The sequence below is a fragment of the Streptomyces chlorus genome, from assembly GCF_042655885.1.
Taxonomy (GTDB): Bacteria; Actinomycetota; Actinomycetes; order Streptomycetales; family Streptomycetaceae; genus Streptomyces; species Streptomyces chlorus.
Genome location: NZ_JBHSOA010000008.1, coordinates 62,470 through 120,140, shown reverse-complemented (window position 1 = coordinate 120,140; position 57,671 = coordinate 62,470). Strand labels below are relative to the sequence as shown.

Annotated in this window: 19 protein-coding genes and 1 pseudogene (2 of these 20 only partly in view); 4 read left to right on the top strand and 16 right to left on the bottom strand. The window is 73.9% G+C overall.

Annotated features, from left to right (window positions below; translation table 11 throughout):
* From ACFPZI_RS04220 to ACFPZI_RS04200, 5 genes are all read right to left on the bottom strand, one after another.
* On the bottom strand, positions 1-25 hold part of the coding region annotated (locus tag ACFPZI_RS04220) for a DEAD/DEAH box helicase (protein WP_381358366.1) (this coding region is incomplete at its 3' end). 705 nt of the annotated region lie to the left of the window's left edge; 25 of 730 annotated nt are visible.
* Positions 26-483: 458 nt separating this feature from the next.
* Positions 484-2,865, bottom strand: coding sequence for a beta-xylosidase/alpha-l-arabinosidase (locus ACFPZI_RS04215; protein ID WP_381358363.1), 2,382 nt, complete (start codon positions 2,863-2,865; stop codon positions 484-486).
* Positions 2,862-3,680, bottom strand: a complete 819-nt coding sequence (locus tag ACFPZI_RS04210; protein WP_326756235.1) for a carbohydrate ABC transporter permease — start codon at positions 3,678-3,680, stop codon at positions 2,862-2,864. Before ACFPZI_RS04210 ends, ACFPZI_RS04215 begins: the two co-directional genes overlap by 4 nt.
* On the bottom strand, positions 3,677-4,633 hold the full coding sequence (locus tag ACFPZI_RS04205) for a carbohydrate ABC transporter permease (protein WP_381358361.1): 957 nt from the start codon (positions 4,631-4,633) through the stop codon (positions 3,677-3,679). The genes ACFPZI_RS04210 and ACFPZI_RS04205 overlap by 4 nt, the downstream gene beginning before the upstream one ends.
* 10 nt (positions 4,634-4,643) lie before the next feature.
* On the bottom strand, positions 4,644-5,948 hold the full coding sequence (locus ACFPZI_RS04200) for an ABC transporter substrate-binding protein (protein ID WP_381358358.1): 1,305 nt from the start codon (positions 5,946-5,948) through the stop codon (positions 4,644-4,646).
* Positions 5,949-6,086: 138 nt separating this feature from the next.
* On the opposite strand from ACFPZI_RS04200, the gene ACFPZI_RS04195 reads away from it, so the two are divergent.
* Positions 6,087-7,109 carry a LacI family DNA-binding transcriptional regulator gene (locus ACFPZI_RS04195; protein ID WP_381358355.1) on the top strand — a complete coding sequence of 341 codons (1,023 nt, stop codon included), beginning with the start codon at positions 6,087-6,089 and terminating at the stop codon, positions 7,107-7,109.
* A 328-nt stretch (positions 7,110-7,437) separates the two neighbouring features.
* Here ACFPZI_RS04195 and ACFPZI_RS04190 read toward each other — a convergent pair whose 3' ends face one another.
* Entirely contained in the window at positions 7,438-7,728 is a 291-nt protein-coding gene (locus ACFPZI_RS04190) for an ATP-binding protein (RefSeq protein WP_381358352.1), read from the bottom strand.
* A gap of 666 nt (positions 7,729-8,394) precedes the next feature.
* Here ACFPZI_RS04190 and ACFPZI_RS04185 point away from each other — a divergent pair.
* Positions 8,395-9,780: a DEAD/DEAH box helicase gene (locus tag ACFPZI_RS04185; protein ID WP_381358350.1), complete on the top strand. Its 1,386-nt coding sequence runs from the start codon at positions 8,395-8,397 to the stop codon at positions 9,778-9,780.
* A 23-nt stretch (positions 9,781-9,803) separates the two neighbouring features.
* On the top strand, positions 9,804-10,043 hold the full coding sequence (locus ACFPZI_RS04180; protein ID WP_381358349.1) for an integrase core domain-containing protein: 240 nt from the start codon (positions 9,804-9,806) through the stop codon (positions 10,041-10,043).
* A 128-nt stretch (positions 10,044-10,171) separates the two neighbouring features.
* Here ACFPZI_RS04180 and ACFPZI_RS04175 read toward each other — a convergent pair whose 3' ends face one another.
* The 10 genes and pseudogenes from ACFPZI_RS04175 to ACFPZI_RS04130 all read right to left on the bottom strand — a co-directional run.
* Positions 10,172-10,684 (bottom strand): GNAT family N-acetyltransferase, encoded by a 513-nt coding sequence (locus ACFPZI_RS04175; protein ID WP_381358346.1) that lies wholly within the window; start codon positions 10,682-10,684, stop codon positions 10,172-10,174.
* 95 nt (positions 10,685-10,779) lie between these two features.
* The gene (locus ACFPZI_RS04170; protein ID WP_042166983.1) at positions 10,780-10,983 is read right to left on the bottom strand and encodes an MbtH family protein; all 204 of its coding nucleotides are present in this window, start codon (positions 10,981-10,983) and stop codon (positions 10,780-10,782) included.
* Between the two features lie 95 nt (positions 10,984-11,078).
* Positions 11,079-31,031 (bottom strand): non-ribosomal peptide synthase/polyketide synthase, encoded by a 19,953-nt coding sequence (locus ACFPZI_RS04165; RefSeq protein WP_381358342.1) that lies wholly within the window; start codon positions 31,029-31,031, stop codon positions 11,079-11,081.
* Positions 31,032-31,044: 13 nt separating this feature from the next.
* On the bottom strand, positions 31,045-49,626 hold the full coding sequence (locus tag ACFPZI_RS04160; RefSeq protein ID WP_381358340.1) for a non-ribosomal peptide synthetase: 18,582 nt from the start codon (positions 49,624-49,626) through the stop codon (positions 31,045-31,047).
* A 126-nt stretch (positions 49,627-49,752) separates the two neighbouring features.
* Positions 49,753-51,102, bottom strand: coding sequence for a serine hydrolase domain-containing protein (locus ACFPZI_RS04155; protein ID WP_381358337.1), 1,350 nt, complete (start codon positions 51,100-51,102; stop codon positions 49,753-49,755).
* Positions 51,103-51,193: 91 nt separating this feature from the next.
* Complete coding sequence (locus ACFPZI_RS04150; protein WP_381358334.1) at positions 51,194-51,868, bottom strand: cytochrome P450; 675 nt, start codon at positions 51,866-51,868, stop codon at positions 51,194-51,196.
* 964 nt (positions 51,869-52,832) lie between these two features.
* Positions 52,833-53,585, bottom strand: coding sequence for a thioesterase II family protein (locus ACFPZI_RS04145; protein ID WP_381358331.1), 753 nt, complete (start codon positions 53,583-53,585; stop codon positions 52,833-52,835).
* 599 nt (positions 53,586-54,184) lie between these two features.
* Positions 54,185-54,973, bottom strand: a complete 789-nt coding sequence (locus tag ACFPZI_RS04140; RefSeq protein WP_381358328.1) for an NAD(P)-dependent oxidoreductase — start codon at positions 54,971-54,973, stop codon at positions 54,185-54,187.
* A gap of 47 nt (positions 54,974-55,020) precedes the next feature.
* Complete coding sequence (locus ACFPZI_RS04135; protein ID WP_381358325.1) at positions 55,021-55,419, bottom strand: carboxymuconolactone decarboxylase family protein; 399 nt, start codon at positions 55,417-55,419, stop codon at positions 55,021-55,023.
* A 509-nt stretch (positions 55,420-55,928) separates the two neighbouring features.
* Positions 55,929-56,129: pseudogene (locus ACFPZI_RS04130) on the bottom strand (diiron oxygenase); the annotation flags it as partial.
* Positions 56,130-56,456: 327 nt separating this feature from the next.
* Between ACFPZI_RS04130 and ACFPZI_RS04125 the strand changes: the two are divergent.
* Positions 56,457-57,671, top strand: partial view of a SpoIIE family protein phosphatase gene (locus ACFPZI_RS04125; protein WP_381358324.1) — the 5' portion only. 510 nt of this gene lie beyond the right edge of the window; the window shows 1,215 of its 1,725 coding nt (coding positions 1-1,215); its start codon is at positions 56,457-56,459; its stop codon lies beyond the right edge, outside the window.

Sequence of the window (57,671 nt, the reverse complement as noted above, 5' to 3'; positions counted from 1 at the left end):
CGACGACCAGGTTGCGTCCGGCCACGGCCTTGCGCAGCGCCTGCTCCTGATGCCGGTACAGGGGGCGGTCGGCGGGCAGGCCGGGGCCCGTCAGTTGCCGGAACGCGGAGTCCAGCCGGAATCCTCGCCCGCCTCCCCGAAGAAGCCCGCCGAAAGATCATCCAGACCGAGTACTTCACACGTCTGGTGCCCGGGCCCGTCCCGGGAGACCCACAACAGCTCACTATCTGACCTCCGCCCTCCTCTTTTGGCCCGTTCTTCCCGATCCGCGACTGGCTTTGTTCACGAGAACCGGTTCTCGTGAACAAAGCCAGTCGCGGCTTGCGGAGAAGGGCGGCGGCGGGAACACCGGAGGATCCACGTCCTGGACGGGTCCGGGAAGACCTGGTCGGACGGCCCCCGTCCGAAGTGACGGAAGCGGGCTCAGCACGAGACAGCCCCCGGCCGGGGGAGCCGGCCGGGGGCTGTCTCGTGCGGTCCGGCTCAGGCCTGGGCAGCCGGTTCCTGGGTGAAGGGCGCGTGGAAGCGGCGGGTGTGGTCCACCTGGCGTTCCGGGCCGGTCAGGGTGACCGTCGCCGTCAGGCGCGCGTCGGTGCTCGAGGCGGCCAGGCGGAGTTGCAGGTCGCCCGGTTCGACGATCCGGTGACCGGCGCGGCCGGTGAAGGAGGCCACGTCGGCCGGAACCGTGACGCGGACGCGACGGGCCTCTCCCGGCTCCAGCGGCACCCGGGTGTAGCCGACGAGCCGCTGCACCGGCTGGACGACGGAGGCGACCGGATCGTGGAGATAGAGCTGGACGACTTCGGTGCCGGACCGTTCACCGGTGTTGCGGACGGTGAGGGAGAGGGTGAACTCGCCGTCCGTCGAGGCTTGTTCGGCGTCCACAGCAAGGTCGTTCCAGGCGAACGCCGTGTACGTCAGGCCGTGGCCGAAGCCGAACGCCGGCGTCGGGTCGATATTGGACACCTCGCTGACCTGGGCGAGCCGTGCACCGAGGTAGGTGGTCGGCTGGGACCCCGGGCCGCGCGGCACGCTGACCGGGAGCCGTCCGGAGGGGTTGGTGCGGCCGCTGAGCACCCCAGCGATCGCCTGGGTGCCGGCGACTCCGGGGAAGAAGGACTGCACGATCGCCGCGGACTCGGCGACGGCACGGCCTAGCGCGTACGGCCGCCCGGCGAGCAGGACGGTCACCACCGGCGTGCCGGAGTCGAGCAGCGCGTCCAGCAGGTGCTGCTGGGCGCCGGGCAGGGCGAGGGACTCCGCGTCGCAGCCCTCGCCGCTGGTGCCGCGGCCGAACAGGCCCGCGCGGTCGCCGAGTACGGCGATGACGATGTCCGCGTCCCGTGCCGCGTCGACCGCTTCGCCGATACCGGAGAGGTCTCCGTCGTCGACGCCGGTGCCGTGGGCGACGCTGATGTCCGCGTCGGGAAACTCGGCGGCCAGGGTGTCCCGCAGGGTGGGCAGGTCGATCCCGACCGGGACGTCCGGGTGCTGCACGCCCACGTGCTGGGGGAAGGAGTAGCAGCCCAGTACGGCGGTGGCCTCGGCCGCGTTGGGGCCGACCAGGGCGATGCGGCGGGGCCGGGCGAGCGGCAGGGTGCCGTCGTTGGTGAGCAGGACGACCGCCTTCTCGGCGACCTCGCGGGCCAGTTCCCGGTTCTCGGGCCGGTCCAGGTCGACCCTGCCTCGCAGCGCCTCGGGGTCGTCCAGGTCGACGCCCTCGAGCGCGGGCGGGACCGGGCTCCAGTCCGGGTCGAGCAGGCCGAGGACCGCTTTCTGGCCGAGGACGCGGCGCAGGGCGCGGTCGATGACCGACTCCGGTACCCGGCCGTCGGCGACGGCCTCGGCGAGCGGTGCGCCGAACGTCTTGACGGTGGGCAGTTCGACGTCGACGCCGGCCTTCAGCGCGGCGCCCGCGGCCTCCGCCCAGTCGCCCGCGACGCCGTGCAGGGTCTTGAGGAAGGCGATGCCGAAGTAGTCGGCGACGACGGTGCCGTCGAAGCCCCAGGTGTCGCGGAGCAGTCCGGTCAGCAGGCTCTCGTCGGCCGCGGCGGGGACGCCGTCGGTGTCCGTGTAGGAGTGCATCACGGAGCGGGCGCCGCCCTCGCGGATCGCCATCTCGAACGGCGGCAGCAGGACGTCGGCCCGTTCGCGGGCGCCCATGGGCGCGGGGGCGAGGTTGCGTCCGGCGCGGGAGGCCGAGTAGCCGACGAAGTGCTTGAGGGTGGCGACGATCCCGGCGGACTCCAGGCCCTGGACGTACGCGGTGCCGATGGTGCCGACGAGGTAGGGGTCCTCACCGATGGTCTCCTCCACCCGGCCCCAGCGGGCGTCGCGCACCACGTCGAGGACGGGCGCGAGACCCTGGTGGACACCGACGGACCGCATGTCGCGGCCGATGGCGGTGGCCATCCGGCGCACCACGTCCGGGTCGAAGGTGGCGCCCCAGGACAGCGGGACGGGGTAGGCGGTGGCGCCCCAGGCGGCGAAGCCGGCCAGGCATTCCTCGTGCGCGACGGCGGGAATGCCGAAGCGGTTGGCCGAGGTGATACGGGACTGGGTGCGCAGCAGGGAGAGCGCGCCGAGCGCCGGGTCGACGGGTGCGGTGCCGAAGGGGCGGGTCAACTGGCCCAGTCCTGCGGGCAGAAGCGCGTCGAGGTCGACGGCCTCCTCCATGTCGTGCTGGTGCGGGGCCACTTCGCCGCCGTTCGCGGACGCGCCGACCCACACGCCGTACAGCTGGGCGATCTTCTCGTCCGGGGTCATCGCGCCGATCAGCGCGTCGACTCTGACGGCGACGGGGCGGTCGGGGTCGTTCCAGAGGGGGATTTCGGGGGTGGTCTCTACGGCCACGTTGGCGGTCACTTTCCTCCGACACCCATCAGACCCTGGACCAGGGCGCGACGGGCGAACAGGTAGACGAGCAGGATGGGCACCATGGACAGCACCACGGCTCCCAGCAGACCGGGGATGTCGATGCCGTGTTCGGTCTGGAAGTTGTACAGACCCAGGGTGACGACCTTGGCGGAGTCGGACTGGGTCAGGACGAGCGGGAACAGGAAGCCGTTCCATGCCTGGAGCGCGGAGAAGACCACGATCGTGGACAGTCCGCCCCTCGACAGCGGCAGTACGAGCTGGAAGAACATGCGCCGTGGGGAGGCCCCGTCCATGGCCATGGCCTCGTACAGTTCCGGGGAGATGTCGCGCATCGCGCCGCTGAGGATCAGCGCCGACATCGGCAGGCAGAACGCGGCCGTGGGCAGGATGACGCCCAGCAGGTTGTCGTACAGCCCGGCCTCGCTGATCAGGTAGAACATCGGCACGATGACGGCCTGGGCGGGGATGGCGAGACCGAGCAGGAACAGCCGGAAGATCGCCGACGTGGTCCGGCCCCGGCTGCGTACGATCGCGTAGGCGAGCGGCGGGACCAGCAGCAGCACGATCCCGATCACGCAGCCGGTGACGACGAGTGTGTTGAAGAAGTACTGGCCGAAGCCCGAGTCGAAGGCGCCGGTGTAGTTGTCCAGGGTGAAGCTGTCCGGGATCGAGACCGGGCCGTTCTCGGCGTAGTCCTGGCGGGTGCGCACGGTCGCGGCGAGCATCACGTACAGCGGCAGGCCGACCAGGAAGAGCCAGAAGAGCGAGCCGGCGCCGGCCAGGTAGTGGGGACGGCGCCTCATGACACACCCTCCATGGTGCTGCGCATCTTGTCGTAGCCGGATACCCGGACGACGATCAGCGAGATGATGGTGGCCGCGACGACCAGGGCCAGGGCGATGGCGGAACCGGCGCCGAAGTCGAAGCCCTTGAACGCCTTGTCGTACATGTAGTAGGCGCTGATGGTGGTGTCGGTGCCGGGGCCGCCCTGGGTCAGGATGAGGACCGTCTCGAAGGTGGTCAGGCCGCCGACGATCATCAGGATCATCGAGGTGATCATCGAGTTGCGCAGCTGCGGCAGGGTGATGTGGAAGAACTGCCGGTAGCGGCCCGCCCCGTCGATCTCGGCCGCCTGGTAGAGCACCTGCGGAACGGCCCGGGCGGCGCCCTGATAGATCAGCGTGTGGAACGGGGTGAACTGCCAGGTGCTGACGAACGCCAGCACCCCGATGGCGGTGGCCTGTTCACCGAACAGGTTGCCGTCGCCGAACAGCCAGGTGGCGTCGGCCGGGATGCCGAAGTTCGGGTCGAGCAGCGCCCGCCACAGCACGGAGACGGCCGTCGCGGACAGCAGCAGCGGGATGAAGTAGATGACGGACAGCACGGCCCGGTTGCGCTGGTGGCCGGCCGCCCAGACGCCGAGCACGATGCTCAGCGGCGTCTGGATGACCACGCCGAGCACGGTCAGCAGCAGGGTCAGCCAGATGCTCTGGAGCATCACCGGGTCGTCCATCAGGCGGGACCAGTTGTCCGTGCCGACGAACTGGGGCGAGCCGATCCCGTCCCAGCTCATGAAGGACAGCACCGCCACCATGATCAGCGGGGCGATCGCGAAGAGGGCGAAGAACACTGCGGCGGGCAGCGCCCAGGCGAAGCCGGGGCGGCCCACCTTCGTTGCGGACGAGGCGGGCGGCCTCCGCCGGGACCCCTTGCGGGGTCCGGCGGCGGGCGGAGCGCTCGTGATCTTTGTCGTCATGAGCCGTTCGTCACTCGGTCGGGAGGGCCTGCATGGCCTTGATGAAGCCGTCCGCGTCGAACTGTCCGTTGAAGAACTGCTGGATGGCCTTGTGCATGTCCGAGCTCGCCTTCTGCGGGTACGCCTGGTCCCAGGACAGCTGGAACGACGGGGCGCCGGCGACCAGGTCGTACTGGAAGCGCGAGTACTCGGGGGTGCCCGCGGTCTCGATGAACTTGTCGGTGTTGGTCGTGGTCGGCAGGTTGCCGATGTCCAGCTGCGCCTTGACGAAGTCGTCGGAGTACATGAGCTTCAGGAACTCGGCGACGGCCTCGGGATGCTTGGTCTTCTTCATCACCGAGTAGTAGTTGTTGGTGTTGCCGGCGACGTCGGCCAGGTCGCCCTTGCCGCCCTCGATGGCCGGGAAGGCGGTGTAGCCGAGGTCCTTCTCGGCGAACGCCTTGTGGTCCGTCAGCTGCTGGGAGTAGTACCAGGAGCCCATCAGCTCGAAGCCGGCCTTGCCCGAGGACACCAACTGGACCGAGCCGCCGTTGGTGTACTTGACGGAGTCGTAGTTCTTGCCGAAGGCGCCGGCGTCGACGAGCTCCCTGATCATGCTCAGGGCCTTCTTGCTGTCCACGCTCTCCCAAGCGCTCTTGTCGCCCCCGACGGCCTTCTCGAACAGCCCCGGGCCGGCCACGCGGTCGAAGAGGTACTGGAACCACATCTGCGTCGGCCAGACGTCGCCGCCGCCGAGCGCGATCGGGGTCACGCCCTCGTCCTTGAGCTTCCCGACCGCGTCGAGCAGTTCGTCCCAGGTCTTCGGCGGCTTGACACCCGCCTCGTCGAGGACCTTCTTGTTGTGGAAGAGCAGGACCGGCTGGGTGCCGCGCATCGGGATGCCGTACGGCTTGCCGTCGACGACGGCGTTGTTGAAGACGGACGGCAGGAACTTGTTCTCCAGGTCCGGGTCCTTCTTGATGAAGTCGTCCAGCGGCATCAGCAGACCGGCCTTGACGAACGGCTTGATGCTGCCGCCGCCCCAGTTGAAGAAGACGTCCGGGGCCTGGGGGGTGCTGATGATCGTCTGAAGCTTCTTCTGGTAGTCCGCACCGGGGATGGTGTCGAGGACGACCTTGACGTCGGACGTCTTGTTGAACGTGTCGACGAGCTGCTTCTCGACCTTGTTGGTGGCGTCACCGTAGACAAGGACATGGATCTTGCCGTCGTCCGACGACGCCCCGCCGCCCCCGTCGCCGCAGGCCGAAAGGGTCAGCACCAGGGTGAGCGTCGCACCACCGGCGACCAGTCTGGGCAAGTGCGCACGTGTCTTCATCGTTCGCCTTTCGAAAGTTTCGGCCTCATCACCGAAAGTCCATGCCGTGGGACAGTAGGTCGGACGGGAGTTTCGGTCAACGGTCGAGTCGGTACTCACTCAAACCGTTATCGACGCGTGGTGTCGTATCCTGCGTCTATGCACGATGACCACGAGACGAGTGGCAGAATCACCCTGGCCACGGTGGCGAAAGAGGCCGGCGTTTCGATGCCGACAGTTTCGAAGGTCCTCAACGGCCGATCGGATGTCTCTCGCACGACCCGAGCCAAGGTGGAACGGCTGCTGGATGTCCACGGTTACCGCCGTCGCACCCAGTCGGCGTCCCGCTCCCCGCTCATCGAAATCGTCTTCCACGAGCTGGAGAGCGTCTGGGCGATGGAGCTGATCCGGGGCGTGGAGAACGTCGCCAAGGAAAACCGCGCGACGGTGGCGCTCACCGAGAGCGGCACTCGGCACACCCCCGCTCCGGAGTGGCTCCCGGGCGTGCTGCAACGCAGGCCGCTCGGCGTCGTGCTGGTCTTCTCCACCCTCCCGGAGGACATCAAACGCCAGCTCAGAGCGGCGGCCATCCCCCTCGTCGTCATCGACCCGGCGGGCGACCCCGACCCCGACGTCCCCTCTGTCGGCTCCGCGAACTGGGCCGGCGGCCTCGCCGCCACCCGCCATCTCACCGACCTCGGTCACGAGCGGGTCGCGATCATCACCGGCCCCGAGGACATGCTCTGTTCGCTCGCCCGCCTCGACGGCTACCGCTCCGCCATGGCGATGACGGGCCTGGAGACCGACCCGCGTCTGATGCGCTTCGGCGACTTCCACGTACAGAGCGGCTTCGAACACGCCATGGACCTGCTGAACGGCACCGACCGGCCGACGGCGATCTTCGCGGGCAGCGACCTCCAGGCACTCGGCGTCCTGGAGGCGGCCAGGGTCAGGGGCCTGCGCGTGCCGGAGGACCTGTCGGTGGTGGGCTACGACGACGTACCACTGGCCCAGTGGTCGAGCCCGCCCCTCACCACAGTCCACCAGCCCCTGCGGCACATGGCCGAGGAGGCCGCCCGCATGCTCCTCCGTCCGGACGCCCCCGGCACGGCGGCACAGCGCATCGAACTGGCGACACACCTGGTGGTACGACAGAGCACGGCTCGGTCGCAGAGGGCTTGAGGACATGACCTACGGGCCCTTCGCCGCCCGTGCGTGGAGCTACTGGGGCGCCGCCGCCTCGGCCGTGCGCAGGAACGCCGAGGGGCACTCCGCAGGCGTGCCGGATGATACGGCTGAAGTCGGCAGGGTGCCGGAATCCCCATGGGGTGGCGATCTCGCCGATCGTCCGGTGCCGTAGTCGCGGGGCCGTGAGGTCGGCACCGGTGCATTCCAGCCGACAGCGGCGACGGGAAGGCCGCGGCGCGCCCTGAGGAGGGGCCGGCCGACGGCCGGGCTGTGGTGAGCAGGGCCCGGGCGGGGCACCGGCGGCAGAGTGCCCCTGCCCTGCCTACCGCCCTGTCCGGGCGGCCCGTCGGGCGCACTGAGCCCACACCGTCCTGCCGCCCGGGTGATGGGGCTCGCAGCCCCAGGCTTCGGCGAGCGAGGCGACGAGGAGCAGGCCCCGTCCGGACTCACCGTCGGCATCGGCGGCCGGGGTCGGCGCGGGCAGACGTTCGCCCCGCGCGTCGGTCACCTCGATCCGCAGGGCGGCGAAGGTCAGAGTGAGGGCGAGACGTGCGTTCCTGCCCCGCACCCGGCCGTGCGTCGAGGACGTCGGCAAGGCCCAGCGGTTGATCACCTGCCCCCACCCCCGACAGCCCGCCCCCTCATCAGGCAGTTCAGCGCATCTCACCGCTCGAGAACGCACGAGTTCTGCGGGTCGGCTTGGCACAGTCGCAGTCCTTGAAGAAGGACCCCATGCCGCGGGCGAGCTGTCGGGGCACGAATCACACCTTCCGGTGGGGCTGTGGACGACCCTGGCCGGGTCACCCCCGGCCCGGGGGTCAGCAACGCCAGGACGCAACCACGCCCGATGCTGACTGTTTGCTGACCTCAGCCCAGCAGTCACGCCTCTGACCTGCAGAGATGACCAAGCGTTAGATCTACGGGAAGAACAAAGTGCGCAGCATTCCGTGCTCCCGGAAGACGGCTCCCTGCCCGATTGTTGCAGGTCAAGGGCGGTTTCACTGGACAACGGCAGGTCGTGGGCCTGAAGGCTTCAGGGAACACCGGTGCACTCCCGCGCAAGCACGCTCCTTGCCCGTGCTTGCGCGCGAATCAAGCCGCTCTGACGCCGCCGATCGGTCACAGGTGCGGAAGAGTGTCTCGGATCCGGTGGAGAAATCAGTGCCGGAGGCGCGTTCCGGGCCGCTGATAAGCTGTGCCCGCGCTTCATTACGCCGGGGTCCGTACCGAACGGTACGGACCCCGGTGCGTTCCAGGCGCCAGATCAGGAAGGTGTCCCATGAACGCGAAGCCGTCGGCCTCCGGACTCTCCAGGGACGGCACGTCCCCGCGAGTGACAGTGTCGTCGGAGGTGACCCCGGCCGTGTCCTTCGACGCGTTCGGGCTGCCGCCGGAGCTGGTGGAGACGATGGGAGGGCTCGGGGTGACGGAACCGTTCCCCATCCAGGCGGCGACGCTGCCCGACGCGCTGGCCGGCCGGGACGTCCTCGGACGGGCGCGGACGGGGTCCGGCAAGACGCTGGCCTTCGGGCTCGCCCTGCTCGTCCGGACGGCGGGCCGGCGGGCGGAGGCGAAGCGGCCGCTCGCACTGGTCCTGGTGCCGACCCGGGAGCTCGCCCAGCAGGTGAGCGACGCCCTGGTGCCGTACGCGCGGACGCTGAACGTACGGCTGGCGACGGTGGTCGGCGGGCTGTCGATCAACCGGCAGGTGGCGGAGCTGCGGAGCGGTGCCGAGGTGGTCGTCGCGACGCCGGGGCGGCTGGCCGACCTCGTGTCGCGCCGGGACTGCCATCTGAACCACGTTCGGATCACGGTGCTGGACGAGGCGGACCAGATGTGCGACCTGGGGTTTCTGCCGCAGGTCTCGGACCTTCTGGAACAGGTCCCCTCCGACGGGCAGCGGCTTCTGTTCTCGGCCACGCTCGACCGCGACGTCGAGCAGCTGGTGCGGAGTCATCTGAACGACCCGGTCCACACGTCGGTCGACCCCGGGGCGGGCTCGGTGAGCACGATGGACCATCACGTCCTGACCGTTCATCCCGCCGACAAGTACGCCACGGCGACCGAGATCGCCGCTAGGGACGGCCAGGTGCTGATGTTCCTGGACACCAAGGCGGGCGTCGACCGGTTCACACGTCATCTGCGGGACGGCGGTGTGCGGGCCGGTGCCCTGCACAGCGGCAAGTCGCAGCCGCAGCGCACGCAGACGCTCGCCCGGTTCGCGGACGGTGACATCACCGTGCTGGTGGCTACCAACGTCGCGGCGCGGGGCATTCACATCGACGCGCTCGACCTCGTCGTCAACGTCGATCCGCCGGCCGACCCCAAGGACTACCTGCACCGCGGCGGGCGCACGGCGCGGGCCGGACAGTCCGGGACCGTGGTCACCCTGGTCACTCCCGCCCAGCGGCGCGAGGTGAACCGGATGATGTCCGACGCCGGTGTCCGGCCGGCCGTCACCCCGGTGCGCTCCGGCGAGGCGACGCTGACCGCCCTCACCGGTGCGAAGCGACCGCCGGCCGGGACGAAGACCGGCAGCGGCAACGCGCCCTTCCGCGGCCTCGGCAGCCGTCCGGGCCGTCCCGTCAAGGAGTCCCGCAAGGCCGCCGAGGCCCGCAAGGCGGCGGAGGCCCGGGCGGCGGCCCGGGTGCGCAGGGGCCACTGACCTTCAAGGCCGAGCCGATCGAGATGCGGGGACCCTGGCGGGACCTCGAGCAGGTCCAGCCGGCGATCTTCCAGTGGGTGACGTGGTACGACGAGGAACGTCTCCACCGCGCGCTCGACTACGTACCGCCCGCCGAGTACGAACGCGGCTTCCGGCGAAGCCTGGAAGAGGAACCGCAGACCGCCCGAAACATGCCCGTCGGACTCTACGAGACCCGGTTCGGTTCACCCGCCGGCGGGTTCGGCCGTCCCACGAGGCCCTGATGCCCTCCCGGATCCGGCCACGACCGGGAGGGTTCGGCCGACCGGCCGTGCCCACCCCTCAGGAGAGGGCGTGGAACCGGATCGAGGGCGTGGGAGGGCACCGCGGCGTTCCGGGCCGGCTCCCGGCGTCAGTCCGGGTCCGTCGTCGAGACCACCACCATCTTGGTCACGGTGCCGTCGTCGCCGACCACGTCGCGCACGTGCCGGAAGCCCAGTCGGCGGGCCATGGCCAGGCTGGCGGTGTTGTCGGCGCCCACCATGCCGTAGGCCTCCTTCAGGCCCAGGTCGTCGGCGGCGTGGCGGAGCAGACCGCGGACCACTTCCGTGCCCAGGCCCCGACCCCAGTACTCGGGGGCGAGGGCGGTGATCAGTTCGTGGCCGTCGACGTTGCCGGTCTTCTTCACCTCCGCGTGGCCGACGTAGACCTCCTCGCGCCACAGTCCCCACACGTCGAACCTGCGCTGCGGGTAGACGTCGGTGAGGATGGCACGGAACAGCGTGCGGAGGTCGGCCTCCGGCACGCGTTCCTGGCCCATCCAGCGGCAGACCTCCTCGTCGCGCAGCAGGGCCACGAAGACGTCCTCGTCCTCGGGGCGGTAGGGCCGGAACGTGAGTCGTTCGGTGTGCAGGACCGGTGTCATGACGGCTCCTCAGGATGGGCGGACGGGCAGGACGGGGGCCGGGGTGCGGTTGCGGGACGCACCCCGGCCCGCCCTTCGTGGTCGTGCGGGACGCGTCAGGCTTCGGCGTTCTCCATGCGCTCCCGCAGGCTGCGCGGGCGCATGTCGGTCCAGACCTCGTCGACGTAGGCGGAGCACTCCGCCTCCGTGCCCTCCTTGCCGACGGGCTGCCAGCCGGCGGGCACCTCGACGTCGACGGGCCACAGCGAGTACTGCTCCTCGTCGTTGCGCAGCACCTGGTAGCGGGTGTTCTCGTCCATGTCTGTCGGTCTCGCTCTCTTGGGTCGGACGGGTGGCGGGAAACGGGCTGGTGGTGGGGTGTCCGGCGGTGGGGCGCGGGCCGCGGGGCGGGGCGTCACCGGTTGTTCCGGGCGTGGTGGGCGATGTGGCGCAGGGCCTCGGCGAAGTCGTCCGCGACACGTCGCACGGTCTCCGTGGCGTGGAGGGCGGGCCGGTGGTGCCAGGTGAAGGACAGCCGGCCGCCCTGCACCGCGCCGACCACCTCCAGCGGGTGGGAGCCGCTGTCGCGCGGGTCGTGGTGCCGGCCGAACGAGCCGTGCTCGGCACGGACCAGGCCGTCGCCGGGGCTCTCCGGGCGGGCGTCCCACTGGCCGAGGTAGTTGAAGACGACCTGCCCGTGCGCGGCCCGTCCGAGCCGCTCGCGCACCTCGGGCGGCCCGAAGGTGCGCAGCGCGCCGAAGCCCAGGCCGTTGCCGGGCACGGCGCGCAGTTGTCGGCGCACCGACTTCACCAGGGTCCGCCAGTCCCGGCCGGGGCCGAGGTCGGCTGCTTCGGGCACCTGGAGGGCGACGGGGTGGACGGTGGTGAACCAGCCGACCGTGCGGGACAGGTCCACGTCGTCGAGGACGTCCTCGCGGCCGTGTCCCTCCAGGTCCAGGCGGACCTCCTCGCGGCCGGTCCAGCGGGCCAGGGCCAGGGCCAGGGCGGCGAGCAGCACGTCGTTGACGCGGGTGCGGTAGGCGGTCGGCGCGGCGCGCAGCAGTGCCTCGGTGTCCGCCTCGTCCAGTGCGACGGTGAGCGTGTCGACGAGGCCCGTCTCCGGCCCGGTCGGTATCCCGGTCGGCAGCGGCTCGGCGTCGACCGCCCGCTCCCAGTAGGGCAGTTCGTCGTCGAGGGCTCCGGCCGCGACGTGTGCGGCGAGGCCTCGGGCCCAGTCGCGGAAGGAGGTGGTGCGTTCGCCCAGCGCGACGGGCTCGCCCTGGACGGCCTGCCGGTAGGCGGCTTCCAGGTCGTCGCGCAGGATGCGCCAGGACACGGCGTCCACGACGAGGTGGTGGGCGACCAGGAGGAGGAAGGCGGGCCGGCCGGCGTCCCCGGTGAACAGGGCCGCCCGCAGCAGCGGGCCGCGCGCCAGGTCGAAGCCGGTGTGCAGGTCGTCGGCGGCCTTCTCCATCGCCGCGTCGGCCTCGGCGGAGGCCGGCCCGCTCAGGTCGTGGCGGTTCAGGAGCCGGTCGCGGCCGGTGTCGGACGGCGGCGGGTTGAACTGGCGCCGGCCGCCTTCGTCCTCGGTGAAGCGCATGCGCAGGGCGTCGTGGTGGTCGAGCAGGGCGTTCAGGGCCGTTTCCAGGGCGGCGGCGTCCGGGTGGGCGCCGAGTTCCAGCAGCAGCGACTGGTTGAAGTGGCTGTGGCTGGCGCGCGGGCTGGTCAGGAACCACTCCTGGATGGGGGTGAACGGCACGTCTCCGCTCACCGGGCCGTCACCGGAGTGCTGAGGTGCGCCGGTGACGACGGTGGCCAGTTCGGCGACCGTCTGGTGGGTGAACAGGTCGCGGGTGGCCAGGTGCAGTCCGTCCCGCCGCAGCCGTGACACGACCTGCATGCTGAGGATGGAGTCGCCGCCGAGGTGGAAGAAGTTGTCGTGCGCGCCGACGTCCGCCACGCCGAGGACGTCGGCCCAGATGCGGGCGATGCGGCGTTCGGTGTCGGTGCGCGGTGCCGTGCGCGGCCCGGCGGCGGTGTGCGTGGGGCCGGGTTCGGGCAGGGCGCCGCGGTCGGTCTTGCCGTTGGGGGTGAGCGGCAGGCGCTCCAGCGGCACGAACGCCGACGGGATCATGTGCGGCGGGAGCAGCCCGGCGAGGTGGTCGCGCAGTTCCGGCACCGGCAGTTCCTGAGTGGTGCCCTCGGCGGGCACGACGTGGGCCACGAGCCGTCCGCCGGACCGGCCGTCCGCGTCGGTCCCGCCGCCGCGTACGGTGACCACCGCGTCGCGCACCCGCGGGCTGCGGCGCAGCGCGCTCTCGATCTCTCCGGGCTCGATGCGGAAGCCGCGCAGCTTGACCTGGTCGTCGGCGCGTCCGGCGAAGCTCAGTTCGCCGGCCGCGTCCCAGCGGACCAGGTCGCCGGTGCGGTACATCCGCTCCCCCGGCGCGCCGAACGGGTCGGCGACGAAACGCGAGGCGGTCGGGCCGGGCCGGTTCAGATAGCCGCGGGCCAGTCCGGGGCCGGCCACATGCAGTTCGCCGGTGACGCCGGGTGGGACCGGGCGCAGGGCGGCGTCGAGGACGTGGACGCGGGTGGCGGCGGCCGGGCGGCCGATCGACGGGGCGCCCGTGCCGGGGGCGAGGGGGCCGGTCCAGGTGGCGACGACGGTGGCCTCGGTCGGGCCGTACGAGTTGATCATGCGTCGGCCGGGTGCCCACCGTTCGACGAGGTGGGCCGGGCACGCCTCGGCGCCGACGATGAGGGTGCGCAGGTGCGGCAGGGCGTCGGCGGTCTCGGGGGCGACCGTGGCCAGGGCGGCCGGTGGGATCAGCGTGTGGCTGATGTGCCGCTCGGTGAGGACCTGGGCGAGCCGCTCGCCGACGAGTGGGCCTTCCTCCCCGGTGACGAGGGTGGCTCCGGCGAGCAGGGACACGCACAGCTCCAGCACGGAGGCGTCGAAGCTGGGCGAGGCGAACTGCAGGACCCGGTCGCCGGGGCCCGCGTCGTAGCGGTCGGCGGCGGCCGCGGCGAAGGCGGCCAGGCCGCTGTGCGTCACCGTCACGCCCTTGGGTGTGCCGCTGGAACCGGACGTGTAGATCACGTATGCCGGGTGGGCGACGGTCAGCGCGGCCGTGCGGTCGGTGTCCGTGGGGGCGGTGTCCGGCCCGTCCGCGTCCCGTACGGCGGCGGGGTCGTCCAGGACGAGCCGGGCGCCCGCGTCGCGCAGCATGAACTCCCGTCGCTGCTCGGGGTAGTCCGGGTCGACGGGCAGGAAGGCACCGCCGGCCTTGGCCACGGCGAGCTGGGCCACCACCGTCTCCGCGCCGCGGGGCAGGGACAGCGCCACGACCCGCTCGGGTCCCACGCCCCGAGCGATGAGCCGGTGCGCCAGCCGGTTGGCGGCGCGCTCGACCTGCGCGTACGTCAGCTCGCGGCCGTCGGCGTCGGCCAGGGCCACGGCGTCGGGCGTGCGGGCGGCCTGTTGTTCGAACAGCTCCGGCAGCGTCGCCTCCGGTACCGGGCGGGCGGCGGGGCGCCCCTGGTCGAGGACGGCCTTGAGCGTCTCGTCGGTGGCGAGGGGCAGGGCGCCCACGGGCCGGTCGGGGTCGTCGGCGACGGCGGTCAGGAGCGTGCCGAGCTGGTCGGCCATCCGTTCGGCGGTGGCCGCGTCGAACAGGTCGGTGTTGTAGGTGAGCAGGCCGTGCAGTTCTCCGGCGGGGGTCTCGGCGAACTCCAGGGTGAGGTCGAACGCCGCGTGCCGCAGGTCCGTGTCGACGTCGGTGACCTCGATGCCGGGCAGGTCGAGGTCGGCGGCCGGGATGTTCTGCAGCACCACCATGACCTGGAACAGGGGGGTGCGGCTGGTGTCGCGGACCGGCTGCACCTCGTCCACCACCCGCTCGAACGGCGCCTCCTGATGGGCGAAGGCGTCCCGTACGGTCCCGCGCACCTCGGTGAGGAACTCGGGGAAGGGACGGTCGGGTTCGACGCGGGAGCGCAGGACGAGGGTGTTGACGAAGAACCCGACGAGGTTCCGGGTCTCGGCGCGGTCGCGGCCGGAGGTGACCGTGCCGACGGTGATGTCCCGGCCGCCGGTCAGACGGGCCAGGTAGGTCTGCGCGGCGGCGACCAGCGTGGTGAACAGGGTGGCCTGCCGGTCCCGGCCCACCTGGACGAGGCGGCGGGTCGTGCCGCGCGGCAGGACGAGGCGCACGGTGGCGCCGTCGTGGGTGCGCACCACCGGACGCGGCCGGTCGGTGGGCAGGTCCAGCGTTTCCAGACCGGTCAGGTGCTCCTTCCAGTACGCGAGGTGTTCGTCCGTGCCGCTGCCGCGCTGCCAGTGGGCGTAGTCGGTGTACTGCACCGGCAGTGGCGGCAACTTCCCTTCGTCCGGGCCCAGTTCGGTCCGGTAGAAGTGGGCGAGATCGCCGGTGAGCACTCCGGTGGACCAGCCGTCGGTGACGATGTGGTGCAGGGTCAGCGTCAGGACGTGCTCCTCGTCCGAGAGCCTGATCAGCCCCGCGTGCAGCAGCGGGCCGCGCCGCAGGTCGAACGTGCGGGCACGCTCGGCCTTCAGCAGCTCCTCCAGCCGGGCCGCCCGGTCGGTCCGTGCCGTTCCCGACAGGTCGTGCAGCGGCAGCGGCACGTCCGGCGCCGGATGGACGATCTGCACGCCGTGGCCGTCCACCGTGTCGAAGGTGGTGCGCAGCGCCTCGTGCCGCTCGACCAGGGCGCGCAGGGCCGCGGTGAGAGCGGGCACGTCGAGCCGGCCGCGCAGGCGCAGGGCAAGCGCGGTGACGTACTCTCCGCTGCCCGGCGCGAACTCCTCCAGGAACCACAGGCGTTGCTGGGCGTACGACATCGGGGCGGGCGTGTCACGGGGGACCGGGACGATCGCGGTGGGCGCGGCGTCGCCGGACGGCTCCGCGGTGAGCAGGGCGGCGAGGGCGGCGGGGGTGGGGTGGGTGAACACCGCGCGCGGTGACAGGTCGGTGCCGAACGCCTCGGACAGGCGGGCGGCCAGCCGGATGCTGAGGATGGAGTCGCCGCCCAGCTGGAAGAAGTCGTCCTCCACGCCGGGCCGCCGCACGGACAGGACCTCCGCGAAGACGTCGGCGGTGCGCCGCTCGGCGTCGGTGCGCGGCGCGGTCGGCGCACCCTGCCGGTCGCCGCTCGCGGGCTCCGGCGCCAAAAGCGCCGCCCGGTCGACCTTGCCGTTGCCGCTGAGCGGCAGCGCGGGCAGGGCGACGAACGCCGAGGGCACGAGGTGGTCGGGGAGCGAGCGCCGGGCGAACTCCCGCACGGCCGTGAGGTCTTCGGTGCCGACCACGTAGGCCACCAGGCGCCGGCTGCCGGGCCGGTCCTCGCGGGCCAGCACCGCCACGTCCGCGACGCCGGGATGCGCCGCGAGGGCCGCCTCCACCTCGCCGGGTTCGACGCGGAAGCCGCGGATCTTCACCTGGTCGTCGGCGCGGCCCAGGAACTCGACCGTGCCGTCGGGGCGGCGGCGGGCCAGGTCGCCGGTGCGGTACATGCGCGTGCCGGGCGGGCCGGCGGGGTCGGCGAGGAAGCGGGCGGCGGTGTCGCCGGGACGGCCCAGGTAGCCGCGTGCCACGCCCTCGCCGGCGAGGTACAGCTCGCCGGCGCAGCCCGGCGGTACGGGCCGCAGACGGCCGTCGAGGACGTGGACCCGCAGGTCGTCGAGCGGGTGGCCGATGGGCACGGTGTCCGGGACGGCCGTCGCGTCGGTGAGCGCGAAGGACGTCGCGAACGTCGTCGTCTCGGTGGGGCCGTAGCCGTCCACGACGGTCAGGCCGGGGCAGGCGGACAGCACGCGGCGTACGGCCGCGGCGGGCACCACGTCGCCTCCGGTCCACACCTGGCGCAGGCCGGCGAAGCAGTCCGGCGCGTCCTGCGCCAGCAGCCGGAAGAGGCCGGCGGTCAGCCACAGCACGCTCAGGCCGCCGTCGCGGACCAGGTGCCGCAGCAGAGCCGCGTCCACGGGCCGAGGCGGTGCCACGACCACGCAGCCGCCGCCCAGCAGGGGCGCCCACACCTCGAAGGTGGCGGCGTCGAAGGCCACCGGGGAGTGCAGCAGCACCCGGTCGCACACCTCGCCGGTGAAGCGGCTGTCGGTGGCGAGGGCGGCCACGTCACGGTGGCGTACCGCGACCGCCTTGGGCTCGCCGGTCGACCCGGAGGTGAACATCACGTAGGCCAGCCGGTCGGCGTCCGCGGGTACGGCGGCGGGCGCGCCCGGCACGGGAGTGCGTGCGGCGGCGACGTCCGCGGCGGTCAGAGCGGCCGTCGCGCCCGCCCGCTCGATCAGCGTGCGGCGTCGCTCCTCGGGGGCGCGGGCTTCCACCGGCACGTAGGCGCCGCCCGCCTTGAGGACGGCGAGCTGGGCGACGACGAGTTCGGCGCAGCGGTCCATCAGCAGCGCCACCCGGTCCTCCGCCCGCAGGCCGCCGGCGAGGAGCCGGGACGCCACGGCGTCGGACCACTCGTCGAGGCGGCGGTACGTCAGCTCCGTGTCGCCGTCGCACAGGGCGGGCGCGTCGGGGGTGCGGCGGGCCTGCTCGGCGAACAGCTCGACGGGGCTGCGCGGCGCCGTCTGTCGGATGGTGGCGTTCCACCGCTGAAGCAGGGCGCGGTCGTCCTCGGTCAGCAGCCGCAGGCCGGTCGCGTCCGTGTTGGCCTCGATGCCGTCGGCGAGGGCGGTCAGGACGACCGCGAGCCGGGCCGCGAGGCGTTCGGCCGTGTCCGCGTCGAACAGGTCGGCGTCGTAGGCGAGGTCGATGCCGAGCCGGTCGCCGAGGTGGGCGCGCAGGCACAGCGGGAAGGTCGGCGCGTCGTCGGCCCGCACCTCCTCGACGTGCACGCCCGTGCGGGCCGTGGCGGACTCGTCGACGGGGTAGTTCTCGAAGACCACCATGCTGTCGAACAGCGCCTCGCCCACCGGGACCTCGCTCAGCGCCTGAATGCGGGGCAGCGCGAGGAAGTCGAAGCGCCGCGCGTCGCTCTGCCGCTCCTGCACGCCCCGCAGCCAGGACGCCACTCCCCCGCCCGTGACGCGGATCCGGGTGGGCACGGTGTTGATGAACATGCCGATCATCGCCTCCACGCCCGGCAGTTCGGCCGGACGCCCGGAGACGGTCGTGCCGAACACGACGTCGTCGCGTCCGCCGTGGCGGGCCAGCAGCAGCGCCCAGGCGCCCTCGATCACGGTGTTCACCGTCAGCCCGGCCCGTGCCGCCGTCTCCCGCAGCCGCGCCGATACGGGCTCGTCCAGCTGCCGGTGCACCGTGGCGGCGGCGCGGGCGCGGTGTGCCTCGGCCGGTGCGCGGTCGTACGGCAGCGGGGTGCGGGCCGGGAAGCCGGCGAGGATGTCGGCCCAGTACGCCTCGGCCGCGTGCTCGTCCTGGTCGTGCAGCCAGTGCAGGAAGTCGGAGAACGGGCGCCTGACCGGCGCGGGCGCTTCGCGGTCGCCGGTGAGCGCGGCGTAGCGCTCGCACACCTCGGTGAGCAGCTGCCCGGTGCTCCAGCCGTCCAGGATCAGGTGGTGGGAGGACCACAGCAGCAGGATCTCGTCGCCGGGCAGCGCGGCCAGGGTGATGCGGGTGAGGGGTGCGGTGGTGAGGTCCATGCCCGCCGTGCGGTCGGCGGCCAGCAGTTCCTCGGTCTCCCCCGCGCGTCGCTCGGGCGTCAGGTGCCGCCAGTCCAGGTGGGTGACGGGCAGCTCCACGCGGTGGCGGACGACCTGGACCGGGTGCGGCAGGCCCTGCCAGTGGACGCTGGTGCGCAGGGCCTCGGTGCGGTCGGCGACCTGCTGCCAGGCCGCGGCGAAGGCCCGCGGGTCGGCCACCCCGGACAGCCGTACGGCCGTCCGGTCGAAGTAGGCGCCCGCGGTGTCCACCAGGCCGTGGAAGAGCATCCCGGCCTGCAGGGGCGTCAGCGGCAGGACGTCCGCCACGTGCCGGCCGTCGCCCACGAGGCGGTCCAGTTCGCTCTGGCCGAGCCCGGCGAGCGGGAAGTCCGACGGGGTGCGGCCGCCCGCGTCCGGGCGTGCGCAGTGGGCCGCGATGTCGCGCAGCGCCGCGCACATCCCGTCGGCGAGCTCGCGGACGGTGGATTCGTCGTAGACGGCCGGTGGGTAGGTCCAGCCGAGTTCGAGGCGGCCGTCTTGGACCACGCCGGTGATGTCCAGCAGGTAGGGGCGGGGTGCGTCGGGGTCGGTGTCGGAGCCGGCCGGGGGCAGGGCGGCGCCGTAGAGGCCGCTCCGGCTCCCGTTGACGTCCCACTGCCCGTGGTAGTTGAAGCCGACCCGCGGTGCCGGGGCGGCGGCCAGGGGGCTGTCGGGCAGCAGGTGGCGCAGCGCGCCGTGGCTCAGGCCGTGCAGCGGCACCGCGCGCAGTTGCTCCTTGACCGAGCGCAGGGTGTCGTGCCAGCCGGCGTCGGGGGCGACGTTCAGCGCGAGGGGGAACTCGGCGGTGAACCAGCCGACCGTCCGGGAGAGGTCCACGTCGTCGAAGAGGTCCTCGCGGCCGTGGCCCTCCACGCCGACCAGCACGGTGTCGCGCCCGCACCAGCGGGCCAGGGTGCGGCCGAGGGCGTTGAGCAGGACGTCGTTGACCTGGGTGCGGTAGACCTCCGGGACCCGGCGCAGCAGGGCCTCGGTCGTCTCCGGCTCCAGCTGCACGGTGACCGTGGCGGCGGTGCCGTGGGTGTGGGGGCCGGGCCGGCCCGGGGGCAGGTCGGCGGGGGCCGCCGCGGTGCGCTCCCAGTAGGGGAGGTCGCCGTCCAGGGCGCCGGAACGGGTGTGCGCCTCCAGCCGGACCGCCCAGTGGCCGAACGGGGTTCCGGCCGGGGGCAGTTCAATGGGACGTCCGTCCGCGGCGCAGCGGTGGGCGGTCTCCAGGTCGGCCAGCAGGATCCGCCAGGAGACGCCGTCGACGACCAGGTGGTGCACGGTGAAAAGGAGTTGGGCGGGCAGGTCCGGGCCGCGGTCGAGGAGCAGGACGCGCACCACCCGGCCCTCGGCCGGGTCGAGGGACGCCCGGGCCGCGTCCGCGGCGCGCCGCACCTCGGCCTCCAGCGCGGGGCCGTCCAGACCGGTCACGTCGTGGTGGGTGAGGATGCCGTCCGGGACGTCCGGCAGGACTTCCTGGCGCCGGCCGTCGTCGGTGCGGCGAAAGCGGGTGCGCAGGGCCGGATGGTGGCGGACGAGGGCGTCCACGGCGGGGCGCAGGGCGGATACGTCGGTGCCGGGGGTGAGTTCGATCCGCTGCGACATGGTGAAGCGCAGCGGGTCGTCGGCGCGGCGGCCGTCGAGGTACCAGCGCTGGATCGGCGTGAGCGGTGCCTCGGCGGGCGGAGCCGCGTCCGCCGCCGCGGATACCGTCTCGGTGACGCGGAGGGCGAGTTCGGCGACGGTCTGGTGGCGGAAGACGTCCTTGGTGGTCAGCGCCAGTCCGGCCCGGCGGGCCCGGGAGACGATCTGGATGCTGAGGATGGAGTCGCCGCCGAGCGCGAAGAAGTTGTCCCGCGCGCCCACCCGTTCGGTCCGCAGGACGTCCGCCCAGATCGCGGCCAGCGTCTCCTCGGTGCCGGGGCGCGGTGCCACGTACGTCGTGGCGGGGTCGGGCTGCGTGGGCGGGGCGGGCAGGGCGCGCCGGTCGGTCTTGCCGCTGCTGGTGCGCGGGATCCGCGCCAGCGGGACGAACGCGGCCGGCACCATGTGGTCCGGCAGGGTGCGCCGGAGCGCGAGGCGCAACTCGTCGGCGGTCGGGACGGCGTTCTGGGCGGGCACCAGGTAGGCCACGAGCATGAGCCGGCCCGCGTGCTCACGTGCCGTCACCACGGCCTCGGACACGTCCGGGTGGGCGAGCAGCGCGGCCTCGACCTCGCCGGGTTCGATACGGAACCCGCGGATCTTGATCTGCTCGTCGGCACGGCCCAGGAACTCCAGCAGCCCTCGCTCGTCCCAGCGGGCGCGGTCGCCGGTGCGGTACATCCGCTGCCCCGGCGCACCGAACGGGTCGGCGAGGAAACGCGACGCGGTCAGGCCGGGGCGGCCCAGGTAGCCGCGGGCCACCTGCGCGCCGGCGAGGTACAGCTCGCCGGGCACGCCGGGCGGCACCGGGCGCAGGGCGCCGTCGAGGACGTGGGCGCGCAGGTTGCGGCCGGGACGCCCGATGACCGGCCGGTCCGGGTGGTCGGCGCAGCGCCCGTACGTGGCGTCGACGGTGCACTCGGTGGGCCCGTACATGTTGTACGCGGTGACGCCGAGGCCGGCGGCGGCGCACAGGTCCCGCCAGGTGTCGGGGCCCGTCGCCTCGCCGCCGACCAGCAGGACGCGCGGGTGGTGGCGGCCGGGTGCGAGGAGTCCGGCGGCGGTGAGTTCGCGCAGGAAGGACGGGGTGACGTTCACCAGGTCCAGGCCGCGTTCGGCGACCTGGGCGCAGAACGCGTCCGGGTCCAGGCGCACGTCCTCGTCGACGAGGTGGACCTCCTGCCCGAGGGCGAGCAGCAGCGGCCCCTCCCAGGAGGTGTCGAAGGAGAACGAGGCACTCAGCGCGGCGCGCAGCCGCCGCCCGTCCGCGGTGTGCGGTACGACGAGCCCTTCGCGGTGGTCGTGGCAGAGGTTGACCAGGTGGCGGTGTTCGACGACGACGCCCTTGGGGCGGCCGGTGGAGCCGGAGGTGTAGACGATGTAGGCGGCGTGGTCCGGGCGCAGCGGGGCCGGGCGGTCGCGGTCGGTGGGGTCGTGGGCGGGCAGCCGGTCCCACGGCGTGTCGCGCAGTGTGCCGGCGGTCAGCACGGTGTGCGGGGCCGCGTCCGCGAGGAGGTGGGCGACGCGTTCGGCGGGCAGGTCGGGGTCGAGGCAGAGGAGGGTGCCGCCCGCCTTGGCGACGGCGAGCACCGCCACCAGCAGGTCGGAGGTGCGCGGCAGCCGTACGGCGACCACCCGCTCGGGGGCGACGCCCTGGGCGACGAGGTGGTGGGCGAGCCGGTTGGCGCGCTCGTTGAGGGCGGCGAAGTCGAGCGTGGCGTCCCGTGCCACCAGGGCGGTGGCGTGCGGGGTGCGGGCGGCCTGCGCCTCGAACAGGGCGGGGAAGGTGGTGTCGGGGACCGCGAGCCGCGGCCCCTGCCAGTCGTGGAGCACCCGGCGCCGCTCGGCGGCGGTCATCAGTTCCAGCGCCCGCACGTCCCGGTCGGGGTCGTGCGCCGCGGCCTGAAGCAGCAGCCGCAGGCGGGCGGCCAGGCGCCGGACGGTGTCCTCGTCGAACAGGCCGGTGTCGTACTCCAGGTGGCCGGTGACGCCGCCGTCGCCCTCCACGAAGTCGAAGGCCAGGTCGAACGTGGCGTGCCGGACCGGCGGCACGACCGGCTCGACGTCCAGGTCCAAGAGCGCGGGGGCCTCGGCGCCCAGGTTGTGCAGGGCGACCATGACCTGGAACAGGGGGGTGCGGCTGGTGTCCCGCTCGGGCTGGAGGGCGTCCACCAGCCGCTCGAAGGGCACGTCCTGGTGGGCGAACGCCTCCAGGACGGTGCCGCGCACCTGCTCCAGCAGCGCGCGGAACGACGTGCCGGGGCGCACCCGGTTGCGCAGCACCAGCGTGTTCACGAACATGCCGACCACGTCGTGCAGTTCGGGGCGCTCACGGCCCGCGGTGACGGTGCCGACGGCGAAGTCGTCCTGGTCGGCCCAGCGGGACAGCAGGACCGTGCAGGCGGTCAGCAGCGTCATGTACAGGGTGGCGTCGGCCTCCCGGCCCCGCTCGCGCAGCCGGTGGGTCAGCTCGGCGGGCAGGGTGAAGGTCACCAGCGCGCCGTCCCGGGTCCGTACGGCGGGACGTGGCCGGTCGGTCGGCAGCTCCAGCGGGGGCACTGCGTCCAGCGTCTCGCGCCAGTGGGCGAGTTGGTGCTCGACGCGGTCGGCGCGAGCGCGCTGCCAGGCGGCGTGGTCGGCGTACCGGACGGGCAGTTGGGGCAGTTCGGGGCGGCGGCCCTCGTGTGCCGCCGCGTACAGCTCGCCCAGGTCCCGGCCGAGGACGCCGAGCGACCAGCCGTCGGTGACGATGTGGTGGATGGCGAGTACGAGGACGTGCTCGCCGTGCTCGCCGTGTTCGTCGTGCTCGTCGGTGGACTGGCGGGCCAGCCGGGCGCGCAGCGGCGGCCCGGCCGCCAGGTCGAAGGGCGTGGCGGCCTCGCGCTCCAGCAGCGCGTCCAGCGCCGCCCGCCCGTCCGGGGCCGTGGTGAGGTCGTCCACGGGCAGGTCGACCCGGTGCGGCGGATGCACCAACTGCCGGGCCTGTCCGTCCTGTTCGACGAACGTGGTGCGCAGCGCCTCGTGCCGCTCGACCAGGCCGTCCAGCGCGGCGCGCAGGGCGCTTACGTCTAGGGGTCCGCGCAGGCGGAGCACGGACAGCGTCGTGTACTCGGTGCTGCCGGGCTCGAACCGGTCGAGGAACCACAGGCGTTGCTGGGCGTACGACAGCGGCGCCGGGGTCTGCGGGGCGGTCGCCGGTATCACGTCGGCCCGCGGGACGGACGCGTCGTCGGCCGGTTCGCCGAGCTCGGCGGCCAGGGCCGCCACCGTGGGACGGGTGAACAGCAGCCTCGGGGAGACGTCGGGACCGAACGCGGCGCGCAGCCGGGCGGTGACGCGGACGGCGAGGATGGAGTCGCCGCCGAGCGCGAAGAAGTCGTCCCCGGCGTGCACCTCCTCGACCCCCAGTACGTCCGTCCAGGCGGCGGCGACCAGCCGTTCGGCGGGCGTGCGCGGCGGTGTCCGGTCGGTGCCGGCGGCGTAGCCGTCCGGTCCCGGCGCGGGCAGCGCGCGCCGGTCGAGCTTGCCGTTGACGGTGAGCGGCAGCGCGTCCATCGGCACATGGGCGGCGGGCACCATGTGGGCGGGCAGCAGGCGCTCCAGGTGGGCGCGCAGCTCGGCCGCCGCGGGGGTCGTGCCGCCGGAGCCGACGACGTGCGCCACGAGCCGGCGGGTGCCGGCGGCGTCCTCGAACACGCCGACCGCGGCCTCGGCGACACCGGGGTGGGTGTGCAGGGCCGCCTCGATCTCGCCGGGCTCGATGCGGTAGCCGCGGATCTTCACCTGGGCGTCCGCGCGGCCCAGGTACTCCAGGGTGCCGTCGGCCCGCCACTTCGCCCGGTCGCCCGTGCGGTACATGCGGCTGCCGGCCTGGCCGAAGGGGTCGGCGAGGAAGCGGGTGGCGGTGAGACCGGGGCGGCCGAGGTAGCCGCGGGCCAGGCCCTCGCCCGCCACGTGGAGTTCGCCGGTCGCGCCGGGCGGCACGGGTGCCAGGTCCGCGTCGAGCACGTACACCCGCAGGTCCCCGATGGCCGTGCCGATCGGGCCGGCCGGGCCCTCGGCGCAGGTGGCGGGGTCGAGCGGGGTGTGGGTGACGTGCACGGTGGTCTCGGTGATGCCGTACATGTTGACCAGCCGCGGGGTGGAGGCCGGGTGGCGCGTCCACCAGTCGGCGAGCCGGCCGACGTCCAGGGCCTCGCCGCCGAAGACCACCGTGCGCAGCGCGAGGCGGGCGCCGGTTTCGGGGTGTTCGGCGTCCGCGCGGATCAGCGGGTAGAACGCGGACGGCGTCTGGTTGAGGACGGTGACCCGCTCGTCCGCCAGCAGGCGCAGGAAGTCCTCCGGGGAGCGGGCTGTCTCGTCGGGCACGACGACGAGCCGGCCGCCGTGCAGCAGCGGGCCCCACAGTTCCCACACGGAGAAGTCGAACGCGTAGGAGTGGAACATCGTCCACACGTCGTCCGCGCCGAAGCCGAACCAGTGGCTGGTGCGGGTGAACAGCCGTACCACGTTGGCGTGCGGGATCACCACGCCCTTGGGGCGGCCGGTGGAGCCGGAGGTGTGGATGGCGTAGGCGGGGCTCTCCGGCAGCGGCCGGCGGGCCGGGGCGGGGCCGGTGGCCGGGCGGCCGGCGAGGTCGGCCTCCGTGTCCGGGGCGTCGAGGAGGAGGACGGGCACGTCGGTGCCGTCGGCCCGTGCCGCCGTGCCGGTCGTGGTCACCAGCGTCACCGGGGCGGCGTCGGCGAGGAGGTGGCCGATGCGTTCGGCGGGCGAGGCCGGGTCGATCGGCAGGTAGGCCGCGCCGGTCTTCAGCACGGCGAGGATCGCGACGACCTGGTCGCAGGAGCGGGGCAGGGCGAGGGCGACGAACCGCTCGGGCGCGGCACCGAGTTCGGCGAGCCGGTGGGCGAGCCGGCCCGCGCGGGCGTCGAGCGTCGCGTAGTCCAGACGCTCGGCTTGGCAGGTGACGGCGACGGCGCCGGGCGTGCGGGCGGCCTGCGCCTCGAACAGGTCCACCAGGGTCTCGTCGGGGCGGCCCTCTTCGGTACCGTTCCAGTCGGTGAGTATGCGCCGCCGTTCCTCGGCCGTCGGCCGGGCCAGGGCGCGCAGCGGCCGGTCGGGGCCGTCGGATATCTCGGTCAGCAGCAGGCACAGCCGGTCGGCGAGCGAGCGGACGGTCGCCGCGTCGAACAGGGCGGGATCGTAGGCGAGGTCGAAGCCGAGGCGTTCGCCGTGGTAGGCGCGCAGGACGAGCGGGTAGTTGGTGGCGTCGCGGGAGGTCACCTCGGCCAGCCGCACCCCGGAGCCGGCCGTGCGGGCCTCGTCGAAGGGGTAGTTCTCGAAGGCGACCATGCTGTGGAAGAGCGGGCTGCCGGACGGCACGTCGCTCAGCTGGGTCAGCTCGGCCAGCGACACGGCCGCGAACCGCCTCGACTCGGCCTGGGCTTCCTGCAGTTCCCGCAGCCACGCGCCGGCCGTGCGCCCGGCGTCGACGCGTACCCGGGTGGGCACGGTGTTGATGAACATGCCCACCATCGACTCGACGCCGGGCAGGTCGTCGGGCCGGCCGGAGACGGTGGTGCCGAACACCACGTCGTCCTCGGCGCCGTACCGGGCCAGCAGCAGCGCCCAGGCGCCCTGCACGACCGTGTTGAGGGTGAGTCCGGCGTCACGTGCGGTGCGCGCCAGCCGGGCCGACGCCTCGTCGTCCAGGCCGGCCACGTGGACGTCCGCGGAGCGGGCCAGGTGGGCCTCGCGCAGGGGGCGGTCGGCCGGCAGCGGGGTGGGTGCGGTGAAGCCGGAGAGGACGCCTCGCCAGTGCGCGCGGGCGGCGTCGGGATCCTGCTCGGCGAGCCAGTGCACGTAGTCGCCGAAGGGGCGCCGTACCGGCGGCCGGGACTCGGCGCCGGCGGTGAGTGCCGCGTACTCCTCGCACACCTCGGTCAGCACCTGGGCCAGGCTCCAGCCGTCCAGGATCAGGTGGTGGGAGGTCCACAGCAGGTGCAGCCGCGCGTCGGGCAGCCGGACCAGGGTCAGCCGCATCAGCGGCGCGGCGGCGAGGTCGATGCCGCGGGCCAGGTCGTCGGCCCGCAGCCGGGCGAGTCGCTCGGCGCGCTCGGTCTCGTCCAGGTCCCGCCAGTCGAGGTGGGTCACCGGCACCCGCACGTCCCGGCGCACGACCTGGAGGGGCACCGGTACGTCCTCCCAGACCACGCAGGTGCGCAGGGCGGGGGTGCGCTCGGTGACGCGCTGCCAGGCCGCGGCGAGGGCGTGCGGGTCGGCGACGCCGTCCAGCAGGAGCACCGCCTGGTCGACGTAGACGTCGTCGGGGCCGCCGACCAGGCGGTGGAAGAGCATGCCCTCCTGGAGCGGGGTCAGCGGCAGGACGTCCTCCACGTCGCGCCCGTCGCCGGCCAGCCGGTCCAGGCGGTCCTGGTCGAGGCGGGCCAGCGGGAAGTCGGACGGGGTGCGGCCGCCCGCGTCGGGGCGGGCGCAGTGCCCGGCGATCGCGGCGAGCGCGCGGGTCATGCCGTCGGCGAGGGTGCGGACGGTGCCCTCGTCGTGCACCTGGTCGCTGTAGTGCCAGGTGATCTCCAGTTCGCCGCCGGCGACCACGGCGGAGATGTCCAGCAGGTGGGCCGGCGGCTCGCCGGCGGCGATGTCACGGCCGGGCGCCTCGCCCGCCGGGGCGAAGTCCCGCCCGTCGCCGGCCTCCCACTGGCCGTGGTAGTTGAAGCAGACCTGCGGCAGCGGCAGGTCCCGCAGGGCGCGGGCGGCCGGGTCGGGCGAGCCGAGGCGGGCCAGGGCCTCGTAGCCGAGGCCGTGCCGGGGAACGGCCCGCAGCCGCTCCTTCACCGTCTTGAGGGTCGTGCCCCAGTCGGGCGCGTCGGACGGTCCGGCGGGCGCGAGGGTGACGGGGTACTGGGTGGTGAACCAGCCCACCGTGCGGGACAGGTCAAGGGTGTCGTCCTCGCGGCCGTGGCCCTCCAGGGTGACGGTCACCCGCCCGGTGCCCGTCCAGTCGGCGAGGACCCGGCTCAGCGCGCTGAGCAGCACGTCGTTGACCTGTGTGCGGTAGACCGCGGGCACCTGGCGCAGGAGGGCGTCGGTGGTGGCGCGGTCCACGCGGGTGCGCAGGGTGCGGACCGAGCCGGCGAGCGGGGTGCCGGGGCGGTCCACGGGCAGCGGGGTACGGGGTTCGGCGGCCTCGGCCGCCCAGTGCGGCAGGTCGGCGTCGAGGTCACCGGCGCGTACCCGGCGGGACAGGTGCGCGGCCCAGTCGGCGAACGGCGTGGAGACGGGCTCCAGTTGGACCGGGTCACCCTGGGCCGCCTGCCGGTAGGCCTGTGCGAGGTCGGCGAGGAGGATGCGCCAGGAGACGCTGTCCACCGCCAAGTGGTGTGCGGCGACGAAGAGTTGGGGGCGCTCGCCGGAGCGGGACAGCAGGGCGGCGCGCAGCAGGGTGCCGGTTTCCGGGTCGAGGGCGGCGCGGGCGGCCTCGGCGGCCTCCTCGCGCGCGGCCCTCAAGTCGGCGGCGCGGGAGAGGTCGTGGCGGGAGAAGTCGTGGCGGGAGAGCAGGCCGGTGACCGGGCCGTCGTCGGCGTGCTGGCGCCAGGTGTCCCCCGAGCGGACGAAGCGGGTGCGCAGCGCGGGGTGGTGGGCGACCAGTGCTTCCAGGGCGCGCTCCAGGGCCGGCTCGTCCAGGTCGTGCGGCAGGTCCAGCAGCATCGACATGCTGAAGTGCCGCAGCGGGCCGTGCGTGGCGAAGAACCACTCCTGGACCGGCGTCAGCGGCGCCGGGCCCTCCTCGCGCGGCCGCCGGGGCGCGGGCACGTCGGCGGTCCGCGGGGACGCGGCGGCGGCGAGGTCGGCGACGGTCTGGTGGCGGAAGACGTCCCGCGAGGTCAGGTCGAGGCCGGCCGCGCGGGCGCGGGAGACGGCCTGGATGCTGAGGATGGAGTCGCCGCCCAGCTCGAAGAAGTTGTCGGTCACGCCGACCCGGCGCACGCCCAGCACCTCGGCCCAGATGCGGGCGAGGGTCTCCTCCTGCGGGGTGCGCGGGGCGACGAACTCCTTGTCGCGCTCACCGCCGTCGAGGTCGGGTGCGGGCAGGGCACGCCGGTCGACCTTGCCGCTGACGGTCATCGGCAGGGCGTCGAGCACGGTGAAGGTGGACGGCACCATGTGGTCGGGCAGCACGCGCCGGCAGGCCGCCCGCACGTCGGCCGCGGTGAGCCGCGCGTCGTGGCCCGCGGGGACGAGGTAGGCGGCGAGCCGGGTGTGGCCGCGCGGGTCGGTGACGGCGACGACCGCGGCGGCGGCGACCTCGGGCCGGTCCGTCAGGGCCGCCTCGACCTCGCCGGGCTCGATGCGGTGGCCGCGCACCTTGACCTGGTCGTCGGCGCGCCCCAGGTGGTCCAGGCGTCCGTCGGCGGTCCAGCGGGCCAGGTCACCGGTGCGGTACATGCGGGTGCCGGTCGGGCCGAACGGGTCGGGCAGGAACCGTGCGGCGGTGAGCCCCGGCCGGTCGGCGTAGCCGCGCGCCAGTTGCACGCCGGCCAGGTACAGTTCGCCGCCGACTCCGGGCGGCACGGGCCGGAGCCGGTCGTCGAGGACGTAGGCGCGCACATTGGCGAGCGGCCGGCCGACGGTCGGACGGCCGTCGCCCCCGATGCGGCAGGCGAGGGCGTCGACCGTGCACTCGGTGGGCCCGTAGAAGTTGTACGCGGCCACGTCCCGCCGCTGCGCCAGCTCCCGCCACAGGCCGGGCCCGACGGCCTCGCCGCCGAGCATCAGCACCCGGGGGTGGTGGCGCGGGTCGGTGAGCAGTCCGGCGGGCAGCAGTTGGCGCAGGTGGGTGGGGGTCAGGTCGAGGAAGTCGATGCGGTGCTCGACGACGTACTCGACCAGCGCGGCGGCGTCCAGCCGGGTCGTCTCGTCGACCAGGTGCAGCGGGTGGCCGTCGGCCATCAGCAGCACGCCCTCCAGTGAGGTGTCGAAGGAGAACGACGCCGTCAGCGCCACCCGCAGCGGTCCGCCGCCCGCCTCGGCGACGAAGCCCTCGCGATGGCCCGCCAGGAGGTTCGCCAGGGACCTGTGGGTCACGATGACGCCCTTGGGGCGGCCGGTGGAGCCCGAGGTGTGGAGGACGTAGGCGGTGGTGTCGGGGTGCGGTGGGGCGAGCCGGTCGGGGGCCGTGTCGGGGACTTCCCGCAGCGCGGCTTCGTCCAGGACGAGCGCCGGCCGGGCGTCGTCCAGCAGGAACCGCACCCGGTCCTCGGGCAGCGCGGGGTCCAGGGGCAGATAGCCGGCGCCGGCCTTCCAGACGGCGAGGATCGCCACGATCATGTCGGCGGTGCGGGGCAGCCCGAGGGCGACCAGGCGCTCGGGGCCCGCGCCGCGCGCGACCAGGTGGCGGGCCAGCCGGTCGGCGCGGGCGTCGAGCGTCGCGTAGTCCAGGTGTACGTCCCCGGCGACCAGGGCGGTGGCGTGCGGGGTGCGGGCGGCCTGCCGCGCGAACAGCTCGGGCAGGGTCTCCTCGGGCACGGGCCGCGCGGTCGCGTTCCAGTCCCGCGTCACCTGCCGCGTCTGCCGGGGCGAGAGCAGGGGCAGGGCGCCGAGCGGCCGGTCCGGCTCGGCGGCGGCGCCGTCCAGCGTGCGCAGCAGCTGGTCCGCCATGCGCTCGGCGGTGGCCGCGTCGAACAGGTCGGTACGGTACTCCAGCAGGCCGGTCAGCCCGTCCCCGTCCGGGACGAACTCCACGCTCAGGTCGAACGTGGCGGCCCGCCGGGGCACGGCGACCGGGGCGGTGGCCAGACCGTGCGGGTCGGGTGCGGCGGGCGGCGCGGGGTGCAGCAGGACCATCACGTCGAACAGGGGGTTGCGGCCCGCCTCCCGGGTCGCGCCGACGGCCTCCACCAGCCGCTCGAACGGGGTGTCGCCGTGTGCGAAGGCGTCGTTGACGATGTCCGCGGCGGCGGCCAGCAGGTCGCGGAAGGAACCGCCGGTCTCGACGCGGGTGCGCAGCACGACGGTGTTGACGAAGAAGCCGACGGCCCGTTCCAGGTCGGTGCGCCCGCGTCCGGGGGTGAGCGAGCCGACGGTGATGTCGTCCTGCCCGGACCAGCGGGCCAGCAGTGCCTGGCAGGCGGCGACCAGGGCGGTGAACAGCGTGGTGTGCCGCTCGGCCGCGAGATGCTTCAGCCGGGCCGTGGTGGCCGCGGGGACGGTGAAGGTGTGCACCGCGCCCGCGCCGGACTCCTCGCCGCGGCGCGGCCGGTCCAGCGGCAGCTCGGGCGCCACCACCCCGGACAACCGCTCTTTCCAGTGCGCCAGTTGACGTTCCAGCCGGGTCCCGGACAGTTGCTCGCGCTGCCAGACGGCGAAGTCCGGGTACTGCGTGGCCACCGGCGGCAGCGCGGGCCGCGCGCCCCGCGCGAGGGCGTCGTAGGCGGCGCACAGCTCCTCCAGCAGCACGCCCATCGACCAGCCGTCGGTGACGATGTGGTGGGCCGTCAGCAGCAGGACGTGCGCGTCGGGCGACTCCCGCAGCAGCAGGGCGCGCAGCAGCGGTCCGGTCCGCAGGTCGAAGGGGCGCTCGTACTCGGCCAGGAGCAGTGCGTCCAGGTCCGCCGGCCCGTCGCCGGAAGCCGTCAGGTCCCGGACGGGCAGCGGGAACGGCCCGGCGGGGTGCACGGTCTGCGCGGGCCTGCCGTCGGTCTCCTGGAACGTGGTGCGCAGCGCCTCGTGCCGCCCCACCACGTGCTCCAGCGCGCCGGACAGGGCGGTGTGGTCGAGGGTTCCGGTGAGGCGCAGCGCGACCGCGCTGTTGTAGCGCGGGTCGCCGGGGCGCAGCCGGTCCAGGAACCACAGACGCTGCTGGGCGAAGGACAGCGGCAGCGGCCGGGTGCGGTCCGCGTGCGGGATGGTCTGCCGGGCGGGGGTGTCGGCGGCCTGTCCGGCGAGCCGGCGGCGGAGCACTTCCTGGAGGTCCTGCGGCAGGGCCTCGGCGCGGTTTCGCTTCGAAGACGTCATGGTTGTCCGGTCCTCACCGTTCTTCTCGGTCGCTGTCGCCGTGTGCGGCGTCTTCGAGTTCGCTCAGCACCTGTTCCTCCACCCGGTCCGCCAGGGCGGCGACGGTGCGGTGGACCAGGACGTCGCGGGGCGTGAGGGCCACGCCGAAGGTGTCGTTGGCGCGGGAGGCGATGAGCAGGGCGCGCAGGGAGTCGCCGCCCAGGGCGAAGAAGTCGTCCTCGGCGCCCACGGTGGTCCCCAGGGCCTCCTCCCACAGCGCGGCGACCGCCTCCTCGGTGGGTGTGCGGGGCGGCACGTGCCCGGCGGTCCGCTCCTGCGTGTCCGGGCCGGGCGCGGGCAGCGCGGCCCGGTCGGTCTTGCCGTTCTCCGTGAGCGGGAACCGCTCCAGCGTCACGAACGCCGAGGGCACCATGGGGCCGGGCAGGGTGCGGGCGGCGTAGGCCCGCAGTTCCGCGCCGGCGGGCGGCTCGGCGCCGGGCGCGACGAGCAGGTGGGCCACCAGGCGCACCAGCCCCGGTTCGTCCTCCCGCAGGCTCACCACGGCGTCCAGTACCGCCGGGTGGCGTACCAGGGTCGACTCCACCTCGCCGGCCTCGATGCGGTGGCCGCGCAGCGTGAGCTGGTGGTCGGTGCGTCCGAGGTAGTGCAGTTCGCCGCGGGCGTCGCGGCGGACCAGGTCGCCGGTGCGGTACATGCGGGTGCCGGGCGGTCCGAACGGGTCGGCGGTGAAGCGGGTCGCCGTCAGGCCGGGGCGGCCCAGGTAACCGCGGGCCAGGGCAGGTCCGGCGAGCCACAGTTCGCCGGGCACGCCGTCGGGGACGGGGCGCAGGCGCGCGTCGAGGACGTAGGCGCCGGTGGCGGGCAGTGCGCGGCCGATGGGCGGTGCGGAGCCGTCCGGTTCCAGCGGGTCGGACCAGGTGGCGACGACGGTCGCCTCGGTGGGCCCGTAGGAGTTGACCATGCGGTGGTGCGGCGCCCACCGGGCGACCGGTTCGGCCCGGCAGGCGTCCGCGCCGACCACCAGGGTGCGCAGGTCCGGCAGGGTGCCGGGGGTGTCCGGCGGGAGGGTGGCGAGCGCGGCGGGCGGCAGCAGGGTGTGCGTGATGCGCGCGGTGCGCAGGAAGCCGGCCAGTTCGGCGCCGAGCAGCGGGCCGGGCGGCGGTACGACGAGGGCCGCGCCGCTCGGCAGGGACATGCACAGCTCCAGCACGGAGGCGTCGAAGCTGGGTGTGGCGAAGGCCAGGACGCGGTCTGAGGCGCGGACCCGGTAGTGCGCGGCCTCGGCGGCGGCGAAGCCGGCCAGTCCGCGGTGGGTGACGACGACGCCCTTGGGGGTGCCGGTGGAGCCGGAGGTGTAGATGACGTACGCCGGGTCGTCGAGGTGGAGGGGGCGGACGCGGTCGGTGTCGGTGGGCCGGTGGCCGGGCGTGCCGTCGGGCGGCGCGGCGAGCAGGTCGGCGACCTCTTCTGCGGTGAGGGTGACGGCGGGGTCCGCGTCGCGCAGCATCAGCGCGACCCGCTCGGCCGGATAGCCGGGGTCCACCGGGAGGAAGGCGGCGCCCGTCTTGGCCACGGCCAGCTGGGCGAGGACCATGTCCGCCGAGCGCGGCAGGACCAGCGCGACGATGTCGCCGGGCCCCGCCCCGCGTGCGACGAGCCGGTGCGCCAGCCGGTTGGCGTGTTCCTCCGCCTCACCGAAGGTCAGCGGCGACTCCCCCGGGTCGAGGGCCGTTCGGTCGGGCCATCGGTCGACCGCGGCCTCGATCAGCGCGGGCAGCGTCGCCGGGGGCGCCGGCGGCAGCTGCGGGCGTGCGGGGCCGTGCAGCAGCCGGTGCCGTTCACCGGGCGGCAGCACGTCGACCGCGTGCAGTGGCGCCCGGTCGCCGGATGCGGCGAGGGCGGCCAGGGTGTGCGTCAGCCGGGCGGCCAGGGCGTGGGCCGTGGTCTCCTCGACGTACCGGGGGTCGTAGCCGAGTTCCACGCTCAGCTCGTCGCCGGGTGAGATCACCACGGTGAGCGGGTAGTTGGTCGCCTCGCGGGCGTCGAGGTCCCGGATGTGCACGCCGTGGGCGCCGGCGGTGGCGTCGCCCACGGGATAGTTCTCGAAGACCAGCAGGCTGTCGAACAGGGATGTCCCCGGGGGCAGTTCGCTCCACTGGTGCAGGTCCGTCAGTGGCGCGTGGTCGAAGCGCCGGTCCTCCGCGCGGGCGTCCTGGAGCTCTTGCAGCCACACGGCGCACGGCGTGGACTCGTCCACGGTGACCCGCGCGGGCAGGGTGGTGATGAACAGGCCGGTGATCGTGTCCGCGCCCGGCAGGCCGGCGGGCCGGCCGGAGACGGTGGTGCCGAAGCACACCTCCCGTTCGCCGCTCCAGCGCGCCAGCAGCAGCGCCCAGGCGCCCTGCACCAGCGTGTTGAGGGTGAGCCGGTGGCGGCGGGCGAAGTCCGTCAGCCGGGCCGTGCCGTCGGCGCCGAGCCGCCGGGACAGCCAGGTTCCCGACCGGGCGGCGGCGCCCGGGGCGGGCCTGCGATCGTACGGCAGCGCGGTGGGCGCGGCGTAGTCGGCGAGGGCGGCCTTCCAGTGTTCCTCGGCGGCGGCGGTGTCCCGGCCGGCCAGCCAGGCGGCGTAGTCCGCGAAGGGCCGCCGCTGCGGCAGCCGCGGCTCGCCGCCGGCGGCGAGCGCGGCGTGCGCGGCCATCACGTCGCCCAGCACGTGGAAGACGCTCCAGCCGTCCAGCAGGACGTGGTGGAAGGTCCACACCACGCGCACCTCGTCGGGGCCGATCCGGATCAGGGTGACGCGCAGCAGCGGGGGACGGTCCAGGGCGATGCCGCGGGCGCGGTCCTCGTCGAGCAGCCGCCGGAGTTCGGTGTCCCGCCGCGCCGGGTCCAGGCCGCTCCAGTCGAGTTCGGTGACGGGCAGGGTGACGTGGCGGTGCACGGTCTGGAGGGGGACCGGGACCTCGCCCGGGGCCACGGCGGTCCGCAGCACGGGCGTGCGGTCCACGACGTGCTGCCAGGCGGCCGCCAGCAGCCGGGGCTCGCGCACGCCGTCCGCGACGAAGGTGATCTGCTCGATGTACAGGCCCTCACCGGGCTCGTCCATGCCGTGCACGACCATGCCGGTCTGCGTGGGGGTGAGGGGGTAGACGTCCACCACGTCGCGCCCGTCGCCGGCGAGCCGGTCGACGGCCGCCTGGTCCAGTGCGGCGAGCGGGAAGTCCGACGGGGTGCGGCCGCCGGCGCCCGGCTCGGCGCAGTGCCGGACGATGCGCCGCAGCTCCTCCGCCGTCTCCTGCGCGAGGCGTGCGACGGTGTCGTGCCGGTGCACCTGCCGGGAGTACGACCAGGTGAACTCCAGCCGCTTGTCGGTGACCCGGCCGAGGACGTCGATGAGGTGCGGCCGGTCCGCCGAGCGGTCCATGCCGCCGGTCAGCCCGCCGTGGGGCGCGCGCAGCAGACCGCCCTCGGCCGCGTTCCAGTCCTGCTGTCCCAGGTAGTTGAAGCCCACCTGCGGCAGGCCGGGCAGCTCGTCTCCCGCCGTGGGGTGCAGGTGGCGCAGCGCGCCGTAGCCCACTCCCCCGCGCGGCACGGCCCGGAGGTTCTCCTTGACCGTCTTCAGCGCGGCCCTGAGGCCGGCGTCGCGGGGCACGTCGAGGCTCACGGGGAACAGGGTGGTGAACCAGCCGACGGTACGGGCGAGGTCGACGTCCTCGAAGAGGTCCTCGCGGCCGTGGCCCTCCAGTGCGACCACCACCCGGTCCTGTCCCGTCCAGCGGGCCAGGACCCGGCCGAGGGCACACAGCAGGACGTCGTTGACGCGGGTGCGGTAGGTGTCCGGCACGTCCTTCAGGAGCCGGCGGGTGTCCTCGCCGCCCAGGCTCACCGTCACGGTCTCCTCGTCGGCTGCGGTGTTGCCGCCGGTGAGGTCGGTCGGCAGGGCGGTGGGGAGCAGGCCGCTCCAGTGCGCGATCTCGTCGTCGAAGCCGCCGTCGGCGGTGTGCGCGGCCAGGCGCCGGGCCCAGGCGCGGAAGGAGGTCGTCTTCGCCCCCAGGTCGGGTGTCCCGCCGGCGCGCAGCGCCCGGTGTGCGGTGTCGAGGTCTTCCAGGATCACGCGCCAGGACACCGCGTCGACGACCAGGTGGTGGGCGGCCAGCAGCAGGACGGGCGGCCGGTGGTCGTCCGGGCGGCACAGGGCGGCCTTGAGCAGCGGCCCCTGTGCCAGGTCGAATCCGGCGCACAGGCCGGCGGCCACGGCGGCCGGCGCCGCGGGCGCGTCGTGCACCTCGAGGTGCGGCGGGGCGCCGGGCGGGGCGCCGTGCTGGCGCCACCGTCCGTCGCCGGCCGGTTCGTAGCGCATGCGCAGTGCGTCGTGCTGCTCCAGCACCGCCGCGAGGGCGGCGCGCAGCAGTGTCTCGTCGGTGTCGGACGCCAGCTCGAAGGAGACCGCCTGGGTGAAGCGGGCCGGGTCGCCGGTGAGGGTGTCGAACAGCCAGTGCTGTACGGGCGTGAGGGGGACGTCTCCGACGACCGGGCCCGGTTCGGCGGCGGCCGTCGGCGCGGCCGGGAACTCCTCGGCCGCCGCGGCCAGTTCGGCGACCGTCTGGTGCTGGAAGAGGTGCCGGGGCGTCAGCGCGAGTCCGGCGCGGCGGGCGGCGGAGACGATCCGGATGCCGAGGATGGAGTCGCCGCCGAGCGCGAAGTAGTTGTCCGTCGTGCCCACTTCGGGCACGCCCAGCACCTCGGTCCAGATCGCGGCGAGCGTCCGCTCGGTGGCGGTGCGCGGCGGCCGGGTGCCCTCCGTGGTGGTGGCCGCGGACCACACCGGTTCGGGCAGGGCCCGCCGGTCCAGCTTGCCGGTGGCGCCCAGCGGCAGCCGCTCCAGCGGTACCACGACCGCCGGAACCAGGTGGTCGGGCAGCGTCCGGGCGAGGAAGGCGCGCAGGTCGGCCGGTGCCGGGGTGTCGCCGCCACGCGGCACGGCGTAGCCCACGAGGCGCTTGTGGCCGTCGTGTTCCACGACCCGGGCGGCGGCCGCGGCCACCTGCGGGTGCCGGGCCAGCGCGGCCTCCACCTCACCGAGCTCGATGCGGAAGCCGCGCACCTTCACCTGGTCGTCGGTCCGGCCGAGGTACAGCAGGTCGCCGTCGGCCGTCCAGCGGACCAGGTCGCCGGTGCGGTACATGCGGCTACCGGGCGGGCCGAAGGCGTCGGCGAGGAAACGGGACGCGGTCAGGCCCGGCCGGTTCAGGTAGCCGCGGGCCACGCCGGTCCCGGCGAGGTACAGCTCGCCGGGCGCCCCGACGGGCACGGGGCGCATACGGGCGTCGAGGACGTAGGCGCGGGCGCCGCCGACGGGCCGGCCGATGGGCGGGACCCGGTCGGGGTCCGCCGGGTCGCAGGTGAAGGCGGTGGCGTAGACGGTGGCCTCGGTGGGGCCGTAGATGTTCATGACCCGGCAGCCGGGGATCGCCGCGCGCACCTGGCGGACGGCGCGGGCGGGCAGCGCCTCGCCGGCCAGGACGACGGTGTCGGCCGTGACCTGCACGGTGTCCTCGGCCAGCAGGCGGCCCAGGGCGGAGGGGACGGCGCTGAGCAGTCCCGCACGCCACGGCCCGGGCCGTTCGGCGAGGGCCAGCAGGTCGCGGACGACCTCGACGTGGCCGCCCGCCAGCAGCGGCGTCAGGATTTCGAACACCGACACGTCGAAGGTGAGCGACGTGGAGGCCACCACGTGGGAGAGCCCGCGGCCGGTGAACTCGGCGGCGGCCCAGTCGGTCAGCGCCACCACCGAGGCGTGGGAGACGACTACGCCCTTGGGCCGGCCGGTGGAGCCGGAGGTGTGAATGACGTAGGCGGGGTGGTCCGGCAGCAGCCCGCCGCGCCGCTCGCCGTCACCGACGCGGGCGGCGGACACGGCGGCCAGCCGCCCGGCGCAGGCCGCGTCGTCCAGGGCGATCCGCGTGTACGGACCGTCCGGCAGCCGCGCGGAGGTCTCCGCGCAGGTGATCACCGCGTCGGGCCGCACGTCCTCGAGGAGGAACGCGATGCGCTCCGCCGGATGGCCGGGGTCGACCGGAAGGTAGGCGGCGCCGCTCTTGAGGACCGCGAGGAGCGCCACGATCAGGTCGGCGGTGCGGGGCAGGGCCAGCGCGACGAACCGCTCCGGTCCGGCCCCGGCCTCGATCAGGAGGCGGGCCAGCCGGTTGGCGCGCTCGTCGAGCTGCCGGTACGTGAGGTGCTCGGCGCCGGCGGTCACGGCCGGGGCGTCGGGGGTGCGGGCGGCCTGTGCCGCGAAGGCGTCCGGGAGGGTGCGGTGCGGCAGCCTCGCCACCGGTCCCGCGAGCCGGTCCAGCAGGCGGCGTCCGTCGTCCGGTTCGAGCGGCGGCAGGTCGGCCAGGCGGCGGTCGGCATCGGCGGCGATCCGCTTCAGCAAGGTGCGCAGGCTCGCGCCGATCCCTTCGACGGTGGCGGCGTCGAAGGCCGCCGGGTCGTAGTCCAGGGACACCGTCACGTCGTCGCCGGGGGCGACGACCACGCTGAGCGGGTAGTTGGTCGGCTCCAGGTCGCGTTCCTGCTCGAGGGCGAGCCCGTGCCGGGCCAGGGCGCCCTCGTCGAACGGGTAGTTCTCGAAGACGACGATGCTGTCGAACAGGTTGGTGCCGCCGGGCACCTCGCTCCAGGTCTGCAACTGGGCGAGGGAGACGAAGTCGTGGCGCCGGGCCTCCGACTGGGCGGCCTGCACCTCACGCAGCCACTCCAGCAGGGGGCGCCCGCCGTCGATCCGCAGCCGGGTGGGCAGGGTGTTGATGAACAGGCCCACCATGGAGGTCACGCCGGGCAGTTCGGCCGGGCGGCCGGACACGGTCGTGCCGAAGACGACGTCGTCACCGCCGCCGTAGTGGTGCAGCAGCAGCCCCCAGGCGCCCTGGAGCACCGTGTTGACGGTCAGCCCGGCCCGCTGCGCGGTGTCCTTCAGCCGCGCCGACACCTCCTGCCCGAGGGCCACCCGGACCGTTCCCGACGAGGACGTGCGGTGGGCCTCGGCGGGGCGCCGGTCGCGCGGCAGCGCGGTGGGGACGGCGAACCCGGTGAGGGTCTCGCGCCAGTAGCGTTCCGCACGGCCGGCGTCCTGGGCGGCCAGCCACCGCAGGTAGTCGGCGAAGGGCGCCCGGTCGGGCACCTGCGGGCGGTGTCCGGCGGTCAGGGCCGCGTACCGCTCGCACACCTCGTCGAACACCTGGGCCGCGCTCCAGCCGTCGAGCAGGACGTGGTGGAACGTCCACACCATGCGCACCCGGTCCGGTGCGAGCCGGATCAACGCGAGCCGCATGAGCGGGGCCGCGCCGAGGTCGATCCCGGCCCGCCGGTCCGCTTCGAGCAGCGACTCCATGTCCCGCGCGCATTCTTCGGCGGGCCGCCCGGACCAGTCGTGGTGGGTGACGGGCACGACGGCCCGCCGCTCCACCACCTGGAGGGGTTCGGCGGTCTCCTGCCACACCAGGCGGGTGCGCAGGATCGGGTTCGCGTCCGCCGTGCGCCGCCACGCCTCGGCGAGCGCGTGCGGGTCGCGGACACCGCGCAGCACCACCTGCACCTGGTTCACGTAGGTGCGGCCCTGGGGGTCCATGAGGCTGTGGAACAGCATGCCCGCCTGCATCGGCGTCAGCGGGTACACGTCCTCGACCGTGCGCCCGTCCCCCACGACCCGGTCCACGGCGGTCTGGTCGAGCCGGGCCAGCGGGAAGTCCGAGGGCGTGCGGCCGCCGGCGTCCGGGGCGGCGCAGTGCGCGACGATCTCCTCCAGTGACCGCAGCATGCCCTCGGCGAGCGAGGCGACCGTCTCCTCGCGGTGCCGTCCGCCGCTGTAGTGCCAGGTGATCTCCAGCTCGTCGTCCTCGACGCGGGCCACCACGTCCAGCAGGTGCGGACGCGGTGCCCCGGGGTCCTCGGCGCCGCCCAGGCCGCCGGGGACCGCCCGGACCAGCGCGCCGCCGTCGGCCGACCAGTCGAACCGGCCCAGGTAGTTGAAGCTGATGCCGGGCAGCGGTGCGGCGGCGAGCCGCTCGTCGCCCGCCAGGTGGCGCAGGGCGCCGTGGCCGACGCCCCGTCCGTGTACGGCCCGCAGCTGTTCCTTCACGGACTTCAGGGCGGCGCCCCAGTCGCCGTCGGGCAGTTCGAGGGCGACCGGGAAGAGGCTGGTGAACCAGCCGACCGTGCGGGACAGGTCGAGGTCGTCGAAGAGCCGGTCCTCGCGGCCGTGTCCCTCCAGTCCCACGGCGACGGTGGCGCGGCCGGTCCAGTCGGCCAGCACGCGGCCGAGGGCGGTCAGCAGGACGTCGTCGATGCGGGTGCGGTAGACGCCGGGGACCCTGCGCAGGAGGTCGTCGGTCCGGTGGCGGTCGAGGCGTACGGTCACCGTGCGCAGGTCGGCGGCGGTGTTGCCGCCGTCGAGGTCCACCGGCAGCGGGTCGGCACAATGTCCCGACACGGTCTCCCAGTGGGCGCGCTGCGCGGCGAAGTCTCCCTCGCCGGTGCGTTCGGTGAGCCGCCGCACCCATTCCCGCACGGACGTCGTGCGCTGCGGCAGCCGTATTCGCTCGCCGGCCCGGGCCTGCCGGTAGGCGGTCTCCAGGTCCTCCAGCAGGACGCGCCAGGAGACGCCGTCGACGATCAGATGATGGGCGGTCAGCAGCAGGCGGGCGGCCCTGTGCTCGCGGGTGAACAGCCGGGCGGCGATCAGCGGGCCGGTGTCCAGCCGGAATCCGGTGTGCGCCTCCTGCGAGAAGCGGGCCTCGGCCTCCTCGGCGGCCCGCGCGTCGAGACCGTTCAGGTCGTGCACCCGCAGCAGCCGGGGAGCCTCGGTGTCCGGGGCGGCGTACTCCTGGTGCCAGGTCCCGTCCGCCGCGCGGGTGAAGCGGGCGCGCAGGGCGTCGTGGTGGGCCCACAACGCGGCCAGGGCGGCGCTCAGCGCGTCGGCGTCGACGTCCTCGGCCGTCTCGACGACCACGGACTGGTTGAAGTACTCCGGGCGCGGCGGTTCGGCGTCGAGGAACCAGTGCTGGATCGGGGTGAGCCCGACCTCGCCGGTCACCGGACCGGTGCCCGCGACGGTCGGGGCGGCGCCGGTCGCGGCGGTGGCCAGGGCGGCGAGCGTGGGGTGTCGGAACAGGTCCCTCGGGGTCAGCGCGAGCCCGGCGGTGCGGGCGCGGGAGACGACCTGGATGCTGACGATCGAGTCGCCGCCCAGCATGAAGAAGTTGTCGTCGACGCCGATCTGTCCCACGCCGAGGAGCTCGGTCCAGATACCGGCGAGCACCCGCTCGGCGTCGGTGCGCGGTGGGCGGTGGGCAGTGTCGCCCGCCGCCGGCAGGTCGGGGTCGGGCAGGCGTCGCCGGTCGACCTTGCCGTTCGCGGTCAGGGGCAGCTCCGCCACGGTGACGAACGCGGCCGGGACCATGTAGTCGGGCAGTTCGTCGGACAGGCGGTCGCGCAGTTCGGCCGCCGGCGGCACGGTCGCGCCCGGGGCGGGTACCAGGTGGGCGACCAGGCGTGTGCGTCCCGCGTGCCGCGACACCGACACCACCGCCTCGGCGATCGCCGTGTGCGCGGTGAGCCGGGCCTCGATCTCGGCGGGTTCGACGCGGAAGCCGCGGATCTTGATCTGGTCGTCGGCGCGTCCCACGAAATGCAGTTCGCCGTCGGCGCTCCAGCGCACGATGTCACCGGTGCGGTACATGCGTCCGCCGGGCGGGCCGAACGGGTCGGCCGGGTAGCGGGCCGCCGTCGCGCCGGGGCGTCCTGCGTAGCCGCGGGACAGTCCGGCACCCGCGAGGTACAACTCCCCCGGAACGCCGGGCGGTTGCGGTTGGAGCGCACCGTCCAGGACATACACGCGGGTGTCGTCCAGGGGGCGGCCGATGGGCAGTGCCGCGGGCAGTGCGTCACCGGCGCGGAAGACCCGCCGGGTGGCGAAGGCGGTGGTCTCGGTCGGTCCGTACACGTCGACGACGGTGAGGTCCGGGCAGGCGTCCAGCACGCGCCGTACGGCGGAGCCGGGCACGGCCTCGCCGCCGGTCCACACCTCCCGCGCGCCGCGCAGGCAGGCGGGGTCCTCCTGGGCGAGGAGGCGGAACAGGCCCACCGTCAGGAACAGGCAGCTCACCCCCTGTTCGGTGATCGCGTGACGCACGGCGGCGGCTTCGAGGTCCCCCGGCGGGGCGAGCACGGCCGTGCCGCCGCGCAGCAGCGGCACCCACACCTCGTAGGTGGAGGCGTCGAAGGCGTGCGGGGAGTGCACGAGGACGCGGTCGTGGCCGGCGAAGGCACGGTCGAGGGCGAGCGCCGCGACGTCCCGCTGCCGCGCCGCCACGCCCTTGGGGTTGCCGGTGGAACCGGACGTGAACATGAGGTACTGGGCGTTGTCCGGGTGCACGCGCGGCACCGCCGTGGGTTCCGGGGCCGCGGCGGTGTCGTCGTCCGGCCGCAGCACGCGGCCTTCCGGGAGGAGGGCCGCAGCCGTCTCCTCCCCCACCCCGTCGGTGAGCAGCAGGTCGGTACCGGCTTCCCCGAGCATCGTGCGCAGCCGCTCCCGCGGCGCCCTGCCGTCGAGCGGGACGTACACGCCGCCGAGACGGGCGAGGGCGAGCTGGGTGACGACGAGGCCGACCGAGCGGTCCATCAGGACGCCGACGGGGACCTCCGGGCGCACCCCGAGCGCGGCCAGCCGGCCGGCCAGTGCCCCGGCCCGGTCGTCGAGTTCGCGGTAGGTGAGCCGCTCGTCGCCGGCCAGCAGCGCGACGGCGCCGGGGGTGCGCCGCACCTGCGCGGCGAAGAGGTCCGCGGTGGTCGCCGCGGGGGTACCGGTGGCGGTGTCGTTCCACGCGTGGAGCACCTGCTCACGCCGGGCGGCCGTCAGCAGGGGCAGGCGGGCGGGCGCGCTCTGCGGTGCGGTGGCGAAGCCCTCCAGCAGGACGGTGAGGTACTCGGCCATCCGCTCGACGGTGGCGGCGTCGAAGAGGTCCGGGTCGTAGCCGAGGCGCAGGGTGAGTTCCGTGCCGGGGTAGGCGACCAGGCCGAGCGGGTAGTTGGTGGTCTCGATACCGTCCAGGCCGCTGAGCCGCAGCCCGTGCGCGGCGGCGAGACCGTCGTCGACCGGGTAGTTCTCGAACACCACGATGCTGTCGAACAGGGCGACGCGTTCGGGCAGTTCGGTGAACGCCTTCATGTGGTGCAGCGGCACGTGGTCGTGGCGGCGGTCCTCGCTCTGCTCCTGCTGGAGCCGGCCCAGCCAGGTGAGCAGCGTCTCGTCCCGTGGCACGGTCACGCGGGTGGGCAGGGTCGCGATGAACAGGCCGGTCATGGCGTCGGCCCCGGGCAGCTCGGGCGGCCGTCCGGAGACGGTGGTGCCGAAGACCACCTCGTCGCGGGCCGCCTGGCGGCTCAGCAGCAGCGCCCAGGCGCCCTGCACGAGGGTGTTCATGGTCAGGCCCGCCGTCCTGGCCAGGCCCTCCAGTGCCCGGGTGGTGGTCTCGGGCACCGTGACGCGTACCGCCCGCGTCGACTCCGCGCGGTGACTCTCGCGCGGTTCGCGGTCGAAGGGCAGCGCGGTGGCCTCGTCCAGGCCGTTCAGGCGGGTCCGCCAGTGCCGTTCGGCCTCGGCCCGGTCGGCGCGGCCGAGCAGCCAGGCGACGTAGTCGCGGAAGGGGCGGCGGTCGGGCAGCTGGATGTCCTCGGCGCCCGCCGGGCCGGCGTAGCACGCGAAGACGTCGGAGAGGACCTGGAACAGGCTCCAGCCGTCCAGGATCAGGTGGTCGAAGGACCACACGACACGGACCGCGCGGTCGGAGACACGGGCCAGCGCCAGGCGCTGGAGCGGCGCGCGCGTCAGGTCGACACCGCGGGCGCGGTCGCGGTCGAGCAGTGCGCGCAGCCGCTCGTCCCGCTCGGTGTCGGACAGGCCGCGCCAGTCCAGTCGCTCCACCGGCACGGCTGCCCGGCGCTGCACCACGAGAAGCGGCTCGGGCACGTCCTGCCACACCACGCGGGCGCGCAGCACCGGCGTGCGGTCCGTGACCCGCTGCCAGGCCTCCGCCAGCACGGCCGGGTCCTCCACGCCGTCCAGGACGAACGTCAGCTGCTGGAAGTACACGCCGCGGTCGTCCTGCGAGAGCCGGTGGAAGAGCATGCCGGCCTGGGTGGGCGTGAGGGGGTGGACGTCCTCCACGCCGGCAGGGTCCTCGCCCGCGATCCGGTCGATGTGCGTCTGGTCGAGCCGGGTCAGCGGGAAGTCGGAGGGGGTGCGTCCGGCGGCGCCGGGCCGGGCCGCGTGGCGGGCGAGGCCGGCCAGCGCGTCGGCGAACCGTCCGGCGAGGTCCGCGACGGTGTCCCGCCGGTGCAGCTCGTCCGAGTAGAACCAGGTGAACTCCAGGCTGTCGCCGTCCAGCCGCCCCACGACCTCCAGGGCGTGCGGGCGGGACGCCGAGGGGTCGGCGTCCAGCTCCAGCGGACGGAACGGCCCGCCGTACAGCCCCTCGGAGGTCTCGGAGAGCCCGAAGCGGCCCAGGTAGTTGAAGCTGATCTGCGCGGTGGTCGCCGGGAGCGGTGCGGCGTCGCGGCCCGGCAGGGTCAGGACGCCGTGGCCGAGGCCGTGCCGGGGGACCGCGCGCAACTGCTCCTTGACCTGCTTGAGCACAACGTCCCAGGGCGCCTCGGGCGGGACGGCGAGGGCGACGGGGTGGCGGGTGGTGAACCAGCCGACGGTGCGGCTGGTGTCGATGTCGGCGAACAGTTCCTCGCGGCCGTGGCCTTCAATGTCCACCAGCACCCGGTCGTGCCCCGTCCAGCCGCACAGCACCCGGCCGAGGGCGGCGAGCAGGGCGTCGTTGGCCCGGGTCCGGTAGGTCTCGGGCAGGGTCCGCAGGAGCACTTCGGTGTCCTGGGGGTCGAGGCGTACCGTCACCGAGCGTTGGGAGGCGTAGGTGTTGGTGCCCGTCCGGTCCGACGGCAGGGCGGCCCGGGCTCCCTCGGTCGCCCGCGCCCAGTAGGCTTTCTCGTCGTCGAAACCGCCGGCGCCGGCGTGCGCGGCGAGGCGCTCGGCCCACTGCCGCAGCGGGGACGACTTCCGGGGCAGCTCCGCCGCTCCGTCCCGGCCGGCGTGACGGGCGCGGTAGGCCCGGTCGAGGTCCTCGAGGAGCAGGCGCCAGGAGACTCCGTCGACGACGAGGTGGTGGACGGCCAGGTGCAGCACGTGCGGCCGTCCGGGGCCCCGGTCGTGCAACACGGCACGCAGCGCGGGGCCGTGGCGCAGGTCGTGGGGGCCGAGGTGCGGGGTGTCGGTGTCCGGGCCGGTGTGGCGCGCGAGGCGGCAGCGGGCGGCCGGGCCGTCGATCAGCCACCGTACGCCCGCCTCGTCGGTGAGGAAGCGGGAGCGCAGGGCGTCGTGGTGGGCGATCACGTCGTTGAGGGCGGCTTCGAGTGCGGTCGCGTCGACGCCGGCGTGCAGTTCCACCGAAAGTGTCTGGGCGAAGTGCCCGGCCCGCTCGGCGGCGCTGTCGAAGAGCCAGTGCTGGATGGGTGTCAGCGGCGCGGAACCGGTCGCCTCGACGGGTGCGGACGCGGCGGCGGGCCGCCGGCTTCCCGCCTCGTCGGCGCAGCGGGCCAGGGAGGCGACCGTCTGATGCCGGTAGACGTCCCGCGAGGTGATCGTGAGGCCCGCCTGCCGGGCCCGGGCGACGACCTGAATGCTGAGGATGGAGTCGCCGCCCAGCGTGAAGAAGTTGTCGTCCGCTCCGACCCGCTCCACGCGCAGGATGTCGGCCCAGATCGTCGCGAGGGTCCGTTCGGTGGGGGTGCGGGGCGCGACGTGGCGGGTGGCGGGTTCGGCCGGCGCCGGGTCGGGGAGCCGGCCGCGGTCCAGTGTGCCGTTGGGGTCGAGCGGCAGGGCGGGCAGCACCACGACGGCCGCGGGGACCATGTAGTCGGGCAGGGTGCGCCCGAGTTCGCGGCGTACCGCCTCCGGTTCCACGCGGGCGCCGGGGGCGGGGACGACGTATCCGGCCAGGCGGCGGTGGCCGTCGCCGTCGCGGACGGCCGCGGCGGCCTCGGCGACGCCCGTGCAGCGGCGCAGGGCCTCCTCGACCTCGCCCAGTTCGACGCGGAAGCCGCTCACCTTGACCTGCTGGTCGATGCGGCCGAGGTACTCGAGCCGGCCGTCGGCACTCCAGCGCACCAGGTCGCCCGTGCGGTACACGCGGTCGCCGGGAGCGCCGAACGGGTCGGCGACGAAGCGCGCGGCGGTCAGACCCGGGCGTCGCAGGTAGCCGCGGGCCAGTCCACCGCCGCCGAGGTACAACTCACCTACGACACCAGGAGGTTGGGGGCGCAGCAGGCGGTCCAGTACGTAGGCGCGGGTGCGCGCGACGGGACGGCCGACGGGCGGGTCCTGGTCGGGGACGGTGCCGTCGGCGAACCAGGCGGTGGCGTGGACGGTGGCCTCGGTCGGGCCGTAGAGGTTCGCCGCCTCGGCCGAGGGCATGGCGTCCCTGATGTCCCGCACGGTCCGGGCGGGCAGGGCCTCGCCGGCCAGGACGACGGTGTCCGCCTCGACGGCGCTGTCGCCGCCGAGCATGCGGGAGAGCACGGACGGGACTCCGCTGAGGAGTCCGGCCCGGCGCGGGCCGGGGCCGTCGGCGAGGGACGGGAGGTCGGCGACCACCTCGACGCTGCCGCCGGCCAGCAGGGGGCACAGCAGCTCGAAGACGGACACGTCGACGTTGAGGGAGGTGGACGCGACGACGTGGGCCGGCCCGCGCGGGCCGAACGTCTCCTTCGTCCAGGCGGCCGGCTCGGCCACGCTGCGGTGGGTACCGATCACGCCCTTGGGGCGGCCGGTGGATCCGGAGGTGTAGATGACGTAGGCGGGGTGGGACGGGTCGAGCGGCCGGGTCCGGTCGGCGTCGGTCAGGTCGGCGTCGGTGAGGTCCGAGGCACCGGCATCGGACGGCTCGGTGTCCTCCAGGAGCAGCGGCTCGCAGTCGTCGGGGAGCGCGTGGGCGGTCTCACGGGTGGCGACGACGAGGGCGGGGGCCGCGTCGGCGAGCATGAAGCGGACCCGCTCGGCCGGGCAGCCGGGATCGACGGGCAGGTATCCGGCACCCGACTTCAGGACGGCCCACAGCAGCGGCAGCAGGTCGGCGGAGCGCGGCAGGCACAGCGCCACCAGGGACTCGGGGCCTGCGCCGTGCGCCGTCAGCAGCCGGGCGAGCCGGTTGGCGCGCCGGTTCAGCCCGGCGTAGTCCAGCCGGGTCTCGCCGCAGGTCACGGCGGTCCGGTCGGGGGTTCGGGCCACCTGCGCCTCGAACAGCGCCGGGAGCGTGGCGCCGTCGGCGTGGTCGCCGGCCGGCGCGGGCGGGTTCCAGGAGTCGAGGAGCGTTCGGCGCTCGTCGTCCGACAGCAGCGGCAGTTCGGCCAGCGTCCGGTGCGGGCCGTCCGCCATGCCTTCCAGCAGGCGGTGCAGCTGGCGGCTCATCCGGGCCGCGGTCGCCGCCTCGAACAGGTCGGTGTTGTACTCGACCGTCAGCTCGCAGCCGCCGTCGGCGCGCAGCGCGAACTCCAGTACGAGGTCGAAGCGGGCGGCCGGGCGGGGCAGCGGATGCTCCTCGATCCGCACCCCGGCCGCCAGCGGCGGCCGGGCGGGCGCCGCCTGCTGCACCACCAGCACCTGCACCAGCGGAGTGCGGCTGGGGTCCCTCGGCGGGGCCAGTTCCTCGACCACCCGGTCGAACGGCACGCCGTCGTGCGCGAAGGCGTCCAGCACGGTCGCACGCACGGACTCCACGAACCGGTCGACCGTGACGGCGTCGTCGACCTCGCCGCGCAGCACGACGGTGTTGGCGAAGAAGCCCGTCATGTCCTCCAGTTCGCGGCGGCCCCGCCCGTTGGTGACGGTCCCGAACGCCACGTCCCGCTGCCCCGAGTAGCGGGAGAACAGCACGGCCGCCGCCCCGGCGAACAGCGTGAAGACGGTCGTGCCGCGGCCCTGGGCCAGCTGCCGCAGCCGGTCCACCAGGTGCTTCGGGAGGTTGTGGCGGTGTGCCGCGCCCGCGGTGGTGCGCACCGCCGGCCGGGGCCGGTCGGTGGGCAGTTCGAGTTGCCGCAGGCCGGCCAGGTGGCGCTTCCAGTAGCCGAGGTCGCCGGCGTCCGCGTCGCCGGTGCGCCGCTCGCGCTCCCACAGCGCGAAGTCCGGGTACTGCACGCCCGGCCGGGGAAGGCCGTCCGGTTCACCGCAGGCCTCCGCGCGGTAGAGCGCCGCCAGGTCCCGGGTCAGGACGCCGACCGACCAGCCGTCGGTGACGATGTGGTGCTGGGCCAGCAGCAGGACGTGGTCCTCGGGTGCGCGGCGGACGAGCAGCGCCCGGGTCAGGGGCCCGGCCGTCAGGTCGTGGGGGCGGCGCAGTTCCTCGGTCAGCAGGTGCTCGACGGCGTGGTCCCGCCGGTCGGCGGGCAGATGCTCGACGGCGGCCGTGCGCAGGGGCAGCACCGCCTCGGAGGCGATCAGCTGGACACCCTGGCCGTCGACGGTGGCGAAGGTGGTGCGCAGGGAGTCGTGGCGGGCGGCGAGCCGGTCCAGGGCCCGTCGCAGGGCCGGCGTGTCGAGCGGGCCGCGCAGCCGCAGCGCACCACCGGTGTGGTACTCGGTTCCGCCGTCGGTGAGGTCGTCGAGGAACCACAGGCGTCGCTGGGCGCTGGAGAGCGGGACGGGCTTTTCGCGCGGGGCGGAGGGGATCGGGTCCGGCGGCGCGGCGGCGGACGGCTCGGCGGCCAGTGGGGCGAGCGCGGCGACGGTCCGCGCGGTGAACACATCGCGCAGGGAGAGCCGGACGCCGAGGACTTCCCGGATCCGCGTCAGGGTGCGGGCGGCGAGGATCGAATCGCCGCCCAGGTCGAAGAAGTCCTCGGTGACGCCGACGGTGTCGACGCCGAGGACGTCGGCCCAGATCGCGGCCAGGGCCCGCTCGTCGTCGGTGCGCGGCTCGGCGTGCTCCTCGGTCCGCGCGCCGCCGGGGGCGGGCAGGGCCCGCAGGTCGATCTTGTGCTGCGGGGTGAGGGGCAGCGCGTCCAGGACGACGACGGCGGAGGGCACCATGTGGGCCGGCAGGGTGGCGGCGAGGGCGGCGCGCAGCCGGGCGGGCTCGGGCCTGCGGGCCGGGTCGGCGGGGGTGACGTAGCCGACGAGCCGGCCGCGGGCGGGTTCCTCGTCGCGGACCACGACGACGGCCTCGCGGACGCCGGGGTCGCGGGTCAGGACGGTCTCGATCTCGCCGGGCTCGATGCGGAAGCCGCGCACCTTGACCTGCCGGTCGGCCCGGCCGAGGAACTCCAGCTCGCCGTCCGCCCTGCGGCGCACCCGGTCGCCGGTGCGGTAGAGGCGGGCGCCGGGCGGTCCGAAGGGGTGGGCGACGAACCGGGTCGAGGTCAGGCCGGGGCGGCCGAGGTAGCCGCGGGCCAGCCCGTCGCCGCCCACGTACAGTTCGCCCTCGGTGCCGGGCGGCACCGGGCGCATCGCCGTGTCCAGGACGTGGGCCTCGGTGCCGGGCAGCGGGCTGCCGATGGCCGGTGTTCCGGTGCCGGCGGTCAGCGGCCCGGTCCAGGTGGCGACGACGGTGGCCTCGGTCGGCCCGTAGGAGTTGATCATGCGGCGGCCGGGTGCCCATCGGTCGACGAGCGCGGCCGGGCACGCCTCGGCGCCGACGATCAGGGTGCGCAGGTGCGGCGCGCCGCCGGTGTCCACCGGGTCGGGCAGGGTGGCAAGGGCGGCGGGCGGTATGAGGGCGTGGGTGATGCGGTGCTCGTCCAGGACGGCGGCGAGTTCGTCGCCCAGCCAGGGCCCGTCCGGCGGTACGACCAGCAGGGCGCCGGACAGGACGGAGATGCACAGCTCCAGTACGGAGGCGTCGAAGCTGGGTGAGGAGAACTGCAGCACGCGGTCGCCCGGGCCGACGGCGTACCGCTCGGCGGCGGCCGCGGCGAAAGCGCCGATGCCGCGGTGGGTGACGGTGACGCCCTTGGGGGTTCCGGTGGAGCCGGAGGTGAAGATGACGTACGCCGCGTGGTCGGGGAGCACGCGGCTCTCGGGCGGGTTCGCCTCCCGGTCCCCGGCGTCCATCAGCGCGCGGACCCGGTCCGGGTCGTCCAGGACGACGGCCGGCGCGGCGTCGGCGAGCATCAGCGCACGCCGTTCGGCCGGATAGCCGGGGTCCACGGGGAGGAAGGCGGCACCGGCCAGGGCCACGGCCAGCTCGGCGGCGATCAGTTCCATCGAGCGCGGCAGGACCAGCGCCACCGTCCGCTCCGGTCCGGCGCCGCTGCCGACGAGGTGGGCGGCAAGGCGGCCGGCCCGCCGCGCGAGTTCCCCGTACGACCAGGTGCGCCGGCCGTCGGTCACCGCGGGGGCGTGCGGGTCGTGCGTCACCCACCCGGCGAACAGCTCACCGAGCGGGACGTGATGGGTGGCATGGTCCGTGCGGGCCGGCGGGGTGGTGCCGGCCGGTGCGGAGGCGGGCGCGGTGGGGTGCTGGGCGTGCAGGTCCGTCATCGGGGTGAAGCCCTTCGAGCGCGGGGCGGCGCGCGGACCCGGCGCGCCGGTCTCGGGCGGCCCGTGGGCACACCGGAGCGGTGCGGGGGTCCATGCGTACGGGGCGGGTGCGTGACGCGGGCGGGGTCAGACGGTGTCGGCGCGGCGCGCGGTGCGTCCGGATATCTGCAGGCGGTCGATGGTCCCGGTGGCAGGGTCGCGGTGGAAGCGGCCGCCGGGCTCGTGCCGGCCCGTGGCCGGGTCGACCAGATCGCAGGACAGGTCCGGGTAGCACACCAGCGGGAGGGGGCAGTCACCGTCGACGGACAGGGTCGGCGTGCCGTCCCCGTCGAGCTTGACCGCGTACTCGGTGCCCCCGTTGCGGTAGGTGCCGGCGCACTCCGGCAGCGGTACGGCCCGGCCGCGGCGGGCGGTGGCCGGGGCGGTCGGCACGCGTATGCCGGTGAGCCGGACGAGGTCGGCGGCGAGGTCCCGCCACAGGGCGGTGGCGCCGCCTGCGTTGCCGGTGAAGGCGACGACGACACCGCTGTCCGGGTCGGCCCGCAGATGGCAGGAGGTGCCCTGGGCGTTCCCGTCGTGGCCGCACCACACGCGGCCGTCCTGCCGGAAGAGGGCGAGGCCCAGGCCCCAGGAGTCCGCCAGGGCACCGGGGTCGGCGGCCGGCTCGGGGCGGCGCATCCGGGCGGCGACGGACGCGGGCAGGAGGGTGGACCGGCCGATGACGGCCCTTCCCAGGGCCACCAGGTCCTCGGCGCTCGCCAGCAGGGCTCCGGCCGGAGCCTCCACGGGGGCGAGGTTCTGGTGGGTCGGGCGCACCAGGCCCGTGGCCGTGTTGAGGGCGTGGCCGGTGGCGACCGGCCGCGCGGGGGTGGCGTCACCGAGGAAGGCGGGGACGATACCCAGGGGTTCGAGGAGGAGCGCTCGCAGTGCTTCCTGCCAGGTCATGCCCGTCACTTCGGACACGAGCCGGCCGGCGGCGACGTAGCCGGCGTTGGAATAGGAGAAGCCGGTTCCCGGCGGGAACAGGGCGCTCCGCGCGGTGCAGACCGCCGAGAGGTAGCGCGTGGCGGTGGTGCCGGCGGCGCTGTCGGAGTCGGGTCCGGTGGGCAGGCCGGCGGTGTGACTGAGCAGGTGACGCGCGGTCACCTCGGATGACGGCCGTAATGCGGGGAGCAGTTCGGCGGCGGGCTCGTCGAGGTCGAGGTCTCCGTCGTCGGTGAGGAGCAACACGGCGGCGGCCGTGCCGAGCTTGGTGACGGAGCCCAGGGGTACGGCCGTGTCCTCGGTGAACGGGGTTCCCGTCAGGGCGTCGGCCGTGCCGGTGTGCACGCTGAGGGTGTGCGTGCCGGTGTGGACGGCCAGTTGGGCGCCGGGCACACGGTGGGCGCGCGCGAGGGAGTCGAGGCGGCTCTGCAGTTCCTGGCGCAGCGGGGACGTCGGCCGGTCGGCGGCCGGAGCGGCGGTGGGGTATGGCATGGGAAGGGGACTCCTGGTGAGAGCGGGTGCGGGGAGGGAACGCGGCCGGCCCGCGGGTGAGCGGTGCGGGACCTGAGCGCGTCGACGCGCGTCACGGCCTGGTGACGACGATCGGCAGGTGACGTACGCCGACGACGACGGCCGGGTTCTGGTACGTGACGTCCTCGTAGGAGGGGACCGCGAGGGCGGGGAAACGTTCCATCAGCATATGCAGCGCGACCCGTGCTTCCAGCCGGGCCAGGGGCGCGCCAAAGCAGAAGTGGATGCCGTGGCCGAAGGCCAGATGGGGATGCGGACTGCGGGCCACGTCGAAGACGTCCGGATCGGTGAAGCGGGAGGGATCACGGTGGGCGGCACCCAGGTGCACCATCAGCAGGGTGTCGGCCGGGATCTCGTGGCCGCCGAGCACCACCGGCCGGGTGGTGCGCCGTCCCCGTTCGGGGAAGGGCGGTAGCCGGCACGGTACTTCCTCGACGGCGTCCGGCAGCCGGCCGGGGTTCTCGCGCGGCGCGGCGAGAGTTCCGGGATGCCGGCCGAAGGTGACCACGGCGTTGCCGAGCAGCGCGGTGGTGGTGATGTGCCCGGCGACCAGCAGCAGGGCGACCAATCCGACGATCTCCTCGTCCGCCAGGCGTGTTTCGTCCACCTCGGCGGTGAGGAGTCTGCTGGTGAGGTCGGAGGAGTACGTCCCCGGATCGGCGAGTACGGCGGAGACCCCCCGGTGGTCCACGACACGCCGCTGGCCCTGCGCTTCGTCGTAGGTCACGGGGCCCGCCTCGCGTATGGACCGCCACCGGTCGGGTAACGCGTCCAGGGGCGATTCGACCCCGGTCGGTTGAGTGCTTGTCACCGGTTCTCCTTGGGTGAGGACGCGCGGGCCCGGCATGGGCCATCGACTGTGGTGTGGGTTCGCCGGGCAGGAAGCCGTGGCCGTCATGGGCGCGGTCAACGGGTGTGACACCGCGCGGCGGACCTCGCTCCGCGCCAGGTGGCCGACTCGTGGTCGGGCTGGGCCGGCCGCCGCTCAGGAGCGACCCGCCCGTTCGCCCCTCACGGAATGCCCGTGGCCGCCGGGGGGCGTCAGCAGCCCCGGGGACAGGTTCCGTACGCCGGGGCGACAGTGCCGAGCGGTCCGGACGTCCGTCGTGCGGCCGGCAAGCCCGCACGCCCGCAACCTGGTGGCACGCCTCTCGGGCACAAAGCAGACATCACTACATCCCCCCGTGACTTTTCCCGCGCAGCGGCTCCGCGCAGGACTCTCCTGTCCCATGATTTAGTGCTTTACGTGCTGAAAAGGCGCTTCGGCACGATCCATCCGGGCCGAATGCGCTCACAGTTTTCACGTTGGGTCACAGGATGGCAACCCCCCGAAACTGAAGGGGAGATGGCCTGTCAGCAACTCACCGCCAGGGGGGTGTCCCGTCGTTCCGCACTCAAACCTCTTGCCCGGACGGAGAATTGACTTTCATCTCGACAACTGGGCCACAACCGCCACCACCTGCACCGTCCGCCTCGGACGCATGGGCTCTCGCCCCCAGGAGTTTCGGCCGGATTCGGCAACGGCATGCCTGAACGCCGCCCAGTCCCGGGTCCTTCGGCGGGCGCCCGGCGCGGGGGAACGACCCGGCGCACGGAAGGAGTCACCGGCGCTCACGGTCACCACGCGCGCACGGGCGTACACCAACGAGGACGCTGCACTACCACGAGCCCCCGCGAGCCGCGAACGCGCGTCATCGTCCGCCGACGTCGGCACACTCGGCGACGAGCCGCACGACGGTGTCCGGATGGTCCGTCAGGAAGAAGTGTTCCCCGGGGAGGACTTCCAGCCGGAAACCGGCCGTGGTGTGACTCTTCCAGGCTGCGGCCTCCTCCGTCGCGACCTGTGGGTCCCGGTCCCCGGTCAGGCAGAGGACGGGCGTGTCCACCACGGCGTCGGGGACCGGCCGGTATCGGGTGACCGCCCGGTAGTCATTGCGTATGACGGGCAGGAACAGGTCCATGAGTTCCGGGCTGCGGACGATCGCCGGGGCGGTGCCGCCGAGACCGGCAAGGTGGTCGAGGATCTCCTGGTCGGAGTCGACAGCGAGGATCTCGCGCAGTGCCGACGGGGCGGTCCGGCCGGAAACGACGAGACGGCAGTGCGCCGTCAACCGGTCGCGCCCGAGCCGGAGTACCGACTCGAAGGCGACGGACGCCCCCATGCTGTGGCCGACGAGCACGAGCGGCACGGGCTCCGCCGCCCATCGCCGCAGGGACGGCATCAGCCGGTCGGCGAGTCCTTCGACGGTCGCCACGAACGGTTCACCGAAGCGCTCCTGCCGCCCCGGGTACTGAACGGCCGCGACGTCGTACCCCTCGGGGAACCGCCGTGCGAACGGCGCGTAGAACGAGGCGGCGCCACCTGCGTGCGGAAAGAAGAGCACGCGCGCGCGAGGTGGCACGGCCCCGCGCAGTGGCCTGATCCAGGGGTCCTTGTCCTCCATCGGTGCTCCCCGCCCTTCTTCCCTGCGGCCGGGGTAGCGCGCCCGGCCGGCCCGGTGTGACCATCGCCGACCGTACGGTGCCCGCGCGCCGACCGTCGAGGGGCACCTCGCGGGGCCCGGCTGCCGGGTGCCCGGTGCCGGGGGCGGCAGAGATCGGCCGGTGCGTGACCTTCGCCTGCCGGGAACCGGGTTTGTCCGGTGACGGCAAGGGCTACGGTCGGCAAGCAGGGACGCCACCGCGCCCGATGCTGACCGTTTGCTGACCTGAGCGGCTCCATCGCGCCTCTGACCTGCACAGATGGCCAAGCGTTAGATCTTGGACTTGAACATGGTGCGCAGCATCGGGTGCTCCTGGAGACCGGCTCCCTGCCTGCTCAACGCGGGTCAAGGGCGTTTCCTCACTCTGCAGCGACACACTTTGCGGACAGATGGTCGATCACTGTCGCGATGGTGAAGCTGACGAGCCTGCTCGCGAGGGCCGGGAGCCGCGGTGCCCGGCACGCTTCGGTGCCGGCCACGGAGCGAAAGGTGTGGCTCTGCCGCTCTCGTGCGCGGGCTCGCCCACATACGGGTGCGTCCCGCCCATCTGCCGTGAGGGCTTACTTCGCCTCGGAGCCCAGGGCCTCACGGGCGGCGAGGATCTGACCCTCGACATCGCCGTCCAGGTCCGTCACGGGCAGGTGCTGAAGCTCGGTACGGAGCAGCCCGACATCCTTGAGCAGGAGGTCGTACGCGACATCCTTGATGTTGTCGCTCATCCAGCTCTGACCTGTGGAAACCGCGAGAACCTCGGCCAGTTTGTCCGCCGGGACACCGTGCGCGTCCGCCAGGTTCAGAATCTGGGCCGTGGCGGTCAGGTTGTAGGTGGCCAGCGCGTTGTTGAGCAGCTTCACCATGGCGGACTGACCGTACTCGGACAGACGGAAGACATGTCCGGCCTGGTCGGCGAGCAGCCTCTCCTCGTCGTCGGTCGGCGCCGGGCCGGTCAGGAAGATGCTCATGGTGCCGTGGCGAGCGCCCGCCGGTCCGCCCGAGACCGGGGACTCGAAGATCCGCCAGTTGTCGTTGCCCAGGGCGGCGATCCTCTTGGCGTCGGTCGGGGTCAGCGTCGTGTTGACGAAGATGCTCAGCGGCCTGCCGGTTGTGTCGTTCAAACTGCGGAACACGGCCTCGACCTGGTGGGCCAGGCGTACGGCGATGCTGACGGACGTGACCGCGTCCCAGGGGACCGCGGCCAGGTCGGAGCCGGAGAATGCCGAGCCCGACTCCTGCGCCCACTCGGCGACGCGCGCGGTGTCGAGGTCGTAGCCGTAGACCTCGCGGCCCTTCCCGGCGAGGTGGGTGCCGATGTTTCCGCCAATCGGCCCGAGGCCGATCACCAGATGCATGACGAGCTCCTTTGTGACGCGAGATCAATCTCGGCCGTCGGCGTGGCCTATTCGACGTCGTCGCGCTCGGCGAGCACCTTCTTCACGAGCGTCAGGGCATTCAGGCACTTCGGGTAGCCGACGTAGGGAATCAGGTGGATGATCGCCCCGACGACCTGGTCCTTCGTGAGACCGACGTTGAAGCCGGTGTTGATGTGCAACTCGAGCTGCGGCTCGGTGCCGAAGGCCGTCAGTCCCGAGATGGTGACCAGGGTCTGTTGCTTCTTGTCCAAAGCCGTCCGGGAATAGATGTCACCGAACGGGAACTCGACGATCAGGTTCGGCAGGTCGGGCGCGAGTTCCTCGTAGTACTCGATGAGCTTCGTGTGCGACGTGACGTCGGGGTTGCCCTTGGGCTGGTACTCCATCATCTTTTCCAGTGCCTTCTGGAAACGATCGGAAACCATCGGAAACTCCTTCGTGTGGGCGGAGGGCGCGGGATGTGCTCCTCGGGAGCGACGGTGCTGCACGAGATCAATTCGGTACGTCTGCGCAGCGCAATGGAGGTGTTCCCGGCGACCTCCGTCATCGTGTCCCGGCGTGTTCATGAACTCTGTGCCGGGAAGGAGCAGCTGCGGGGGAGCGCGGCACGGCGACGCAGGGGTCGGGCCAAGTACGCTCTCATCCGGTCATTTCCACCCTCCGCCCCGGAGGCGCGCAGCACAACCCGGCCCGGCGCGCCGCCTTCCACCAAGCGGGCCTCGACGTGGGGAACGTCGGCTCGATGGTGTCGTCGTGGGGAGTCAGCGGCGTCGGCGGCGGGCGAGGCGGCGGAATGTCTTCGGTCCGCCGGTCGGCGCGGGCAGTACGCCCGCGACCGCATCGGCCAGCAGGGTGCCGACGTCTCGGCCGCGCACGTGCGGTTCGCGCCCACGCCTTTCGAAGGCCATGTCGTCCGCTCGCCCGGAGGTCGTCGGATCGGACGGGCGCGCTTGCAGAAGAACAGCGCGGGCTTGGTGAGCAGTCCCACCGCGGCCAGGAAGTCCATCAGTCCGGAACAGCTCGAGCGCGTCATCGACGTGTGACGCTCGTTGGCCTTCGCCTCGCGAAGGGCGCGCGCCTCGTCCGGTCCCGCGTTGGCACAGACCTTCCGGTTCACCATGCTCGTGACGATGACCTAGGATGCACGGCGCTCAGGAAAGAGAGGCAGTGCCGTTGTCATCGGCACCGTGCGCCGCGCAGTCGCCATGCCCTCCTCGTGGAAGAGGTTCCGTTGGTGCCGGGGTAGGCGGCCGCGGTGGTACCCGGTCCCGGGGGGCGTCGGCGGGGAAGGTGACCGGCAGGTGGCCGGCGGCATGGAAGTTTCGTCGGCGGAGATGTTTCAATTCGCGTCCGGTTTCCGGGACGCGCTCGAGAGTGGGGCTGGATTCACCGGTACTGGGGCACCCGGGGAAGGGAATATTGCTGTATAAACGTGCCGCCAGTCAGCGAAGGAGATGAGGGTATGGCAGGGGTGGAGCCTACCCAGGCCCTCGGGGAACGGCCTCCGGCCGAACCTGCTGCCACGCTCACCAGGGCGCTGGAGGCCATCGGGAGCGGCGCATACCTCGTGGACGAGCAGGGCCGCGTGATCGCGGTCAACGTCCACGCCGAACAGTTGCTGGCCCTGCCCGCCGAGGATCTTCTCGGTCGCGACGCGCACGACCTGCTGCACCGGGATGCCCACGGCCAGCCCTTGCCAAGGGCTCAATGCAGCATGCGGCAGGCTTTCCTCGCCGGGCGCACCGCCCAGGTCGAGGGGGACTACTTCGCATGCGGGGACGGCTCCCTGCTGCCCATCTCGTGGCTGGTCACCCCCTATGACGTCGGTGACCACGCACTCGGCACACTCGTTCTCTTCCACCCCCGGCACTCACCGGAAATCGACCCTCAGCCGGAGGGGGCGGCCGGCCCGTTGCCGGAGCTCGAACGGCTCGCGCTGCTGGCCGAGACCACCACTCAGCTGACCTCCACCCTTGATGTCGAGGAGGCGCTGCGCCGGCTGGTGACCCTGGTGGTGCCCCGGCTGGCGGACTGGGCCATCGTCGATTTGATCACCGAGCGCGACGAGGTGTGGCGCACCCTCGTCGCCCACGTGGACGGGGATGCCCTGGTGCGCCACGAGGAGCTGCAAGGACCGATGCCACCGGTCCCGGAGGATTCCCCGATGCCCTTGTCCAGGGCCCTTCGCGGGGTCGCTTCCGCCCTGGTCGGCCCGCAGACCTACCAGGGGGTACCGGATTCCGGCATCGCGCTCGAACAGCGCAGCCTGTTCGACGCCACCGGCATACGCTCCGCGGCCATCGCCCCCATCCGCAGCACGCGCGAAGTGCTGGGCGCCCTCACTCTGGGCCGCGCCAAGAAACCGGTGGACTTCACCACCGACGATCTCCCCCTGATCGAGGACATCGCCCGCCGGGCCGGCCTCGCCCTGGACAACGCGAGTCTCTACGAGCGACAGCGCAAGGTCGCGGAGACCATGCAGAACCACCTGCTGCCCCAGATGCCGCGCGTGCCCGGATTGCAGATGACGGTGCGCTACCTGCCCGCACCCGACGCCTCACAGGTCGGCGGCGACTGGTACGACGCCTTCTCCTTGTCCGACGGCGCCACCGCCCTGGCCGTGGGAGACGTCGTGGGTCACGATCTGGAGGCCGCGGCCGGTATGGCGCAACTGCGC

Excerpts from the sequence above, each read along its gene's own strand:
- ACFPZI_RS04210 (WP_326756235.1), bottom strand. The coding sequence starts at position 3,680 with ATGAGGCGCCGTCCCCACTACCTGGCCGGCGCCGGCTCGCTCTTCTGG.
- ACFPZI_RS04205 (WP_381358361.1), bottom strand. The coding sequence starts at position 4,633 with ATGACGACAAAGATCACGAGCGCTCCGCCCGCCGCCGGACCCCGCAAG.
- ACFPZI_RS04200 (WP_381358358.1), bottom strand. The coding sequence starts at position 5,948 with ATGAAGACACGTGCGCACTTGCCCAGACTGGTCGCCGGTGGTGCGACG.
- ACFPZI_RS04195 (WP_381358355.1), top strand. The coding sequence starts at position 6,087 with ATGCACGATGACCACGAGACGAGTGGCAGAATCACCCTGGCCACGGTG.
- ACFPZI_RS04185 (WP_381358350.1), top strand. The coding sequence starts at position 8,395 with ATGAACGCGAAGCCGTCGGCCTCCGGACTCTCCAGGGACGGCACGTCC.
- ACFPZI_RS04180 (WP_381358349.1), top strand. The coding sequence starts at position 9,804 with ATGCGGGGACCCTGGCGGGACCTCGAGCAGGTCCAGCCGGCGATCTTC.
- ACFPZI_RS04175 (WP_381358346.1), bottom strand. The coding sequence starts at position 10,684 with ATGACACCGGTCCTGCACACCGAACGACTCACGTTCCGGCCCTACCGC.
- ACFPZI_RS04170 (WP_042166983.1), bottom strand. The coding sequence starts at position 10,983 with ATGGACGAGAACACCCGCTACCAGGTGCTGCGCAACGACGAGGAGCAG.
- ACFPZI_RS04165 (WP_381358342.1), bottom strand. The coding sequence starts at position 31,031 with ATGACGTCTTCGAAGCGAAACCGCGCCGAGGCCCTGCCGCAGGACCTC.
- ACFPZI_RS04160 (WP_381358340.1), bottom strand. The coding sequence starts at position 49,626 with ATGACGGACCTGCACGCCCAGCACCCCACCGCGCCCGCCTCCGCACCG.
- ACFPZI_RS04155 (WP_381358337.1), bottom strand. The coding sequence starts at position 51,102 with ATGCCATACCCCACCGCCGCTCCGGCCGCCGACCGGCCGACGTCCCCG.
- ACFPZI_RS04145 (WP_381358331.1), bottom strand. The coding sequence starts at position 53,585 with ATGGAGGACAAGGACCCCTGGATCAGGCCACTGCGCGGGGCCGTGCCA.
- ACFPZI_RS04140 (WP_381358328.1), bottom strand. The coding sequence starts at position 54,973 with ATGCATCTGGTGATCGGCCTCGGGCCGATTGGCGGAAACATCGGCACC.
- ACFPZI_RS04135 (WP_381358325.1), bottom strand. The coding sequence starts at position 55,419 with ATGGTTTCCGATCGTTTCCAGAAGGCACTGGAAAAGATGATGGAGTAC.